This is a genomic window from Coleofasciculus sp. G3-WIS-01 (assembly GCF_040223135.1).
Taxonomy (GTDB): Bacteria; Cyanobacteriota; Cyanobacteriia; order Cyanobacteriales; family Coleofasciculaceae; genus Coleofasciculus.
Window position 1 is genome coordinate 1 of sequence record NZ_JAVJZI010000143.1, and the last position, 50,691, is coordinate 50,691.

General features: G+C 45.0%; 52 protein-coding genes and 1 pseudogene. 32 read left to right on the plus strand and 21 right to left on the minus strand.

Annotated elements, in window-relative coordinates; genetic code table 11:
• Positions 1-129: 129 nt before the first annotated feature.
• Positions 130-354, plus strand: a pseudogene (locus RIM23_RS14095) (lipase); the annotation flags it as partial.
• A gap of 175 nt (positions 355-529) precedes the next feature.
• Here RIM23_RS14095 and RIM23_RS14100 read toward each other — a convergent pair.
• Complete coding sequence (locus tag RIM23_RS14100; RefSeq protein ID WP_446367873.1) at positions 530-2,506, minus strand: cation:proton antiporter; 1,977 nt, start codon at positions 2,504-2,506, stop codon at positions 530-532.
• A 322-nt stretch (positions 2,507-2,828) separates the two neighbouring features.
• Here RIM23_RS14100 and RIM23_RS14105 point away from each other — a divergent pair, with 322 nt between their 5' ends.
• Positions 2,829-4,160 carry an ArnT family glycosyltransferase gene (locus tag RIM23_RS14105; protein WP_446367874.1) on the plus strand — a complete coding sequence of 444 codons (1,332 nt, stop codon included), beginning with the start codon at positions 2,829-2,831 and terminating at the stop codon, positions 4,158-4,160.
• 238 nt (positions 4,161-4,398) lie between these two features.
• Here the strand turns inward: RIM23_RS14105 and RIM23_RS14110 are convergent, their stop codons facing one another.
• Positions 4,399-4,803, minus strand: coding sequence for an AbrB family transcriptional regulator (locus RIM23_RS14110; RefSeq protein ID WP_446339148.1), 405 nt, complete (start codon positions 4,801-4,803; stop codon positions 4,399-4,401).
• A gap of 455 nt (positions 4,804-5,258) precedes the next feature.
• Here RIM23_RS14110 and RIM23_RS14115 point away from each other — a divergent pair, with 455 nt between their 5' ends.
• From RIM23_RS14115 to RIM23_RS14150, 8 genes are all read left to right on the plus strand, one after another.
• Positions 5,259-5,702, plus strand: coding sequence for an RrF2 family transcriptional regulator (locus RIM23_RS14115; RefSeq protein ID WP_446339147.1), 444 nt, complete (start codon positions 5,259-5,261; stop codon positions 5,700-5,702).
• Between the two features lie 18 nt (positions 5,703-5,720).
• Complete coding sequence (locus RIM23_RS14120) at positions 5,721-6,122, plus strand: GFA family protein (protein ID WP_446339146.1); 402 nt, start codon at positions 5,721-5,723, stop codon at positions 6,120-6,122.
• Positions 6,115-7,173: an adenosylcobinamide-phosphate synthase CbiB gene (gene cbiB / locus RIM23_RS14125; protein WP_446367875.1), complete on the plus strand. Its 1,059-nt coding sequence runs from the start codon at positions 6,115-6,117 to the stop codon at positions 7,171-7,173. Before RIM23_RS14120 ends, cbiB begins: the two co-directional genes overlap by 8 nt.
• 34 nt (positions 7,174-7,207) lie before the next feature.
• Positions 7,208-7,747: a bifunctional pyr operon transcriptional regulator/uracil phosphoribosyltransferase PyrR gene (gene pyrR / locus RIM23_RS14130; protein ID WP_446367876.1), complete on the plus strand. Its 540-nt coding sequence runs from the start codon at positions 7,208-7,210 to the stop codon at positions 7,745-7,747.
• Between the two features lie 46 nt (positions 7,748-7,793).
• On the plus strand, positions 7,794-7,985 hold the full coding sequence (locus tag RIM23_RS14135; RefSeq protein WP_446367877.1) for a hypothetical protein: 192 nt from the start codon (positions 7,794-7,796) through the stop codon (positions 7,983-7,985).
• Positions 7,936-8,964, plus strand: coding sequence for a type 2 isopentenyl-diphosphate Delta-isomerase (fni, locus tag RIM23_RS14140; RefSeq protein ID WP_446367878.1), 1,029 nt, complete (start codon positions 7,936-7,938; stop codon positions 8,962-8,964). Before RIM23_RS14135 ends, fni begins: the two co-directional genes overlap by 50 nt.
• A gap of 317 nt (positions 8,965-9,281) precedes the next feature.
• The gene (gene sppA / locus RIM23_RS14145; RefSeq protein WP_446367879.1) at positions 9,282-11,096 is read left to right on the plus strand and encodes a signal peptide peptidase SppA; all 1,815 of its coding nucleotides are present in this window, start codon (positions 9,282-9,284) and stop codon (positions 11,094-11,096) included.
• 472 nt (positions 11,097-11,568) lie between these two features.
• Positions 11,569-11,697, plus strand: coding sequence for a hypothetical protein (locus RIM23_RS14150; RefSeq protein WP_446367880.1), 129 nt, complete (start codon positions 11,569-11,571; stop codon positions 11,695-11,697).
• 391 nt (positions 11,698-12,088) lie between these two features.
• Here RIM23_RS14150 and RIM23_RS14155 read toward each other — a convergent pair whose 3' ends face one another.
• Positions 12,089-12,625 carry a helix-turn-helix transcriptional regulator gene (locus RIM23_RS14155; protein WP_446367881.1) on the minus strand — a complete coding sequence of 179 codons (537 nt, stop codon included), beginning with the start codon at positions 12,623-12,625 and terminating at the stop codon, positions 12,089-12,091.
• 187 nt (positions 12,626-12,812) lie between these two features.
• Here RIM23_RS14155 and RIM23_RS14160 point away from each other — a divergent pair, with 187 nt between their 5' ends.
• The 4 genes from RIM23_RS14160 to RIM23_RS14175 are packed head-to-tail and all read left to right on the plus strand — an operon-like array spanning position 12,813 to position 14,816.
• Positions 12,813-13,187: a hypothetical protein gene (locus tag RIM23_RS14160; protein ID WP_446367882.1), complete on the plus strand. Its 375-nt coding sequence runs from the start codon at positions 12,813-12,815 to the stop codon at positions 13,185-13,187.
• Between the two features lie 43 nt (positions 13,188-13,230).
• The gene (locus RIM23_RS14165; protein WP_446367883.1) at positions 13,231-13,761 is read left to right on the plus strand and encodes a hypothetical protein; all 531 of its coding nucleotides are present in this window, start codon (positions 13,231-13,233) and stop codon (positions 13,759-13,761) included.
• A gap of 15 nt (positions 13,762-13,776) precedes the next feature.
• A complete protein-coding gene (locus tag RIM23_RS14170) occupies positions 13,777-14,532 on the plus strand; it encodes a hypothetical protein (protein ID WP_446367884.1) in 756 nt (251 codons plus the stop codon).
• Positions 14,533-14,588: 56 nt separating this feature from the next.
• Positions 14,589-14,816 (plus strand): hypothetical protein, encoded by a 228-nt coding sequence (locus RIM23_RS14175; protein WP_446358048.1) that lies wholly within the window; start codon positions 14,589-14,591, stop codon positions 14,814-14,816.
• Between the two features lie 213 nt (positions 14,817-15,029).
• Here the strand turns inward: RIM23_RS14175 and RIM23_RS14180 are convergent, their stop codons facing one another.
• Together RIM23_RS14180 and RIM23_RS14185 are read right to left on the minus strand one after the other, a co-directional pair.
• Positions 15,030-15,947 (minus strand): alpha/beta fold hydrolase, encoded by a 918-nt coding sequence (locus tag RIM23_RS14180; RefSeq protein ID WP_446367885.1) that lies wholly within the window; start codon positions 15,945-15,947, stop codon positions 15,030-15,032.
• Positions 15,948-16,329: 382 nt separating this feature from the next.
• Positions 16,330-16,992 (minus strand): GDYXXLXY domain-containing protein, encoded by a 663-nt coding sequence (locus RIM23_RS14185; protein WP_446367886.1) that lies wholly within the window; start codon positions 16,990-16,992, stop codon positions 16,330-16,332.
• Between the two features lie 413 nt (positions 16,993-17,405).
• On the opposite strand from RIM23_RS14185, the gene RIM23_RS14190 reads away from it, so the two are divergent.
• On the plus strand, positions 17,406-18,338 hold the full coding sequence (locus RIM23_RS14190) for a bestrophin family protein (RefSeq protein ID WP_446367887.1): 933 nt from the start codon (positions 17,406-17,408) through the stop codon (positions 18,336-18,338).
• Positions 18,339-18,596: 258 nt separating this feature from the next.
• Here RIM23_RS14190 and RIM23_RS14195 read toward each other — a convergent pair whose 3' ends face one another.
• Positions 18,597-19,958: a DUF2157 domain-containing protein gene (locus RIM23_RS14195; protein WP_446367888.1), complete on the minus strand. Its 1,362-nt coding sequence runs from the start codon at positions 19,956-19,958 to the stop codon at positions 18,597-18,599.
• A 450-nt stretch (positions 19,959-20,408) separates the two neighbouring features.
• On the opposite strand from RIM23_RS14195, the gene RIM23_RS14200 reads away from it, so the two are divergent.
• Positions 20,409-20,888 carry a GNAT family N-acetyltransferase gene (locus RIM23_RS14200; RefSeq protein ID WP_446367889.1) on the plus strand — a complete coding sequence of 160 codons (480 nt, stop codon included), beginning with the start codon at positions 20,409-20,411 and terminating at the stop codon, positions 20,886-20,888.
• Between the two features lie 160 nt (positions 20,889-21,048).
• Here RIM23_RS14200 and RIM23_RS14205 read toward each other — a convergent pair whose 3' ends face one another.
• The 4 genes from RIM23_RS14205 to RIM23_RS14220 form a co-directional block, all read right to left on the minus strand.
• A complete protein-coding gene (locus RIM23_RS14205; RefSeq protein WP_446367890.1) occupies positions 21,049-22,503 on the minus strand; it encodes an adenylate/guanylate cyclase domain-containing protein in 1,455 nt (484 codons plus the stop codon).
• Positions 22,504-22,690: 187 nt separating this feature from the next.
• Positions 22,691-23,428, minus strand: coding sequence for a DUF1995 family protein (locus RIM23_RS14210; protein WP_446367891.1), 738 nt, complete (start codon positions 23,426-23,428; stop codon positions 22,691-22,693).
• Positions 23,429-23,692: 264 nt separating this feature from the next.
• Complete coding sequence (locus tag RIM23_RS14215) at positions 23,693-24,343, minus strand: response regulator transcription factor (protein ID WP_446367892.1); 651 nt, start codon at positions 24,341-24,343, stop codon at positions 23,693-23,695.
• A 151-nt stretch (positions 24,344-24,494) separates the two neighbouring features.
• The gene (locus RIM23_RS14220; protein WP_446367893.1) at positions 24,495-25,031 is read right to left on the minus strand and encodes a (2Fe-2S) ferredoxin domain-containing protein; all 537 of its coding nucleotides are present in this window, start codon (positions 25,029-25,031) and stop codon (positions 24,495-24,497) included.
• A gap of 346 nt (positions 25,032-25,377) precedes the next feature.
• Here RIM23_RS14220 and groES point away from each other — a divergent pair, with 346 nt between their 5' ends.
• The 5 genes from groES (at position 25,378) to RIM23_RS14245 (ending at position 29,433) form a co-directional block, all read left to right on the plus strand.
• Positions 25,378-25,689, plus strand: a complete 312-nt coding sequence (gene groES / locus RIM23_RS14225) for a co-chaperone GroES (RefSeq protein WP_446339129.1) — start codon at positions 25,378-25,380, stop codon at positions 25,687-25,689.
• 124 nt (positions 25,690-25,813) lie between these two features.
• Complete coding sequence (gene groL, locus RIM23_RS14230; protein ID WP_446367894.1) at positions 25,814-27,448, plus strand: chaperonin GroEL; 1,635 nt, start codon at positions 25,814-25,816, stop codon at positions 27,446-27,448.
• Between the two features lie 250 nt (positions 27,449-27,698).
• Entirely contained in the window at positions 27,699-28,136 is a 438-nt protein-coding gene (locus tag RIM23_RS14235; RefSeq protein ID WP_446367895.1) for a hypothetical protein, read from the plus strand.
• A gap of 108 nt (positions 28,137-28,244) precedes the next feature.
• Positions 28,245-29,303, plus strand: a complete 1,059-nt coding sequence (locus RIM23_RS14240; RefSeq protein WP_446367896.1) for an NB-ARC domain-containing protein — start codon at positions 28,245-28,247, stop codon at positions 29,301-29,303.
• 1 nt (position 29,304) lies between these two features.
• A complete protein-coding gene (locus tag RIM23_RS14245; RefSeq protein WP_446367914.1) occupies positions 29,305-29,433 on the plus strand; it encodes a tetratricopeptide repeat protein in 129 nt (42 codons plus the stop codon).
• Between the two features lie 304 nt (positions 29,434-29,737).
• Here the strand turns inward: RIM23_RS14245 and RIM23_RS14250 are convergent, their stop codons facing one another.
• The 3 genes from RIM23_RS14250 to RIM23_RS14260 all read right to left on the minus strand — a co-directional run bounded on the left by RIM23_RS14250 (position 29,738) and on the right by RIM23_RS14260 (position 32,680).
• Entirely contained in the window at positions 29,738-30,787 is a 1,050-nt protein-coding gene (locus RIM23_RS14250) for a DUF1611 domain-containing protein (protein ID WP_446367897.1), read from the minus strand.
• Entirely contained in the window at positions 30,771-31,844 is a 1,074-nt protein-coding gene (locus tag RIM23_RS14255; protein ID WP_446367898.1) for a dipeptide epimerase, read from the minus strand. The genes RIM23_RS14250 and RIM23_RS14255 overlap by 17 nt, the downstream gene beginning before the upstream one ends.
• A gap of 494 nt (positions 31,845-32,338) precedes the next feature.
• Positions 32,339-32,680 (minus strand): histidine triad nucleotide-binding protein, encoded by a 342-nt coding sequence (locus tag RIM23_RS14260; RefSeq protein ID WP_446358017.1) that lies wholly within the window; start codon positions 32,678-32,680, stop codon positions 32,339-32,341.
• Positions 32,681-32,873: 193 nt separating this feature from the next.
• Between RIM23_RS14260 and ebsA the strand changes: the two genes are divergently transcribed.
• The 4 genes from ebsA (at position 32,874) to RIM23_RS14280 (ending at position 35,253) form a co-directional block, all read left to right on the plus strand.
• Positions 32,874-33,245 (plus strand): type IV pilus biogenesis protein EbsA, encoded by a 372-nt coding sequence (gene ebsA / locus RIM23_RS14265; protein ID WP_446358015.1) that lies wholly within the window; start codon positions 32,874-32,876, stop codon positions 33,243-33,245.
• A 38-nt stretch (positions 33,246-33,283) separates the two neighbouring features.
• A complete protein-coding gene (locus RIM23_RS14270) occupies positions 33,284-34,375 on the plus strand; it encodes a phosphotransacetylase family protein (RefSeq protein WP_446367899.1) in 1,092 nt (363 codons plus the stop codon).
• 79 nt (positions 34,376-34,454) lie between these two features.
• The gene (lspA, locus tag RIM23_RS14275) at positions 34,455-35,009 is read left to right on the plus strand and encodes a signal peptidase II (protein ID WP_446367900.1); all 555 of its coding nucleotides are present in this window, start codon (positions 34,455-34,457) and stop codon (positions 35,007-35,009) included.
• Between the two features lie 109 nt (positions 35,010-35,118).
• A complete protein-coding gene (locus RIM23_RS14280) occupies positions 35,119-35,253 on the plus strand; it encodes a hypothetical protein (RefSeq protein ID WP_446367901.1) in 135 nt (44 codons plus the stop codon).
• Here the strand turns inward: RIM23_RS14280 and RIM23_RS14285 are convergent.
• Entirely contained in the window at positions 35,240-35,929 is a 690-nt protein-coding gene (locus RIM23_RS14285; RefSeq protein WP_446367902.1) for a peptidase C15, read from the minus strand. The genes RIM23_RS14280 and RIM23_RS14285 overlap by 14 nt on opposite strands.
• Positions 35,930-35,993: 64 nt before the next feature.
• Between RIM23_RS14285 and hisH the strand changes: the two genes are divergently transcribed.
• Entirely contained in the window at positions 35,994-36,629 is a 636-nt protein-coding gene (hisH, locus tag RIM23_RS14290; RefSeq protein ID WP_446367903.1) for an imidazole glycerol phosphate synthase subunit HisH, read from the plus strand.
• 141 nt (positions 36,630-36,770) lie between these two features.
• Here hisH and RIM23_RS14295 read toward each other — a convergent pair whose 3' ends face one another.
• On the minus strand, positions 36,771-37,538 hold the full coding sequence (locus RIM23_RS14295; protein ID WP_446367904.1) for a carbonic anhydrase: 768 nt from the start codon (positions 37,536-37,538) through the stop codon (positions 36,771-36,773).
• 666 nt (positions 37,539-38,204) lie between these two features.
• Here RIM23_RS14295 and RIM23_RS14300 point away from each other — a divergent pair.
• The 3 genes from RIM23_RS14300 (at position 38,205) to RIM23_RS14310 (ending at position 41,939) form a co-directional block, all read left to right on the plus strand.
• Positions 38,205-39,062, plus strand: a complete 858-nt coding sequence (locus RIM23_RS14300) for a prohibitin family protein (RefSeq protein WP_446358002.1) — start codon at positions 38,205-38,207, stop codon at positions 39,060-39,062.
• A gap of 412 nt (positions 39,063-39,474) precedes the next feature.
• On the plus strand, positions 39,475-40,917 hold the full coding sequence (locus RIM23_RS14305; RefSeq protein WP_446367905.1) for a cytochrome ubiquinol oxidase subunit I: 1,443 nt from the start codon (positions 39,475-39,477) through the stop codon (positions 40,915-40,917).
• Between the two features lie 8 nt (positions 40,918-40,925).
• Positions 40,926-41,939, plus strand: coding sequence for a cytochrome d ubiquinol oxidase subunit II (locus tag RIM23_RS14310; protein WP_446367906.1), 1,014 nt, complete (start codon positions 40,926-40,928; stop codon positions 41,937-41,939).
• A 141-nt stretch (positions 41,940-42,080) separates the two neighbouring features.
• Here RIM23_RS14310 and RIM23_RS14315 read toward each other — a convergent pair whose 3' ends face one another.
• On the minus strand, positions 42,081-43,145 hold the full coding sequence (locus tag RIM23_RS14315) for a YheT family hydrolase (RefSeq protein WP_446367907.1): 1,065 nt from the start codon (positions 43,143-43,145) through the stop codon (positions 42,081-42,083).
• Between the two features lie 76 nt (positions 43,146-43,221).
• Here RIM23_RS14315 and RIM23_RS14320 point away from each other — a divergent pair, with 76 nt between their 5' ends.
• The gene (locus RIM23_RS14320; protein WP_446367908.1) at positions 43,222-43,971 is read left to right on the plus strand and encodes a Uma2 family endonuclease; all 750 of its coding nucleotides are present in this window, start codon (positions 43,222-43,224) and stop codon (positions 43,969-43,971) included.
• Positions 43,972-44,078: 107 nt separating this feature from the next.
• Here RIM23_RS14320 and RIM23_RS14325 read toward each other — a convergent pair whose 3' ends face one another.
• The 3 genes from RIM23_RS14325 to RIM23_RS14335 form a co-directional block, all read right to left on the minus strand.
• On the minus strand, positions 44,079-44,819 hold the full coding sequence (locus tag RIM23_RS14325; RefSeq protein WP_446367909.1) for a pentapeptide repeat-containing protein: 741 nt from the start codon (positions 44,817-44,819) through the stop codon (positions 44,079-44,081).
• Between the two features lie 91 nt (positions 44,820-44,910).
• The gene (locus RIM23_RS14330; protein ID WP_446357982.1) at positions 44,911-45,615 is read right to left on the minus strand and encodes a pentapeptide repeat-containing protein; all 705 of its coding nucleotides are present in this window, start codon (positions 45,613-45,615) and stop codon (positions 44,911-44,913) included.
• 131 nt (positions 45,616-45,746) lie between these two features.
• Positions 45,747-46,559: a carbon-nitrogen hydrolase family protein gene (locus tag RIM23_RS14335; RefSeq protein WP_446367915.1), complete on the minus strand. Its 813-nt coding sequence runs from the start codon at positions 46,557-46,559 to the stop codon at positions 45,747-45,749.
• A 460-nt stretch (positions 46,560-47,019) separates the two neighbouring features.
• On the opposite strand from RIM23_RS14335, the gene RIM23_RS14340 reads away from it, so the two are divergent.
• Entirely contained in the window at positions 47,020-47,256 is a 237-nt protein-coding gene (locus RIM23_RS14340; protein ID WP_446367910.1) for a hypothetical protein, read from the plus strand.
• 66 nt (positions 47,257-47,322) lie between these two features.
• Here the strand turns inward: RIM23_RS14340 and RIM23_RS14345 are convergent, their stop codons facing one another.
• Together RIM23_RS14345 and RIM23_RS14350 are read right to left on the minus strand one after the other, a co-directional pair.
• Complete coding sequence (locus RIM23_RS14345; RefSeq protein WP_446367911.1) at positions 47,323-48,123, minus strand: class I SAM-dependent methyltransferase; 801 nt, start codon at positions 48,121-48,123, stop codon at positions 47,323-47,325.
• A 159-nt stretch (positions 48,124-48,282) separates the two neighbouring features.
• Positions 48,283-49,140 (minus strand): hypothetical protein, encoded by an 858-nt coding sequence (locus RIM23_RS14350; RefSeq protein ID WP_446367912.1) that lies wholly within the window; start codon positions 49,138-49,140, stop codon positions 48,283-48,285.
• A 237-nt stretch (positions 49,141-49,377) separates the two neighbouring features.
• Between RIM23_RS14350 and iscB the strand changes: the two genes are divergently transcribed.
• Positions 49,378-50,691: RNA-guided endonuclease IscB (gene iscB, locus RIM23_RS14355; RefSeq protein WP_446367913.1), on the plus strand; the 1,314-nt coding region annotated here is incomplete at its 3' end.

The window sequence follows — 50,691 nt, forward strand, 5'->3', positions numbered from 1 at the left end:
AATCGCTGAGTATTGAGTTGTCTTTCCTTTAGCCTTGAACTCGAAGACCAGCATCTGACGTGGAACAACTCGACATCAACATGGTAACACAGAAAAAGTCGTCCTTCCAGGACGAGGCTTGAAACCCAAATTTTCGGTCAACGGCGCTTGGGTCAATGGTTAGCGTATAACAGTTATCAGCAAACCTGTGGAGTTGGAAATTGTTGGGGAGATGGGATTACTCCGATTGAAGCGGCTCATTTAGACGGCGCAGTGAATCTTACCTTGGAAGGAGTGCTGCATTCACCTCGGCGACAAGGACTTTGGTATGGTTCCCAAGAAACGATAAAATCATGGATTCCCTATTTAATTTAAAAGTTGTAGGTGGTTTTCCTTTTTTAGTAGGGGTGTGTCCTGGCATTACCCAGCGTAAGCGAGATTCCTAAACCTACATCTAATCCGAACTAGGGAAGTGTCCGGAGGTGTTACCCCTACCAACTCATGCCCTATTCATGACTTCCTACCAGGTTCCCTCTGGCAATCCCTGTCCTCACGGAGTAGGGCGGGGTTCATGAACCTTCACCTCTTCTTCAACTTTAGATTTATTGGCAATTTCTTTAATTGCTTTCTCTTCCACAGGCTCTGAAATCGGGATTTCCTCAACTTCTGGCAACTTTTCTACCGCTAGACGGGAAGACGAACTGCCACCTGATAAGCGTTTCAATAGTTTAGGTCTAGGATCGTGTAGCAGATAAATAATTTGATCATTAGCCTGCCAGGTTTCATTCGCGCTAGCCACTTGTATACTGCCTTGCCGTTCGATTAACAAGGGAACCAGTTCTCCCGCCCGGATCAACGCTTGCAAATGCGCTCGCTGAAATGCCAATCCCGACTCTTTTAACGTGGTTGTGCCTAACTTCACTTGCCCCTCAGTAATATACTTATTCCACGTCTTAATCGGCAGTTGAGAAACAAATGCTTGATTGACTTTCGTTTTATTATTCGTGGCATTGGCTTGGGGATCACGAGGAAATACGGCAATCACTCGCGGCGGGGCAAACTCTTCAACCGCTCGCTGAGCCAAGACTAAGTTCACCTCACCATTGTTGGTCATCGCCAAAAATGTACCCACCGATTCAATCCCAGCTTCTTCTAAAACGTCAACATCCAAACCACTGCTTTGGAACACCCGCAGATTTTCTTCCTCGGCTTGTTGGCAAGCTTCCGGGTCAGTGTCGATGAGGACAACTTCTTCTCCCTGCTCTTGAAACAAACGCGCAATCAGCCGACTCAAGGGATTACAGCCAACAATCACCGCACCTGTTGCCTTGTCCTGGGGATTCAGTTGCAGCCATTGGGCAACCCAACGAGCTGTTAACCCTTGTAAAAATACCGTCATCATAATCGTCAGGAAAACCAGGGCTTTAATCGAATCTCCCCCATTAATCCCGCGTTCGGTGAGGAGAATCGCAAACAAGGATGCCACAGAAGCGCTGACAATTCCTTTGGGAGCAATCCAGGATAAAAAGATTTTCTGTCGCCAATTTAAGCCGCTATTCCAGGTACATAAGCTGACGCTAATCGGGCGCACCGCCATCATTAATGCCAAAACGGTGAATACACTTCCCCAACCTAAGGCAAAAACACTGTCAATGGACAAATCGGCGGAGAGCAGAACGAATAGCACGGAAACCCCAAGCACCGTTAATTGTCCTTTAAACCGTCGCAACAGTCGCTCTTCGGGTAGAGAAGACGCACCGACAACGATTCCGGCGACGACGGTTGCCATCAATCCGGATTCCGAGCGAATCGTTTGTGCCAAACCAAATAAGCCCCACATCCCGGCTAGCACAACCAGATTTTTCAGGTCTTCTGAAAGAAATTCAGCTCGTTTGAGAAACAAACCCAGTAACCAGCCACCGATACCGCCAATCACACCACCAATACCGAGGCGTAAACCTAAACCGACAATGGCAGCAGATGCTCCAGCCTCGCTGTTGAGAATTGTATCAAGTACGACAACAGCTAGAATGGCACCGACTGGGTCAATTAAAACCCCTTCCCCTTCTAAAAGGGCGGCGACTCGTCGATCAACTTTCACTTGTTTGAGCAGTGGACCAATAACCGTCGGACCGGTCACAACCACCAGAGCAGCATAGAGAAAGGCAATCGGCCAGGGAAATTCTCCTAACCAATGGGCTGCCATCCCACCGCCCAGCAGCGTAATCAGCGTTCCCAGGGTGACTAGGTTTCTCAGAGAACCCGATACTTTGCCTAAGTCGCGCAGGTTGAGGTTAAGCCCTCCCTCGAAAAGAATTACGGCGACTGACAAGGCAACAATAACTTCCAAACCCACTCCCAGTTCTTGGGGGTGTAATAAACCCAAACCATCGGAGCCAAGGGAAACGCCAAAGATCAGTAGAAAGACAATGCTGGGGACCCTCAGGTACTCGGCAATCACCTGAGCGCTGATTCCAGCACAGACAGCGATGACCATTTGTAGGGTTAATTCAAAAGATCCTTCCATAGGTTTGCCTGTCGCAGGTGAGAGACTTGGGTCTAGATGCCTAATGATTGGCTCTATTTAACAAAGCCTACCTATATTACTGTGAATAAGCAGCAGGAGTGGTTCGGTTGACCCGTCGTGTGTGATTAACGTTGATCCTAACGCGGCTACATCTATCTATAGCTATTGGTTAAAGTTTTTTATTTTTAATTGAAAAGTCATAATTGAAAAGTCACCGTTTGATTAGGTCGCGCCACTGGTTGAGTTACGGTGCAGGCACAGGCAACCCGTTGGATGGCAGAACTACTCGCGACCAGCAGCACTCTAAGTTGTTCGTTTAAAGATGAATCGTCAAACATTTATTTGGGGACACTCCGGAAGCAGAATTCGCTCAACTCAACGCTGGGTTGAGCGGATGTGGGTGTTTAGCTTACTTTTAGCCGCGCTGCTCTTATTTTGTATTAATCTGGATAGCCCACCTCTATTAAATGGGGGTGAACAAACGGTTAATCAGGTTGCTCGTGAATTGAGTAGCACGCCTTGGGCATCTTGGCAATGGTTTTATCCCACATTTGGTGATCAATCTTATGTTGAAGAACCACCCTTGCTTTATTGGCTAATTGCTTTAGCTTATAAGACAGGAAATGATAGCACCTTGATGACACGCTTACCGACTGCTCTGCTGAGTGTTCTATCCATTCCCCTCTTCTATGGAATCGGTCGGGAAATTTTTCCATCCCGTCAAAACGCGCTTTTTTCGAGTTTCATTTATTTAACCGTCTTACCTGTTGTACAGTATGGACGACTCGCCATCCTGGATAGTACGGTGCTATGCTTTGTCATGCTGATGATGGTATGTCTGTTGCGATCGCGTCGTGATTTTCGTTGGTCCTTGGGAGCAGGTATTGGATTCGGTTTAATTTGCCTCACTCAAGGAATTGGATTGGGATTTGTTTTGTTGGCGATCGGTTTTATCTTTATTGCCTGGGATACCCCTAGACTACTCCGATCTGGCTATTGGTGGTTGGGTTGGGTGTTAGGTATCATACCTGCGTTGGTTTGGTATACTCTACCTTTGGTTTATAGTCAAGGGTTTCTCACCGCTAATCTAGTTAAAGAATCATTACAACCGTTTTGGCATTCAGTAGAGATTAACCGGATTCTTAAGAGCGATTACGATTACCTATTGGAACTCTTAAAATTCTCGGTTCCCTGGTTACTATTTTGGTCTTATGGATTAGGGCTGGCGTGGAATAATCGCAATTGGGGTTGGGCAAAATTCGTATTGGTTTGGACGGGTGTTTATGGGGGAGCTGTTTGTCTGATGGCGTTTCCTTTACCGGAGTATAGTTTGCCGCTCTACCCAGCTTTAGCACTAGCGGGTGGCGCTCAGCTTACCGCTGTGTGGAATTTGCCCCGCTCTCAGTCCTATCCTCGTCTATGGCTCTTTGGGTTGAGTTTCATGTGCTTAGGAGCAATCGCCTCGACTATTTATTTAGTCCTAGAAGCCTCCCAGAGCCTTTTCCCCGTCGTTTCCAGCTCAGTAGCATTAACCTTAGCGGGAGCAGCTATCCTCGTGGCTCGACGTGACCTGCAATTTATTTTCATTTTGTTTTGGGGAATGTACGTCTCTCTATTATTGTTGATGACCTCTTCCCATTGGATTGTGTCTTAGCCATTCAACTTACATCCTGACCAAGACAATTCCTTCACAATAGCAATGTATCCCCCGCTGCATCTTTCAGATGACAACGGGGGTTTTTTTGCCAACTCCAATCAAAATCATATCGTCCAACCATTCAGTTGGGACGAGGACTTATCAAGTGTCGCTACTTTGACTTAAGACAATTGAATTTTGGGTAAACCGTCAGTATCTTTAGCCTCTGGAGTTTTCCTTCGCCATCGGCTGAGCCTTACTCTTCGATTTCGTCTTCTGCGCCAAGTTGCTTGAGATGAATGTGCTTGCGACCTAAGGAGATTTCAAATTCATCCCCAGGTTGTAAACCCATCTGTTTTGTGTAAGCAGAACCAATCAGCAGATTGCCGTTAGATTGCACCGAGATGCGATAGCTCGCACTCCTACCACCCCGTCCATTGCCATTGGCTTTGCTATCTAATTCAATACCCTCAGCATCAATCAGTGCATTGAGGAATTTCATCATATTGACGCGCTCTACATCGTTCTTCGTCACGGTGTAGTAGCCACAGGCTCTAGCTTTTTCTTCTTTGCTGAGGTTACCTAGCTCTCTAACTTTCTCAAGCAGTGCTTGACCCTCTAAGGGTTCCATCTTGGGCTCCATTTTTTTCTTTTTAGCCATCAACTTGAATCTAAACCTAAACAGTGAAGTCTCGGGTAGCGCTTTCGCTATACTGACACATAACCAAGATTACAAAATCTTGATCTTATATCACCCTCTATAAAACTATATTACACCCATACTGTCAACTTTGTTGGTTATATTTGTTGAATTTATCTTTGTAACAAATCAATCGCCGACTGGAGAACGTGTCAGTAATGGAGACGGGGCGATAAGGTGGGGCGTTTCCAGTTGATCGAGTCATCAACAAAAACCAACGATGTGTAAAACTCAGGATTGATGGAAGGCGTTATCAGGCTTCAGGAAAAACCTCTCAGGTTATAGTTGACAGTACAACCTTCCTGGGACAGCCATAAAAACCATTCAACTCTTAACCCTGTACGACTCAACCAGAAATTAGCTGGATTAGACTCCAGCTAAGAGCCAACTCCAAGCTAGGATAGTTTGCCATCCCTATGAAATTGACAACTCGCGGACATTATAGTGTTAAAGCGCTACTTGATCTCAGCCTACAGCCCGGTTATGGACCAACATCCGTTAAAATGATTGCCCATCGTCAAGCTCTACCAGCTCCATATTTAGAGAAACTACTGATTGAAATGCGTCGTGCTAATTTAGTGAATTCAGTACGCGGCTCTCAAGGTGGCTATCAATTAGCTCGCGAACCTTCAAAAATTTCCCTAGGTCAAATTTTAGAAGCCGTTGGCGAAACAATCGAACCATTACACCATCACACAGCAGATGCGACTGTTGCCGAAGACTGGGTAACCTTAACCTTGTGGCACCGACTCCACCAAAAACTGAAAGATGCCTTATATAGCATTACCCTTGCCGATCTTTACTATGATGCTCGGAGTTGGCAAGCTGCTCAAGGAGAACAAACCAGTTTTGTGATTTAATAGATGCTTTGCTGGGAAATGACCACCATGAATCAACCAATTACCTATCAAGGGGGCTGTCACTGCGGTGCTGTCCGTTTCAGTGTGACAGTTGACCAGCACGAGGCAATCGATTGCAATTGCTCAATTTGTCACAAAAAAGGCTTCATCCACCTAATTGTACCCCCTGAACAGTTTACTCTATTGAGTGGGGCTGACGTTTTAACAACATATACGTTTAATACTAATACGGCTAAACATACATTTTGTCGTATTTGTGGGATTCACCCCTTTTATCGCCCCCGTTCTCATCCCCAGTCGATTGATGTTAACCTGCGTTGTCTCGATGATGATGTACTGTCTCGATTTGCCAGAGTGTCGTTTGACGGTGCCAATTGGGAAGAAAATATAGATACGCTCAAAAGCGACTACATTGACTAGAAGTGCCATTGTTTTGTTACTTGCCGCCAGTCTAGATTACTGGATAGGTGATCCTTGGGGTTGGCTTCATCCAGTCCAAGTCATGGGTTGGCTGGTTTCTCACCTCAGCCAATGGATTATTCACAATCTTTATCGCCCATGGAAACGTCGCCTCGCCGGAATTGGATTGGGGTTAGGATTAATTATCGGTAGTGGAGTGGCAGGATGGGTAATTGTGCTGGGAGCAAACTGGCTTCATCCTTGGGTAGGGATTGGGATTGAAAGTATTCTGCTGGCAAGTTGTTTGGCAGGTCGCAGTTTGCGAGATGCGGCTAATGATGTGGTAGAACCATTAACCGATGGAGAGTTAGAGCAAGCGCGTTCTCGTTTGAGTCGATATGTGGGTCGAGATACGGAAAAACTTACAGCACCAGAAATGCTCCGGGCTGTTCTAGAAACAGTCGCAGAAAATGCTACCGATGGTGTTACATCGCCCTTATTCTATGCTATTATCGGGTCATTTTTTCCGGCCGTGGGTAGCGCTCCCTTGGCTTTAGCCTATAAAGCGGCTAGCACTCTGGATTCAATGATTGGTTATCGACGCGAACCTTACACAGATTTAGGTTGGTTCAGTGCTAAACTTGAGGATTACTTAACTTGGTTACCCTGTCGGCTAACGGTAATAACGTTAGCCCTTTTGTCAGGAAAACCCCGTAAGGTATGGAGTTTATGCTATCGGGATGGGACGAAAGATCCTAGCCCAAATTCAGGTTGGAGTGAATGCGCTTATGCTGCTATTCTGGGCGTACAACTGGGGGGAACTAACTGGTATCAGGGAGTTGCCAAATATAAACCCCTTTTAGGTGATCCGGTTGACCCGATTACACCGACCAAAATTGACCAAGGGTTACAGTTGACCCGATACTGCTGTTTGATTTGGCTGGTCATCGCGATCGCACTAATTGAGTCTTCTAAATTGTTCCCATCCTTATATATATGGCTGATAATTAAAGACGATATCCGATTATTCCCCATGCTCCCTCTAGACAATATCCTAGATTTTCTCCCCTAGTCCCATCCCATCCGCCATAAAACCAGTAACGAGAATGCCAACTCAAATTATTGAAATTCTCTCCGCCGAAGAACTGCGCCGCACTGTCACTCGTTTGGCATCTGAGGTGATTGAACGCGCCGGAGATGTATCGAAACTCGTCCTTTTAGGCATTTATACTCGCGGAGTTCCTCTTGCCAAACTGCTAGGACGCCAAATTGAAATTTTAGAACAGGTATCGGTCGCGGTGGGTGCGATCGATATTACCTTTTACCGCGATGATTTGGATCAGATTGGCGTTCGTACCCCGGCTAAAACGGATATTTCCTGTGATCTTTCAGGTAAAATTGTGGTACTGGTCGATGATGTTATCTATAGTGGGCGCACAATTCGTGCCGCTCTAAATGCTGTGACTGAATACGGCAGACCCCAAGTGATTCAGTTATTAGTTCTTGTCGATCGCGGACATCGCGAGTTGCCGATATGTCCAGACTTTACGGGCAAACAGCTACCAACCTCCAGAGACGAACAGGTAAAGGTTTACCTGCAAGATTTTGATGGACGAGATGCTGTGGAGTTGATCAAAGTCTTCTAAGGTGTCAGTTGGCATAACCAGTCATGCCTTCATGTAGAGAAGTGCCATGACACCTCTGTCAAAAATTAGAAATTTTGGTAGCAAATATTACCGTTTTTCTGTTGATGACTTAACCGATGTTCTAGGTTTTGCCGCAAACCCTGATCACCAATCCCCTCTTTCCCTGTTCCTTTCTATTTCCCAGCACAATGACAGAAACCCAAACGCGCAAAGCAGACCACATCAGGATTTGTCTTAATGAAGATGTCCAGTTTAATCAAATTACCAATGGACTGGAACGCTATCGCTTTACCCACTGTTGTTTACCGGAAATCAACCGCAGTGAGATTGATATCTCCACCAGGTTTTTGAATAAAACATTAGGCGCTCCCTTGCTAATATCCTCTATGACTGGGGGAACCCAACAGGCGCAAACCATTAATTTTCGCCTTGCTCAAGTAGCACAAGAGTATCAATTAGCCATGGGTGTGGGTTCCCAGCGAGTCGCCGTGGAGAATCCTCAAGTGGCGGATACCTTTGCCGTGCGATCGCTAGCACCGGATATTCTATTATTGGCGAATCTTGGTGCGGTTCAACTCAATTACAGTTACGGCTTGGATGAATGCTTGCGCGTGGTTGAACTTTTAGCCGCCGATGCTTTAATTTTGCACCTCAATCCCTTACAGGAATGTATTCAGACGAACGGGGATACAAATTTTCACGGCTTACTTGACAAAATAAACAAACTATGCAATAAGTTACCTATACCTGTGATTGCCAAAGAAGTCGGCAACGGCATCTCAGCACCCATGGCACAGAAGCTGCTTGAGGCGGGCGTGAGCGCAATTGACGTAGCCGGTGCTGGGGGAACATCTTGGGCAAAGGTGGAAAGTGAACGGGCATTAAATCTCAAGCAACGTCGCTTAGGACAAACCTTTGCCGACTGGGGATTACCAACCGCAGACTGTATTACTAGTATTCGAGAAATTGCCCCAGAGATCCCCCTGATCGCCTCGGGTGGATTACGGAACGGTTTAGAGGTTGCCAAAGCGATCGCGCTGGGTGCGGATTTGGCAGGATTAGCATTTCCCTTTCTCCAAGCCGCATCAGAGTCTACAGAGGCGGTGGATGAACTCGTACAGTTATTAATCGCTGAAATAACTACTGTACTTTTCTGTACAGGGAATGTCAATCTGTCTCAACTCAGACAATCTGGTGCCTTACAAAAGTTAGGATGAATGTTTGTAGTAGGCGCGAAGCGTGCCAGAAGCGAAGACAGTGCTTACTACAAACTCTTAGTTCAGTGACATTCAAGTTAGGATAGAGGCAGTTGTCTGTCAAGATGGCTATAGGCTCTTTGTCCGAAACTTAGCGTTGGTTAAGTCAAGCCGATAAAGAGTATCTTATAACAAAGCAACAAATTAATCAACTCAAACCCCTAATTAGGGAACTCGAATCTTAGTTAAACTCTTATCTTAAATCAATCGGAAAAATTACAAAAAACCCCTAAAAACAGACAACGGATAACGGAAATATCACAACAAACAACCCTAAAATGCGTCAATTTATTAAGCAAACCTTCGCCAGTGTAATTGGTAGCCTGATCGGTTTTACATTGTTTTTCGGCATTGGTACAGTTGGACTCATTAGTTTAATTATCACCGCCGCATCTAAAGATACGGGACCCCAAGTCAAGGATAAATCGGTACTGGTTTTTGATTTATCCTTAAATATTAGGGATACCGATCCCACATCCAGCACCAGTAGAGCGATTGAAGAAGCACTATCTGGAGAAGAAACCGACACAATTACGTTACGTACTGTTGTGAATACCTTAAACGCGGCGGTTGAGGATTCACGGATTGTGGCGCTTTACCTGGATGGATCACGTACAACTACCAGTAGTGGTACAGGGTTTGCCACGCTAAAAGAAGTCCGAGAAGCTTTAGAACGGTTTAAAGAAAGCGGTAAAAAAATTATTGCTTATGATGTTGATTCGGGAGAAGGGGAATATTATCTGAGTTCAGTTGCAGACACAATTATCCTCAACCCGATGGGAAGCCTAGAAATGAATGGCTTTAGTTCTGAACCCATGTTTTTCACGGGAGCCTTGGAAAAATTTGGCATTGGGATTCAGGTAATTCGGGTAGGTAAATATAAGTCAGCGATAGAACCGTTTGTACTGCAAGAACTGAGTCTAGAAAACCGACAACAGATACAAGCATTATTAGAGGATCTGTGGTCAGAATTTCGGACAACTGTGGGAAAAAGTCGTCAGGTAACGCCCCAACAGATACAAGCGATCGCGGATAATCAAGGTATCGTCTTGGCATCGGATGCGATTGGACGTCGCTTAATTGATAAAGTGGGGTATTACGATGAAGTCATCGCCCAACTGAAGGAACTCACCGGTGAAAGTGAGACAAAAGAATCATTTCGTCAGATTCGCCTATCTACTTATGCGGATATCGCCGATAAACCTGGAACCCAACGCTTTTCTCAAAATAAAATAGCTGTACTTTATGCTGAGGGTGAAATCGTCGATGGTGAAGGGAGCATCCAACAGGTGGGAGGTGAATCCTTTGCGGCACAAATGCGGGAATTGCGGCTGGATGATTCAGTGAAAGCTGTCGTATTACGGGTGAATAGTCCAGGTGGTAGTGCTACCGCGTCTGAGATTATCCAACGGGAAGTCAAACTCACACGCGACTCCAAACCTGTGATTGTTTCCATGGGAGATATTGCGGCATCTGGGGGCTATTGGATTTCCACCTATGGTAACCGGATTTTTGCCGAACCCAATACAGTAACGGGTTCGATTGGTGTTTTTGGATTACTCATGAATATCCAACAAATTGCCAACGAGAATGGGATTACGTGGGATGTGGTGAAAACGGGGCGTTTCGCAGATACTCAAACCGTTTCTCGTCCCAAAACCCCCCAAGAGTTAGCCCTGATTCAAAAAATAGTTGATCAAGTTTACTGGAAATTCTTGGCTAAAGTCGCAGAGTCTCGTAAGCTACCCCAACAGAAGGTGGCACAAATCGCTCAGGGGCGAGTTTGGTCGGGTATTGATGCTAAACAATTGGGGTTAGTGGATGAAATTGGTGGATTAAATGATGCGATTGAGTATGCTGCACAACAGGCAAATTTAGGTGAGGATTGGGAATTAGAAGAGTATCCACGATTCCAAACCTTGGAAGAACGTCTGCTTGAAGAGTTTATGGGAAATAGTAGTGCTAAAACGCGACAGCCTGATCCGTTAATGGCAGAGTTTCTGAAGTTTAAAGAGGATTTGGCAATGTTACAAGCGATGAATGATCCAAAAGGTATTTATGCGCGTCTACCGTTTAATTGGCGGTTCGATTGAGAAAAGTAATCCCCTTTTTGCCAGGGCGATTTAAATCGCTGCTACACAAACCAAGTCCGCCTGCGCGGACTGGATTATAAAAGGAGTTGTTAACCAAAATTTTGTATAAATCAATGCGACTAATTCTAACTTGAATGGCACTGAAAATTTGCAGTTTTGGATCACCAAAACCATTGCTATACCGTAGTGGCGTGGCACAGCTTATTTAGTGAATTAGAATGGGCGCCCGGAAACCGTAGGGGCGCATGGCGTGCGCCCGATTCAATGGTAAAATCTATTGCACCATTTTAGCTGTGCCACGCCAGTAGTACATCGGCAAGGTGAAAATTGTGGGTAAAATTTTTCTGGATAGCTACTCTCATAAGGGTTTGGCGAAAATACTTGACCAACGTTTTAACCTTGCGGGTGTAGTAGGGTGGGCATTGCCCACCAGCATACCAGTCAGTACCATTCATTTTAAGTTGAATAAATCATGATGGCAGATTGGTTAGAGTGGGGACAAAAAAGGAGGCAGGAACAACAAAGGAATCCATCATCTGTGGTGAAAAAACTCATGGGATTAAAGGCGGAAAAAATTACATTATATCCAGAAACTATGTAGTGGCGTGGCACACCTAATTTGGTGTATTAGAATTCTATCCAGAAACTGTAGGGGCGCATGGCGTGCGCCCATAAAATCTGCAAATCTAATCCATCATTTTAGCTGGGTCACACCGCCATCGTGAGGAGAGCGTAGCGTAACGCACCATTACCACTATATATGATGTACCTACTGGACTGACACAGCTAAAATTGTGGAATAGATTTGACGGTGAAATTGGGCGCACACCGTGCGCCCCTACAATACTAATCCACCATTTTAGGTGTGCCACGCTACTACGTAAATTATTTTTATTTTAAACCATGATATGGATATTGGTGAAACAATGGATGAATTGATACTTATTGCTGGAGGAGCTTTAGATAACCAATATCAAGACTAAATTATTTATCTACCCATTTGAATTTTTAGAAATATTTTCGTTAAAAGCGTTCTTCAAGTCCAAAGCCTGCTCCATATTAGTCAAAGAATCATGCTTTAAACTTTCTGAAGAGGATGTGGTGGGTATGCGTAAATTAAAGGCGATTACTATTTGATTATTCTCCATACTAATATTACTGATATTAACTACGCTCTTTTCCGGCAACAAATCACTGACGTTTAAGTCAGCAGGTGACTGAAATTTATAGCCTGCCTCTTCAAGCCATTCTGTAATATTTCTCCAATTTTCTATTTTTTCATTACATTTGTTGACCAAACTTTTAACATATCGATACAAAGTGGCACAGAGATCGGTTTCAACTCCCTTAACATTCTTACCCAGCTTTTCGGCTATTTCCGCCGGACTATAACCGCAAAGCAAACCCCGCAAATGTAGCTTCTCAACGGGTGTCAGACGCTTGCCTTTAGCCGAAGCGAGGTCTATATATAGTGTTTCTAAGTCCCAGTGGTTTGACGCCTGGGTAAACTGCTCATCGGTGGATGCCATAGTTGAAGCACTCTAAATTCCTGATGTGATCCTAGCGTAATTACTGACGTTTATCAGTTAATCACTAAGTATAAGTAGTTTATTATAAGTAAAAACGCCTAATTTCTTGGGTTAGACAGTAATTATACTCAGAGTTCTCAAGAAAAAGTAAGCGATCGCTAGCCAATAGCAAATAGGAGACAGGAGAATGTCAGTTTTCGACCAGCGTGGTCAAAAGGTAAATATTCAGAACAACGCTGCTGGTAACACAAACTTCAGTGCTGCTGGCAACATAAACTTAAGTGCTGTTGAAAACCGCGCTGATCTTGTTGGTGAATTAGAGAAGATTAAGGATGAGGTAGCAAAAGCAAGAGATGCCGAGGTTATCGATGCTGAGCTAGCTACAGATGTCAATTACCACATTACGAAAGTTGTTCAGCAAGCCAACAAGCCTGAACCCAGTAAAACCACTATATTGAACCACGTCAATACGGCAAAGAATCTGATAAAGGGAGTAGCTGGAGCGGGTGGTCTTGTCACAGCTTTAATGAAAGTTGCTGAACTGGTTCAAACCTTATTCTAAGAACCCAACAATCTTTTTTGTAACTAGATTGTGGCTAAGGATTATGGCAAACTATGACCAGCGAAATCAGTGGGTTGATACGCAGTTTAACGAGTTTAACGAGTTTAACGTAAATATTCAAAGCCCTTCTGAGCCTGATCCAACGATGCTGTTGAGTCAGGGGATTAAGTTGCTGGAAGCAAAAGCCTATCAGGAGGCGATCAATGCGTTTAGAGCCGCTATTAAAACAGGTCATGCAAGCAGTGATGCCTACTATTACCTAGCAATAGCACTCCTGAAAGGTAAGCGACCAAAGATATTAAACCGTAGTGAAGTGGAAGAAATCGATCAACTGCTCAACGCCGCGACTGCTATGGGAGACTCAGATGGTACTGTTCTGTGGTTTCGCGCTCTTGTTCGAGATGACTATTTCAATGGTAATGGAATAACGCATTATCCACCACCATTTGTTAATGATATTATCACGACTGCTCTCTCTAGCCACACGCATATAAATAGGTTGATTGCCTTATTACAAAAATTGCCAATGTTTGACAACCAATTGTATGCACTACTTGTTCAAAAGCTTGTCTAAAGGGACATAATAGCGATGAATGCATTTCAAAATAGTTCAGAAGATGATAAAAGGAGACGAATTAAAAATTATTTCGCCAAGCCCAAGTTAAAGTGGCCCATCATCCTGATGGTAATTGGCTTAATTATATTAACGCAATCTTCAATAGGATTAATTTTTGTGCTGGCGGGAGGAATATGGTTATTCATAGAAGTCAAACCTTTGTTTGATGCGCCTGGTGATCAGACTATTGATGCTTGGTTAATCAATGATATTGAATCTCTTAAAAAACGCTCACTTCAACGTCTCAATATAGATGAATCTGAATTAATCAGAGAGTCTATTTCTGTTAGAGGTCCTATTCTATGGGAAACCAATGGGATTGACACTAAAGAGTTAGCTTGCAAGAAGGGTAAAGATGGTCGTATTCGATTTAGTATCAATGCGATTACAGTAGTGCATTTAACAGAGCATAGACTTAGTTCCTATCAGTGCAATTATAACTTTATCAAAGGAGTTCCTCTTAATGAACAAGATGATGAATTTCACTACAGAGATGTTGTAGCTGTTTCTACCCGTGATGAATCTACTAACTATACTTTGCCAAACGGAAATTTAATGAAGCAAGCTCAGCTTTTTAAGTTAACTGTATCCAGTGGCGATAGTATTGCAGTGATTGTCAATTCTGACGATATCCTTAAGTATGCAGGTGGCACTGGCACTATTGTTGAAACAGGACTTGATAATGCTATCAAGGCTCTACGTAAGGTTTTGAGCGAGAAAAAGCTTTAAATTTTATTGATTGTAATTTAAGTTGAACCATAAAATTTATAATCAGGGAGTTACGAATGAAAGTATTAGGAATAATTGTCAATATTTTTCTGCCTGGAGTAGGCACTTTAATCGTGGGAAAAATAGTACAAGGAATAATCCAGATCGTACTAGCAATCTTTGCTATTGCACTTGGTTTTACAGTATTTGGAGCTATTATTGGTATTCCAATATATTTAATTGTATGGATTTGGGCAATTGTAAGTGCCGCAACTGTAGTTGATAGAAACCAAAGGAATCGTTAAACTCTATTCAGCAACCTCTGTTTTTAGCCATGGCAATTGGAAATTGCGAAACTATAAAAACGCAGTTTGCCTGGGCGGACTGAATTGTAAAGGGGGTGGCTAACCTTGATTGGTATAATGCAGGAGAGGGCGCAAGCCTTGCGCCCCTACAAAAAAATTAATATTTTATTTTTCTATAAATGATTTTTTTATGAGAATCATTAGCTTCTATCTTTACTGTTGATGAATCCAATCAGCGACAACAGAGACAAAATCAGCCGTTGACTCATAAGGTAAAACATTTCGACCCGGAATTTGACACCCCTGACCTTGGGGCAAATGCTTGATATAGTAATCTAAGCGTTGCTCTGGTGTTTCTAATTTACCCTCGCGACTAATACTGCTAGCTTCTTCGCCTACTACCACAAATGTCGGTTGCTGAATGGAAGCAATAACCTGTTGATAGTCTTGTCGCCAAAACCCAGCTAGGAAAGAAAAAACAGCATGGCGACTAGCGGTATCAGCAGCACCTTCTTTGAGACTATCTAACCATTGTTGATCAATATCTTCTGGTTTAGCAAATAGCTGCTTCGAGGAAAACGAACGCAAAAATTGACGACGACGGGCGTAGCGATAGAATAGACGACCAAAAGGTGAATCAAATAGATTCCAGGCAAGTTTGTGCTTCAATGTAGACGTTTCCTGAGTCATTACAGCCCAAGACGGTGGACCCGATAATACGCATCCTTTGATATAATTAGATGCATCTGGTAATTGGACTAGAGAAAGGGCTACGGGTAACTCTGCACCTTGCACCACTATAATGGCGGGTTTTTTGACAACAGTCTGTAAAAAATAACCTAACTGTTGCGCCCAATCTGTAGGATGATAAGCAACATGGGGCATATCACTTTCACCACATCCGAGTAAGTCCGGATTATAGATGGGTTGAGAATATCCCCCTTGATACCACTGTTGACAAAAGCGATGCCAAAACCAACCTGATAACCCGACGCCAATCGGATGCAGTAACACCAATGGTGTATCGCTAGCCTGATTCGGCTGATAATATTCGTAAGCACAACGATAATTACGCCAACTGTAAAACTCAGTTGTTGCTGATGGGATGGGGGAGTTTGAAGTAGTCGTCATAAAAAGTCAACAGTCAAAAGTAATAAATTATTTAGGGACGGGTTTAGCCACAATTGTAGGGGCGGGCTTAGGAACTACAGCAGTTATTGGTGAAATAACTGAACAAGAAAACCCGCCCTAACTTATTGATAACATATCAACAAAACCCGCCCTGATTCAATTATCGGGGCGTGACACAGTTCGTAGTAAGGGCTTTAGCCTTTGGTTTTGTTGGGTTTGGGAGCATGTCAGGGAAAGCACATAATGTTCATGCTAATCCTAGAGTTGGGTTTCGTACCTCAACCCAACCTACAAAGGTGACATGCACCCGTTGGGTTTCGTACCTCAACCCAACCTACAACCTCCACTATTAAGGACAAATGACATAAGACGAATTACCAAATCAGAGACGATATTGGCGAATCTGTGGTTGTGATGCTTCACCAGTCCGCACCCAAAGACTAATAGGAACGGCATTTCCCAAACTATCCACCTTAACTTCCATAACAATAGGCGGAATTTGTTGGGTTTGTTCAGGATTGGCTTGTCTGGCTGTCTGCAGATCATCATTAATCTGATTCCGTTCGGCTTCAGGCATATTATAATTTTCGAGTCCATACTCAATTAATCCCCGTTGGGCAATCCCTCTGAGAACAACCTGATTGTTGGAGAGAGAAGTAGGACGTTTGAGACTAAGAGAAATGGGTTCCCACGGTTGTGGTAGTCCAGGTAACCTGAGTGAAATCGGTTCAGCTAAAATTACATAAAAGTGAGTTCCTGGCTTGATAAACGTTACGGTGTTGTCATCACTTTGTTGTTTGGGTAAATTATTCCAACCTGGTAAACCACGTAATTTCTCTTGACTAGAGATGTCATACCTCATGGTTTGAGAGTAGCTTCGCAATAGATTGTAAGGTTCTAAGGGGGTTGTTTGCAAAATGATTATTTTACCTGTGATATGAGTGTAAATTGCTTGGGCGGGAACTGCCAGGATTAAAGCTGTTTGAAATAACAAAGCGAGCCAAAATCGCCGGAAAGGAATAGAATAGGTCGTGTCATTTGTCATTTGAAATACTCATTTATCTTGAGAATGTTAACTCTTCTAGATTAACTAGGATAAATGTCGAGGCGGCTCTGTCTGTAGCCATAAGAGCTATGACTCCCCGGAGATTATCGTAAGTACAACGTTTTAATGCTCGATGTGATACAATCTTTCCAAGAGTAGAAAAACACTAGATCATAGTTCCTGTACTACACCGTGTTAGAAAGTGCTGTACAAATATTTTAAGACGGTTCTGAGATTACTCGCTTTTATTGTACTACAAAAAAATGTTAGTTGAAGACATGATTTTTTTACTGTCAGGACTCAAATTATTGTAATAATTAAAAATCCAAAAGCAAAAATAGTTTATGTGTTAAAAAATGAGTAAATTAATTCAAAGGTTTTTTGGGAAAACAGGCAGAAAAAACAAAGTAGCGATGCCAATTTCAATTAATGACCCGGATTGGCAGAAACGGAATTGGTTTCGTCTTGCTTTAAATTTAAAAGGGTCAGTCATTATAGCTATTTTACCTCGCGTTATCTTATGCAGTGTTTTTGGTTTGGTTATTTCACTCTTTTATGAGCTTGGATTTTCCGTGTTTTTGCCAGTTTTGAGTGGAGTGGTTCCCAGTCTTGTCTTAGGTTTACTCTTAGTTTTCCGAACCAATACGGCTTACGAACGTTTTTGGGAAGGTCGTAAAATCTGGGGAATGATAGTTAATACAGTTCGTAACTTGGCTCGTCATATTTGGACTGCCATCGCCGAAAATAGCTCAGAAGATAAACAGGCTAAAGAGGAAACCTTGCGCTTATTAGTAGCGTTTGCTGTAGCGACTAAGCAACATCTCCGAGGAGAGCGATTGCACCGTGAGTTAGAACCGTTGATGTCAGCAGAGCGGTATCAAATCCTCCAATCCATGAATCACCCACCCCTGGAAATTGCTTTTTGGATTGGAGATTATCTGCAAAAGCAGCACGAACGGGATTACCTCAACACCTATCAACTCACTGCCATGTTGAAATTACTCGATATAATGGTTGACCTTTTAGGGATGTGTGAACGGATTCTCAAGACTCCTATCCCTTTAGCTTATTCGATTCATTTGAAACAATTGTTATTAATTTATTGCCTATCACTGCCATTTACTATAGTTAGCGAACTGAATTGGCTAACTGGGATAGTTGTGGGAGTGATTAGTTTTGCTGTGTTTGGGATTGAGGAAATTGCCATTGAAATCGAAAATCCCTTTGGTTATGATAGCAATGACTTACCCTTAGATACAATTTGCACAACAATGCAACACAATATTGAAGATTTAATCACGCTAGAGCCTTTTGTGAGGCATTGGAAAATGACCAATAACCAATAACAAATGATAACTTACAGCAGTTTGCTCTGCTATGCGGTACATTGTCGATCCCCCTCGCATCCCCCGTGCAATAAAAGCGAAGCATCCGCTGGCTTCCCCCTTTTTAAGGGGGACGGGAGGGGGATCGAAAAGGGGGATTTTTATCTACTGTACTTTATTACAGCGCAAAGCGCTGTATTTGCCATGCTAAACGGTTATCGAATTATTGATGCAGACGCTCTAACACCTATCCCCACAACAACACTTATTCAGCAGCTCCTATTTAGAGTGTTGAGCGCGAATATAGTATTCAAAACTTACCCCAGCCGCTATAAGACCGCAACCACACAATAAAAAAACTAGGGATTTGAACAGTAAATCGGTGTTGTACTCTATCATCCGACTTAATACTTGCAACGTTAACAACACTAACCCTCCCCAGAAAAAGCGTCGTTGGGCTTGGGTGATTCCCTTACGGATTAAACCGACAGCTAACACTAGTAAGAGTAAATTGAAAGTTAGTACAGCAGCGATATCTAAAGAACCCGTGCTTAGATGCCAATAGGGAATGACAGCACTAATAACAATCATGAATGCCACAAAGCCAGTTATTCGGTTGAACTGACGCCAACTATTCAGCCATTCCCAAATGGTTAAGCTGACTAAGATAAACAGATTGACCAAAATGTACCATGGTACATGAGAGGTATTGTTAGCAGATGGTATAAAGGAGACATTCCACATCCAATAGAACGATAAGAGGGAAAATAAGAGACTGAGGAAAATAATGGCAAGCGTGCGGGCTGTAGTCTCAAAGGAGTTAGCATTTTCGAGATACCGTCTCCAAAACTTATCCCTGTATCCCCATAACAATGCTGGCGGAAGGGCGCAAGCGATCGCGCTAACCCAGGCGGGGGCGACTAAAAGGTTGAGGTGTACTAATTTGAATTCCAACGAATAAATCACCGCGATCGCACCGAGGCGAAAAATCCACCGAGAACCGCACCAGTAGGCTAAGGGAATAAACATCACACCCGATACTACGGGCATAAATCGTACCATTAGCCGCAGCCATGCTATCTCTCCAAGGGCTAAAAATTCTGGTTGTCCTTGTCCCTGGATATATCCAATTGTGATCAAAAGGGCAGAAAGTATCCCTAACCCCGTTAACCGCAAGCTATACGCCATCCCTAAGACACCGAGTCCCCAAAGCAGCAGCAACTGGTAAGGGGGTCTATTTTGGTGAAAGATTTGGGACATCAGCGCCATATTTGCCCCCAGTGTCAGCGCCCCTAGCACTAGCAATGTCTTTCCTAAATGGCGTTTTCCTCCTTTAGGACGTTGCCATAAATAAAAGCCTGCTGTATTTAATCCAATAAACAGAAGCAGGAGTAACGCTACTCTAAACTCTCGCGACCAAACTTGCCAGTTGGCGGCGATAAGCATAATCGTACCTACGCCTAAAAGAATACTACCTATCAACAGAAGAATCGAGACAAATTGCTTACGGGAAGCAGTTTCGAGTTCCTCAAATTGATAGCGTTGGGCAAGTTGTTCATAGACAGAGGCATCAATTAACCCCTCACTCTGCCATTGCTGTGCTTCTTGACGCAACTGGCGACGAAACTTATTGGAAGCCATATTAGCATTTTAGTTCTGTTCCACCTCTTAAAATGTTGTAACATTTACAGTCAGTTGGTGTATCCGAAGTTGGGGGTTGCATTCGTCCCATTCATAGGGGAGAAGCATTCGCACCCAGATTTTTGGTTCTATTGTCAAATTTTTGTCGCCAATGCTTCGCTCACTTAAAAACATGCCCTTGAGCAAAACGAAGGTCAAAAAAGGGTTATATCCCAGAGGTCGAGCATTATTGGGATTTTATGTTTTATGGTTTATTGTTTATTAATGTAGTGTAAAACGGTTGAGATTGGAGAAAAGGAAACAGTAAAGATTTGATGCTTGTTAACATTTTTTAGTACAGCTTACCATAATTTATGTCCAGGTACTTATAACTGTAGCCGTTTGCCTGACAGTTGATCGAGAGGCAACCAAAGACGATAATAAAGCTGGATAGCATTGATTTCGTATACGATGAAAGCCTATTACCGTGACTTTTTAATTCGGGACTGCGAACCGCGCGATCGCGTCACCGCCCCTGAGGTGATTGGTTCCGTCTTATCAGAATACGGCTTAACCTGGGAACCTAGGGGAGCCGATCGCGATGTGGTTGACGTCGAAACCTTCTATCAAACGGTTGGGGGAGAGTTTTGGGTAATCGAATACCAAGGTAAAGTTGTGGGAACCTCGGCGTATTATCCAGTAGAACGCGGCAAAAACGCTGTAGAAATTCGTAAAATGTACCTGCTTCCAGAGTTTAGAGGACAAGGACTCGGTAAATTTTTATTGCAACAGCTTGAACAAACAATCGCCAATCGGGGTTTCCAAAAAATTTGGATTGAAACCGCCAGCGCTCTCCAAGAAGCCATCCAGCTTTATGAAAATAGCGGCTATCAGCCAACCACAGGGGTAGAGACAAAGCGGTGCGATCGCGTTTATGTTAAACAACTATAGTTTGTTTGTAGTAGGGAACCTTAGCCCTAGATTCCGTTGGGTTTCCTTGCGTCAACCCAACCTACAACCTATTCCACCATTTTAGTACAAGAACATTTTGTACTAAACTCGCCCTGGCTGAATTTTGAACTTCCCCATCTCCCAGACGTAGCATGCGTCTCTACAACTCCTGCTTCCCGATAAGCCAATAGCTAGTCATTTTCCCTTTTCCCTTAACCACGCGCGCACCCCGTTCTTCAAATACATACTGATCCTGCAAACGCTTTTTTGTCGCCGCCGTCACTTGAATTTTCCCCGGAAGTCCAGATGATTCCATGCGAGACGCCACATTAACTGCATCTCCCCAAAGATCATAACTAAACTTTTTAATCCCAATTACACCAGCTACCACCAGTCCCGTATTAATGCCAATGCGAATTTGGAAGGGTTCCCCTTGTGGTGTTTTAAACTGTTGAATGGCTTGTTGCATATCCAATGCCATTTGAGCAATTGCCTCGGCATGGAGATCATTCACTACAGGTAAACCCGCCACAGCCATATAAGCATCGCCAATCGTTTTGATTTTCTCAATGCCATGTTTTTCGGCTAATTGATCAAAAACAGAAAAAATCTGATTTAATAGATTAAGCAGTTCTAAGGGAGATATTTGAGCCGCAAAGTGAGTAAAACCGACAATATCGGCAAATAAGATAGTGGCTTCAGTAAATTGTTGCGCTAAAGTTCCCTCAAATTGTTTTAATTGCTCAACAATAGTCTTGGGTAAAATGTTTAGCAATAACTTTTCTGACTTTTGTTGTTCTAAGCGCAGAGCTTGTTCAGCTTTGATGCGATCGCTAATATCCGATTGAATTCCCACGAAATGAGTCAGATTATTTCTATCATCATGAATGGGCGAAATTGTCAATTCATTCCAGAATGGTGTTCCATCTTTCCGGTAATTGAGTAAGGTAACGGTGCAATGTTGTCCAGCTTTTATCGCAGCACGAAGTTGAGTCACAGCAGGCTGATTAGTATCTTTTCCTTGCAAGAAACGGCAATTGTAACCCAAGACTTCAGCGGCAGAGTAACCCGTTATTTTCTCAAAGGCAGGATTAACATAGATAAGGGGCATATCCGGCAAACGCGCATCAGCAATGACAATGCCAACACTACTCGCCGCGATCGCTTGATCCCTTAGCTTAACGGTTTCCTGTACTCCTTTACGATAAGCCTGACTACCTCGCCAATTGCTTTCGGTGACATCTTGGGCAATGCCATAGCTGACACTATTTTGATAGGCTCCCAAACGCCAAGACAGCCAACGATAGCTTCCGTCTCGACAACGAAAGCGATGTTTAAGGCGTATCGGGGTTGTATTATCCTGGAGAGTGTAACATTGATTCTCCATATCAAAAGTAAATGCCACATCATCAGGATGAACAAACTCTAACCAAGGACGCGATCGCAGTTCATCCAACGTCCAGCCTAGAGTCTTTTCCCAAACGGAGTTGAGTTCCCTAAAATACCCGTTACTGTCACGGATACACAACAAATCAGGAGAAAGATCGAAGAAGGCTTGGAGAGATGCTTCCCTATGGAATAGGTTTGGCTCATTCTCCTCACAAGAAGGATTCATTGGACATGTTCCAGGGAAGATTTACGGTTGGTTTTTGCACCCTCTATCGGAATTTTCTATTCAATTGCAATTATCCCATTGACATATTGAAGTGTAGAATCATATCATAAATGACGCTTTTTCAACATTTTTGGGAAAAAGACGCTGTATATCCTGTGGTTTTGAAGTTTAGTGTTTAGATTTTTGATTAACGACTCAATGCATCTAAAAAGCTCTGTAGTGTAGAGAGAAACCCGGTTTTTTTGGGCGCAGACACTTCTTCTGAGTCAGTGCTACCCGTTACTTTGGCAATAATCAATTCTAAGGCATCTCCTACAGGTTTTTGCGGTTCTTCAGCAATAAGCTGATAGGCATTTTCCCCCTCCAGCAAGATTTGCCACATTCCCGGATAAACCCGCAAAAGAGCCGCCCCATCAAGAGGTTGGACGTAGTAACAAGAGGTTAGGGTGCTGAGAAACCGTTCACGGAGTTGACGTGCGGCGTAGCCAATACCAACCACTTTGAGATCTTCAAGCTGAGGAATGAGTAAAACGCAGGGGCGATCGCCAGCCAAATTGCAGAGTTTTTCCACTTGAGTCACTTCCACCGCCGAGGGAGCAACAATCAAAAACGCCTCATCCTCTGGCTGAATTTTACTTTCGACAGGGGAGCGACTTGTGCCAATGTCTGTCACTTTAAACGGTGTTTCTCCCCAGTCTCGACGGGCGAGTGCAGCAGCCCCAGTATCAGGAAAGAGAACCTTTAGCCCCGAACCATACTGTTCAAAGATAGGGGTAAATTGCCATGCAAGGGATTGGGCTTGCAAGGCAATCTCTGGAAAAACTAACTCGACTTGCAGGCGAGTATATCCATCATTGAGAGCAGCTTGTGTCGCTTCGCGAGCTTGAGCGATCGCTTCGTCTAAGGTTTGAGGAAGTTCAGCCATCGGTCATTTGTCCTTTGTCCTTCGTCCTTGATGCATAGTGCGTCGTGTCCTCTCAATTGTAACGAACTATGAATCACAAGATGGAACAGGGAATAGTTTTGAGTTTTGAATTTTGACCCAACGCCCTTGCTAGTCGAGCATGGCGCTTGTGTCGGGGCTCTTTTCACTATTATCGTTTATTACCTCACCTAGATGAGACTAAACCCGCCCTGACTCAGGTATGGAAGTTTTTGGCGAATGACGAATGACATAAAACAATGACCTCTAAGCCTGACAACTTTCAATTGCCCAACGAGCTAATTCGGTACGGTTATGCAATCCAGTTTTGCTCAGCATATTAGAAACATGGCTTTCAATCGTGCGCTGACTCACATTAAGCTCCTTGGCAATTTCCCGATTTGCCAACCCCCGTGCCACAAACTGTACAACCTTCAGTTCAGTTGGTGTCAATTCCACATGGGCGGGAACTTTAATGTTAGATGGCGGCTCTCCTGCAGGTGTCGGGGAGCGAGTCGTTAAGCGGCTAGCCTGTCTCAGAGAAGATTCAACTTGAGCGACCAATTCTTCTGGCTCAAATGGTTTGACCATGTAAACATCGGCGCCGGTGTTGAGTCCCTTTACCCGATCATGGCTTTGTCCTTTGGCAGAGAGAAATAGCACGGGAACCCAGTTCATGCGCGGATCTTGCCGAACATACTCAACCAGAGCATAGCCATCCATCTCTGGCATCATCACATCACAAATGATCATGTCTGGAATATCTTGCTCTAAAACATCCAGCGCCTCTCGACCATTTTCCGCCGTGATCACTTTGTACCCGCGAAACTCTAGGTAGTCCTTAACGAGCAAAATTAGATTAGGGTCATCGTCAATCAGCAGCAGTTGCTTGTTAGTTCTGATACCGTTTTCTTTCATTTTCTCCCCCCGTGGAGACCCCCGCTAGACCGCTCGATTCGGTTAGTAGGCGGGTAGTTTACGTCCTATTTTAGTCTACTGAACCAGAAAACTAAAGGCTCTCCAGTAGTCAGGGTGAGAAGAGCCGTTAAGTTTAATTTTTCCCACCTACTTAGCTCCTCCAGAAGCGCTGGAAAATCTGGGTCCAAGGACTTTTGGGTTGATCTACACGGGCGACTTTTTCGGGAGTTATCTGCGGTTTGAATTGACTGTCGGCTCTTTTAACTCCTGCAGGTTCGGAGATAGGAGATTGATCGGTTTCTGGAAGAGGATGAATTAAAAAAGCATAGTCTTCGACAATTTTGTTGCCAATAAGATGCTCTTGGATAATCCGTTCGATGACCTCTGGCGTCGCGTTACGATACCAAACACCATCCGGGTAAACTACCAGAATAGGACCGCTAGCACAGACGCGCAGACAGTTGGCTTTGGTACGAAAGACGCAGCTTTGTCGCTTCTGAGTGGGTTGATCCAGCTTGAGCTGTTTCAGACGGGTTTTTAAGTAGTCCCAGGAATCAAGACCCGCTTGTTTAGAGCAGCACTTCGGTTTAGTCTGGTCAGCGCACAGCAAAATATGGCGTTGAATTTGATTGAGTCCTAGGCTATGTACATTTTTTGCCAACAGTGTTTTGTCTGATGCTGTATTCATCGTAATCTGTCTTACCCCCTAAAAATTCCCATTATCCTGTAGGGTAGCGCGTCACTACAGGTCTTGAGTTTTAAGTGTTCCAGACGTGCCATTATTCGTCTTTCCGGGGCGGGTTTAGGGACCAACACTAATTGTTTTAGCTAACTTTTTTGCCAAACCCGCCCTACCCCTCACCCAACACCCCTACTTCACTACCCATCCTTTAGTTCGGGAACCCGTACCCGGACATTGATTGCAGTTTGATGCCTTAGTTGAGTAAATTAGCACTCAGAAGCAGAGAGTGCTAATCACTCAACAGCAGAAAGTGCGAAGTGAGACTAAACCACACTAATTAGGAGGGAATTCAATGGCAGCCGTATCTCTGAGTGTTTCTACAGTCAAGCCATTAGGCGATCGCGTTTTTGTCAAGGTCAGTGCCGCGGAAGAGAAAACTGCAGGTGGCATCCTGTTACCCGACAACGCGAAAGAGAAGCCTCAAATCGGGGAAATTGTCGCGACAGGTCCTGGGAAGCGCAACGATGATGGCTCTCGCTCGGAACTGGAAGTCAAAATTGGCGACAAAGTTCTCTACTCTAAGTATGCCGGTACTGATATCAAACTAGGCAACGAGGAGTATGTTCTACTTTCAGAAAAAGACATCCTCGCCGTCGTTTCCTAGTCTTGCTCCCTAAACGTTCAGGAGTACACTAAGCCAGGGATCTGGCAATTCTCCTGAATGATGAACTCATGCCAATTTCTAATAATTCACCGTTCAATTCTCAGACTCAACATCACTGAAATCTATGGCTAAGCGCATCATTTACAACGAAAATGCTCGTCGCGCCCTGGAAAAGGGTATGGATATTCTGGCAGAAGCCGTTGCCGTTACCCTCGGTCCTAAAGGTCGCAACGTGGTTCTAGAGAAAAAATTTGGCGCTCCTCAAATTGTCAATGACGGAGTGACCATTGCTAAAGAAATCGAATTGGAAGACCACGTAGAAAACACGGGTGTCGCCCTGATTCGTCAAGCTGCGTCTAAGACTAATGATGCGGCGGGTGACGGTACTACAACCGCTACCGTGCTGGCTCATGCCATGGTCAAAGAAGGATTGCGGAATGTTGCGGCTGGTGCGAATGCCATCGCCCTGAAGCGGGGGATTGACAAAGCCATTACTTTCTTGGTGGACAAGATTGCTGAAAATTCCCGTCCTGTTGAAGATTCTAAAGCCATTGCTCAAGTCGGTTCCATCTCTGCCGGTAACGACGAAGAAGTTGGCTCGATGATTGCCCAAGCAATGGATAAGGTGGGCAAAGAAGGCGTGATTTCCCTCGAAGAAGGGAAATCTATGACCACTGAATTAGAAATCACCGAAGGGATGCGCTTTGACAAGGGCTACATCTCGCCCTACTTCGCCACCGATATGGAGCGGATGGAAGCGATTCTGGAAGAACCCTTCATCCTGATTACCGATAAGAAAATTACCCTGGTTCAGGATATAGTACCTGTGCTAGAGCAAGTTGCTCGTTCGAGTCGTCCTCTGCTAATTCTGGCTGAAGACATTGAAAAAGAAGCCCTGGCGACTCTGGTGGTCAACCGTCTGCGCGGTGTGCTGAATGTAGCTGCGGTTAAAGCTCCTGGTTTTGGCGATCGCCGTAAGGCTATGCTGGAAGATATCGCGGTATTGACAGGTGGTCAAGTGATCACCGAAGACGCGGGTCTGAAGCTGGAAAACACCAAGCTAGATATGCTGGGTAAAGCGCGTCGCATCAACATCACCAAAGACAATACCACGATTGTGGCTGAAGGCAACGAAGTGGCGGTTAAAGCCCGTTGTGAACAAATCCGTCGTCAGATTGAAGAATCTGATTCTTCCTACGACAAGGAGAAACTGCAAGAGCGTTTGGCGAAGCTGTCTGGTGGCGTTGCGGTGGTAAAAGTCGGGGCGGCTACGGAAACTGAAATGAAAGACCGCAAGCTGCGCTTAGAAGACGCGATTAACGCGACCAAAGCGGCGGTAGAAGAAGGGATTGTTCCCGGTGGTGGTACGACTCTAGCTCATCTGACTCCTACCCTGGAATCTTGGGCAAATGAAAACCTGACCGGTGAAGGTTTGATTGGGGCAATGATTGTTTCTCGTGCGCTAGCCGCGCCCCTGAAGCGGATTGCTGAGAATGCGGGTCAAAATGGTGCGGTTATCGCTGAGCGGGTGAAAGAGAAAGACTTTAATGTTGGCTATAACGCGGCGACGAATGAGTTCGTTGACATGTTTGAAGCCGGTATCGTTGACCCCGCCAAGGTGACTCGTTCCGCCCTGCAAAATGCAGCCTCTATCGCGGGGATGGTATTGACCACTGAATGTATCGTGGTTGACAAGCCTGAACCCAAGGAAGGTGCTGGTGCTGGCGCTGGCGCTGGTATGGGCGATTTCGATTACTAATCGCTGATGGTGTAGGGGCAATTCATGAATTGCCCCTACACTCAGTTGGATTGTACGTCGATAAAGCTGTCTCTTCTTTGACGAGACAGCTTTTTAAGTTATTCAAGAGAAAAAATATGAAACAAGAAATTGATATTCATAAAAAATACCTATTTGCTTTTTCCAGTCAGTCAATTTTTTACGAGTACAGGACTGGTACAGCTAAAATGGTGGGATAGAATAGACACAATTATCATTCGCTGCGTCAGCTATGATACCAGAATTAATCGCCGTAGAAGCTGCCAAAATCTTATGTGGTGCGGTTATCGAAACCGGGGTAGGCAAGGCAACAGAAGGCGCAATTGTTAAACTGCGAGATACCATAAAGCGCAAATTGTCAAGATATCCAGATGCCGATCGCGCGATCGCAGCCGCCCAAAAGGGTTCTCAACCCGACTTAGCACGGGTGACGGAGTATTTGCAAGCGGTGATGAACCAAGATACCGCCTTTGCCCAAGAGGTGCAACGTCTGGCAGGACAGGTTGTGAATATAAGTAGTATAGCCGATCAGCGGACTGTGAATAAAAAGAGCGATCGCAGCAGCCGCACGGTTGAAGTGAAAGCTGACACCACAGGGGATATTATTAGCGATATTAAAGCCGACTCCATTGGGCGAATTGGCGGGAGAGATACCACAAACAACTACTGACTACTGGTAGAAAATCAGCGCAGCACCCCACCCAATTTAGATGAAATTCGCCCCAGTACCGATAATTGGCAAGGGCGAAAGTTAGAACGCCAAACCATTCGGGATTGGATGGCGGATGGGAATACTCGGTTAATTGGAATTACGGGTATCGGTGGGTTAGGAAAATCGACGCTAGCGGCGAAGGTTTACGACGAGGATAGTACAGAATTTGACGATAAAGTTTGGGCTGATATTAGCCGGATTGGGTTTACCGAGTTAGCGCGGCGCGTCTTATTGAAATTTGGAGTATCTCCGGAAACCATTGAGGCGATACCCGAACAATCCCTGGGGAATGTATTGGTAAATCATCTGCGCCAGGGGCGGTATTTGCTGGTAATGGATAATTTGGAAACTCTGTTGCAATCTGATGGTGGGGATAACAAGAATACCTCTATTCGCGATGAATCCTATCGGCAATTTTTATATGGCTGGTTGGAATGTGGCGGGAAAAGTGTGGTGTTGGTGACAACCAGGGAACGTCTGGATTTGCCACCGATTCGATGTCAATGGTTATCCTTACCGGGATTAGAACCTTTGGAAGGGGCGACGTTATTGCAGGCGTTGGGAATTCGGGGAATAGAGGAGGAATTAGTCGAGTTTTCCCAGAAGGTAGAGGGACATCCATTATTATTAAAGCTGGTGGCTGGGTTTTTATTAGAAGAGGAAGAATTCGATCCCCAGATTCGGTATTTGCAGCGCTATGAGTTGGCGGATATATCCCATTTGTTAAGGGGTGATAATTTAACCGGATTGCATCGGGGTACAGTCGATATCTGGATGCGGCGGGTGTTAAATGAGAGTTTTGGGCAGATTAGTCAGAGAATGCAGCAATTGGTATTGGGGGTATGTGTTTATCGGATTCCTTTTAATTCAGCGATGGCGTTGGTGCAAATAACCTCTCCCCCAACCCCTCTCCATCCCCCCTTGCCCCCCTTTGAAAGGGGGGTGGGAGAGGGGAGCAATATTAGAAGCAACATTTATACGAATTCTCCTCCCTTCCCTGGCAGGGAAGGGGGGTTGGGGGGGTTAGGTTTTTCTCAAAAAGAAGAACCTGATATCAAAAGCATTGAACAAGATTTGCGTCAGTTGGTTTGGCGATCGCCATGGCATTGCTTGTTCTCTGCATAATTTGGGCAATGCTTACGATTCCCTAGGGGAATACCAACAGGCAATAGCATACCATCAGCAGTCTTTAGCAATTAAGGAAGAAATGCGCCTTCGTCAAGCATCTGCGTCAGCACCTATGAGCAAAAATTGAACAGATAGACAACCTATCTTATCATTTCCGCTTACTTCTCCAAATCTCAACAATTTCCCCTCAAATACCTTCAATTCCTCTGCGTACCTCTGCGCTACCCTCTGCGCCCTCTGCGTTAAAAAAAATAATTCCGACGCCGACACATCGGACATTTTAAGGCACTAAATTGCCGACCAAACTAACACATCTAAAATAGTGGAATAGATTTGACGATTTGATGGGCGCACGTTGGCAATAGGGCGCACGGAGCGTGCGCCCCTACGGTTTGGAGGATGTAATTCTAATCCATCAAATAGGGAAAATATTATAACGTTTCCATGACAGCATCAACCAACAAATCAGCCCCAAACCGCACCACATCCGTACAAGGTAAACCCGTCTCATCCTGAACCTGCGCGATCGCGTCTTTTGCTTCCCCATCTCTCAAATGCCCAGTATTCAAGGCTATTGCCACCACTGACACCGGTGCAAATGCCCCTCCCGCCCTAGCCACGGTTTCATACAGTCGAATAACCTCTGGTAACAGTGGAATCAGCACATCCGGGCAATGGCGAATATGTCGTTGTCCAGCGAGATGAACTAATATTAAACCTGTGGGCTGTGTGCCTCGAATTAGGGGTAAGGTTGCCGTAGAACCGGGATGAATCAGTGAACCCTGCCCTTCTATCATTAACAACTCATAATCCTTGCCAAATTTCATCACGATTTGTTCAACCGCACCCGCCGCAAAATCGACCCGAATTGCATCTAAAGGAATGCCATCCCCAGCAATCATTAACCCCGCTTGACCCGTTGCCAAAAACTTAGACTTAATTCCCTTTCGACAAGCGGCGCGATGAAACTCAATACTGGTAGACATCTTACCCACACCCATATCCGTGCCAACCGTTAAAATACGTTGACAAGATAGCGATCGCGCTTGGGCTTTACCAATCCCCAAACCCTTGGGTTCCTGGCGAATATCCCAAATTTGTTGATTGGGTTTGAGTAATTCTTGTAACTCTGGATCAGATGCCATTGGCGTATGCAAACCGTTATAAACAGAAAGTCCAGCCGCGATTCCCTGCTTAACTTCTTGCCACCAAACCTCTGGCAATCGTCCCCCCGATGGGGCAATTCCAATCGCTAAAATCGTGGGATTGTAGGCGAGGGCGGAACTCACTGAATCCACAATCGGCGCATTACAGTTAATTCCAGTTAATTCAGATAAAGATTCTCCAGCACAATCCTTATCAATCACCGCCACGACAGTTGCTTCGCTATATCGTAGCAGCGTTAATCCGGTTTTCCCCTGATCGCCGCGAATCCCTTCATGTAGTAAAATAGCAACAGGCTGATCACTCGTCAGATACATGGCGTTGCACTCCCAATCCTGATAAGTTATTTGGTATCAATCTTCCATCTTGAAGAGTTGCCCCGGTGAAGGGATCGTCTGCTAAGTTCAAATGGCTGTCTAAATCCAGATAATCGGCGAAAGAGGATAAGTGAGACGCGGCGGTATTGGCGAGGGTACTATCGGAATAGCAGCCATACATCACCTGTAATCCATAGGCTTTGGCAGTATGTACCATCCGCAATGCTTCGGTTAATCCACCGGATTTCATTAGTTTGATATTAATCCCATGAATGCAATCAGCCAGGGGAGGAATATCCCGACTGGTAAAGCAGCTTTCATCGACAAAAATAGGCAAAGGCGATCGCGAATACAAATGAGGCAAATCCGCCTCTTGTCCGGCTCTAAGGGGTTGTTCGACGTATTTGACACCTTGTGGGGCTAACCAGTCGCACATTTTTACAGCGTCGTCTAAACTCCAACCACCATTCGCATCAACGGTTAACTGGGCTTGGGGGGCGACGTTTCGGATGGCTAATAGCATTTCGCGATCGGCTTCAATTCCGTCGGGAGAACCGAGTTTAATTTTAAGCACATTACCCCCAGTGATCGGTATCCAATCTCGCACTCGTTCTTGTGCGGCTTCAGGTGTACCAATTCCTACCGTGGCGGAAATTGGCACAATCCGGTGACGATTACATCCCCACAATTTCCATAAGGGAACACCTAGCTGTTTTCCTAACCAATCATGTAATGCAATATCAATCGCCGCCCTAGCCGCCGATGGTGCATCAGTTTCTGCCAAGACTCGTTCGATTTTCTGGCGTTCCCAGGGTGTATATGCTTCTAATATGGGTATAAGTAACTCAAGTGCGGTTAACAGCATCTGAGTGGTTTGTGGAGGTTTAGTTAAGGGATGGGATGGAGTCGCGATCGCAAAGGGAGAAGCTTCACCCCAACCCTCTATCCCCTGATGTTCTAGCCGCACCCAGATATTGGTGCTTTGGGAGGTTGTACCGCGACTAATGGTTAAGGGGAATCGCTTGTGAACAGTAAAGGGTTCTAGGCTAAGGCGCATAATCCAAGGGGGGTTTATTACACAGTAAGCCCATATTAGGTTGAATAGCACTGAAAAGCGTGCAGTTTGGGAGCGCCTCCACCCTTGATATACCGTAGGGTGGGCACTGCCCACCAACATACCAGTCAGTGACATTTATATTAGGCTATGGTAATGGGAATTCGCTGATTCCAACCCGAAGCCGATGTGGTAACTATCTTAAAGCTTAGCTTGACAGCGCTTCAGGTAAATCTGTAGGGTGAGGAGAGTGAAGCGTAACGCACCACTCACCGTTAAAGACTTTGGCACAATAGATTTTACGGTTAAATCGGGCGCAAGGATGGTGCCCCTACTGGAGAACCGCTATATTTGTTCGTCACGACTAACTCGAACTCTGGCTCTACTACTAACGGAATAAAGGGCAGAGTAAGCGATAAATCGGTCAAGTTATTCAAATAATCTTGAAGGAATTATATCCCTGCCCCTGTGCACCTGTGCCCCCCACACCCCAACTTTTAACCGGGGGGCCACTGCATCTGGCGTCCGCCCAAAATATGTAAATGTAGATGATCCACGGTTTGACCGCCATCAGCCCCGTTGTTGATCACCACCCGATACCCTTGATTCAAACCTACTTGTTCAGCCACTCGCTTAGCAGTTAACAGCAGATGTCCCATAAGGGCGTGATCTTGCGACTCAGCCGCCGCTAGCTGGGGAATCGGTTTTTTGGGAATGAGCAGAATATGAACGGGGGCTTTGGGCGTAATATCTTTGAAAGCTAGGACTAGATCATCCTCATAAACAATGTCAGCCGGGATTTCCCGACGGATAATCTTGCTAAAGATTGTCTCACTCATGGCTAATTGCAGTTTTAGTATAAATGCTTCATTAGAAATTAGCATACAGGAACCAAAAACGCCTAAGATCGAGGTAGAGTAAACAATTAATGGAGAGATCTATCTAGTTTAACCGCATCGGTTTCCTATAATTTATTAACCTCTAACGAGAGTGCATGACATTCTCCATACCGGAACAAGACGTTAGTCAGCTATGTCAATCGAGAAACTTCAGCCTGCCGATAAAGGCGCCGTCGGTGTCTACATGCCTTACTATCAAGGCGCTAAACGCAATGCCCTCCCCCTGGCGATTAGTCTGTATCAACAGGGTTCCTTAGAAGGGAGTCGCCGTATTGAAGGCGGTGAGAGCATTCCCTTTGTGGCAACCTGGTTTGTCTCTAAGCTACCTTCGGAACTCACCCGCTGCCGATTACAGTTTGATGGGAATGCGGAACTCAGTTATGAGGTAACTTTGGCAAATTCTGAATTTATTAATTACTTAATCGAAGTCATTTTGAATTTCAAGCGCACTCGCTTGACCGATTTTTCCCAGACATTTTATCGAAAACTACTACGTGACGAGTAAACTCAAGTGGCAATTTGAACGGAGGAGTGAAATTAGGGGTGACAAAATCCGTGAATTATTTACTAATCGGATCAACTGAAGCGTATAGTGGCAAGTCTGCCATTATTCTGGGCATCGCCCATCAGCTCAAAAGCAAGGGACTGGATATTGGTTATGGTAAGCTCTTAGGCAGCGCTGGACATGCCAATCAACTGGATTGGGACGGCGATGATGTGCAGTTTATTCCAGAAATCCTTAACTTACCAGAAAAGCAGGTGCGATCGCCTTTAGTCTGTCTGGATGATCAGACGATGCAAAAACGCTTACGCGGTGAGGATTCTACCAATTACCGTCAATCGCTGAAGTCCTATCTCCAGCCTCCGATTGGCGATTTAATGGTACTCGAAGGACCGAGTACGCTTTTTGAAGGCAATCTATTTGACCTCTCGTTGCTGAACATTGCTCAGGAAATAGAGGCTTCCATTGTATTAGTCAGCCGTTTTCATTCGGTGTTACTGGTGGAAACGCTGCTATCTGCCAAACACCAACTTGGCGATCGCTTACGGGGAATTGTGATTAATGCGATTCCGGCTGATCAACTGGAAATCGTTCAATCCACTGTCCAACCTTTTCTAGAGGCGCAAGGTATTCCTGTATTGGGGATGTTACCCCAAAATGACTTACTTCGCAGCGTTACGGTTCGAGAATTGATTCATCAACTGGATGCTCAAGTGCTTTGCCGTCCGGATCGGATAGATTTATTGGTTCAAAGTTTGACCATTGGCGCGATGAATGTCAACTCTGCCCTAAAATACTTCCGCAAAGGCAAACACATGGCAGTGGTTACCGGAGGCGATCGCACGGATATCCAAATGGCAGCACTGGAAACCTCAACCCACTGTCTGATTTTAACAGGTAAAATACCACCCCAACCGTTAATTGTCAACCGTGCTGAAGAATTGGAAATCCCGATTTTATCGGTGGATCTCGATACCCTCACCACTGTAGAAATTATCGATCGCGCTTTTGGTCAAGTACGCCTGCGCGAATCCATAAAAGCACAATGCGTCCAACAGCTTATGAAAGAACATTTTGACATTGAACGGTTGATGAATCTGTTGAGTTTAGAAGCGGTTGTATCAACTCATTGAATCGTACCTACACTATAATGCCAAGCATTTAGTGTAGGAGGATGTCACAGTGGTAATATTCGATGTCAACCAATTGACTATGCCTTTTAGAAAAAATCGTTACTTCTGGATAATTGCCGCTGTTAGTTTAATTTTGGATCAACTGACTAAATATTTAGTGGTAAAAAATTTTGCATTATACGAAACTTTGCCTCTGATTCCCGGTATTTTTCACTTAACGTATGTGACGAATACCGGGGCAGCATTTAGTCTGTTTAGTAAGGGCGGAGTTTGGCTGCGCTGGCTATCACTGGCAGTGAGTCTGGGTTTAATGGGGTTGGCATGGTTTGGTTCCCGGCTGAAACCTATTGAGCAGTTAGGCTACGGGTTTATTTTAGGGGGTGCATTAGGCAATGGAATTGACCGATTTTTTAATGATTGTATCGTTAATGGAAAACAGTTAACCTGTGTGGTTGATTTTCTGGAGTTTCCGATCGTCAAGTTTCCTGTATTAGTCAATTTTCGCCATATTAAACTCGTCCCTTTTCCAGTGTTTAATTTTGCTGATGTTTTTATTAATCTAGGGATTATCTGCTTGTTAATTATCAGTTTTCGCCAAAGTCGCCCACCTGGGGATCAATCTCACAGACAGTAAAGTCAACCCGGATTTGGTATTAACTCAAGATAAGGGCGAGTCAACAAAATTAATCGGTTTTTCCTTTAACGCTAGTCCGGCGACTCGCCCCTACAGGGGATGATCATAAATGATTATCGAAAAATCACGGTTAATTAAAGATGAGGGCGAGTTAACAAAATTAATCGGTTTTCCCTTTTGCTCGGCTCGCCCTCTATTGAAACGAGAAGGAATCTATGTTGTCTTTGTCTCTAAGCAGCAGTAGTTGTCTGTCTTATTTGGTTTTGGCGTTGAATCATTGCCAAAACTGCTATTCTGGAAATAATTAGGCGAAAGTCTGTCAAAATTGTGGATAGGTTTTCGGGCGTTAGTAGGGGAACGTGGACAAAGATACAACCAGTTGTCGGGGAATAATCGCGCAAATAGCTTAATAGTTGATAATAGAGTCCTTCACAGACAAATTTACCCGCGTCGTAACTAATCTCAGTTTCGGTTAATCCCGGTAATAGTTCCTCTAAGTCTACAGAGGTGTTGAGGAAGTGAGTCTCGACGTTTGTCTTGTTGCCAAGGAAGGCGGAAAGATAATAGGACAACCCTTTAAAGCTGAAGATTTTCTGAAGAACTATATAATAAACCAACCAATAGACTTGAGCAACAAGGTATCGAGGCGTTGCCCCAGCTTCTACGGTTAATCGGGAACGGGATTCAGCCATGCCGCAACAGATTACTACATCAGGTTGCAGGTGTTCAATTTCCGCGATCGCTAAATCACTGGCTGGAAATACGTCAACGGGTAGCTGTCTCAGATACGCCAAGGATATGGCTTGTTCCGGAAACGGGTTACTCTCTTGTTGGATTTTCAGCAGTAAATCATCGGACGCATTGGATTTGTGATCAGGTAACCAGGTTTGAAAGGATGTCAAAAGGATAGTTGTTGACATTATCGATTAGCACCGAACTCATTAAAATATAGATTGAACCATAAAAATAACGAGGAATCGGTTCATGCCAATCATTGCGGTGGTCGATTACGATATGGGTAACCTGCACTCGGCTTGTAAAGGGTTGGAGAATGCGGGTGCAACAACCAAGGTGACAGATATCGCGGCTGAGATTGAACAGGCGGATGCGGTGGTACTACCGGGAGTGGGTTCATTTGACCCAGCCGTACAGCATTTGCGATCGCGCGGACTCGAGGAACCGATTAAACGGGTGATTGCTAGCGGTAAACCGTTCCTGGGTATATGTCTAGGGTTGCAAATTCTGTTTGAAAGTTCAGAAGAAGGAAAGGAACCCGGATTAGGGATTATCCCGGGGAAAGTGCGGCGATTTCAGCCAGAACCGGATATCCGCATTCCGCACATGGGGTGGAACCATTTGGAGTTCACTCAACCGGATTGTCCCTTGTGGATGCAGCTATCTGAGAACCCACAAGTTTATTTTGTCCATTCCTACTACGTTGAGCCTGTTGATCCGACGATTCGCGCCGCTACAGTGACACACGGATCACAAACCGTAACGGCTGCGATCGCGCGGGATAATATGATGGCAGTTCAGTTCCATCCCGAAAAATCGTCCACAGCAGGTTTACAAATTCTATCGAACTTTGTCACTCTCCTGAAAACTCCTGTATCCGTCTAAGATTGGGGAACAGGTAACAGATGGAAATGAGGAATATGGGGATGTAGAGACGTTGCATGCAACGTCTCTACATCCGGGCTGGTTTTGCACAAAGGTTATCAATAGCCAAACCTAAAATCCCCAAACCCTCCCCATACTAACTTAAAACTCTTTGGTTTCAATAACTCGTTGATTCAGAGGTTGAACAGGTCGAGCATTACCGCTATAAACTGACTTAAATTTAGCTATCTGCTGGGATGATATCTCAATTGGCTGTTTCAAAACATACCACTCGACCCCTTCTGTACAAGGTGGGGTAGTTAATGAACCCGTATAATGATAATAAGACTTGTCTTGTGGCGGTAACGCACTAGCATTAATCGTCACACCCCGGACGATTCGTTCTCCTTTCTGGGTTGGTATATTCGCCCATAAGGTTTCAATAAATGGATTGTATTGACCTTCTTTTAGGAAAACTCCAACAACCGCCAATTGTCCATCCTGACTTTTGTGAACCAGGTGGGCTTCCATGGGATAGGCTTCACCCTTAACCCTGTGTTCGCTGGGAGAATGGAAATGAAACTGGAGCAGTTCATACCGCTTACCTTCAATTTCTATATAACTTCCAGCCTTGTAGTCAACTTCAATGGCATGACCATTATTAATGACTTTAAAGGGTGTATTTTTATAGGTAAATTCAAGGGATTTAGCGCTAGAGGCTGACTTATCGTTCAGATTAATCGGAGACTGCTCTTTGCCAAGTTTACAGGTTTCAAATTTCGGACTTAAGTTTCCCCAATTTTGAGGTGATGCATCCCCACTATATCCCCAGTTAACCGAATGAGTATTACTTGATTGAACTTGAGGCGCGATGACTACACAAGACGCGAAAAGAACAAAGATAATGAATCTAATGATACTTTTTTTCATAGCACTCCCTCACATTTTTTTCGATATACATAAGGTACATGTTAGCTTTGTCGGTTGGGTTGAGATACCTAGGCAAGGCTTCTCGAAGAGTAACCCAACACCAGAGTTAGCGTGAATATTATGTGCTTTCCCTGACATGCTACCATGGAGGTATCTCTATCTACCTTCATAGCATTATTCAGAATTAATTGATCCAGCAAATTCATAAATATTATGAATCATTTTATGGTTTGTTGAGATAGATTTAGATATATTTGGGCAAAAATGATATTTCGCTTCCCCAGTCGGGCAGGGCGCTTATGTAGGGACTCTTTTCACTACTATCCTTTCTTATCTCACAAGGGATGCAACTAAACCCGCCCCTGTTCCAGACGTAGCCTGCTACTCCCCCATCTCCCTTATTCCCTCTGCTCGCCATAGTTCCACGCCTTACGTCTAAAACAGGCTTTCCCGGCTCCTCCGCTCCTCCGCTTCCCGATTTGGGCGGGTGCGAGTTAAGTTTCAAGACATTGCCAAAATGTTATCTGTAAAACCCGCCCCTACAGCAGACGCGCCCTAGAACATCTGGAACATGCTTCCCCATTTTCCCCTAATCAACACAACTGGGTCTGAACATTGGTAGGCTGGAAAGAGTCGCCAATGGCTATGAAGTAAGGAGAGTAAACGTTGAAGTATCAGAATTCACAGAATTGGCAAGCTTTAGTGGGAGGGATTATTGCAGCAGCCTTGATTCTCCTTAGCTTTAGCTCCTTTGTGATCATCAACCCAGGTCAAGCCGGGGTGATCAGCATCTTGGGTAAAGCCAGAGATGGAGCCTTACTAGAAGGTATCCATATCAAGCCGCCTTTAATCTCAGTGGTGGACGTATATGATGTAACCGTGCAAAAATTTGAAGTTCCTGCCCAGAGTTCTACTAAGGATCTTCAGGATCTATCAGCTAGCTTTGCGATTAACTTCCGCCTTGATCCGACACAGGTGGTTACGATCCGACGCACACAAGGCACATTGCAGAATATCGTCTCAAAAATTATCGCCCCTCAAACTCAGGAATCGTTCAAAGTTGCAGCGGCGAGGCGAACGGTAGAAGAAGCAATCACCAAACGCACTGAACTTAAACAAGACTTTGATAATGCTTTGAATGAACGGTTAGAAAAGTATGGCATCATCGTCCTAGATACCAGCGTGGTTGACCTAAACTTCTCCCCAGAGTTCTCCAAGGCGGTTGAGGAAAAACAAATCGCTGAACAACGGGCGCAACGTGCTGTTTACGTTGCCCGGGAAGCCGAACAACAAGCCCAAGCGGACATCAATCGCGCCAAGGGTAGAGCCGAAGCCCAACGACTATTGGCAGAAACCCTGAGAGAGCAAGGCGGACCACTGGTTCTGCAAAAAGAAGCCATCGAAGCCTGGAAACAAGGTGGGGCGCAAATGCCGAAAGTTTTGGTCATGGGTGGTGATTCCAAGAGTAGTGTGCCATTCTTATTTAACTTGGGGGATATAGCACAGGAAACGTTACCGCGCTAAGGACGCCAAATCCTGTGGTTATCCTGTTTTATTGGTTTTAAACTTAAGCGGAATGGCACTGAAATAAGCATTTTGAAATCGCTTATACTGTAGTACACTGGCAAGCTTAAAGTTGTGGGTAAAATTTTTTTGAATCGCTACTCTCATAAGGTCTCCTTGAAAATACTTGACCACCGTTTTAACTTTGCCAGTGTAGTAGGGTGGGCATTGCCCACCAACCGTAAGGAGTGTGCCATTCAACTTAAACGACAGCCCTTACCCCCTAAAAAAAAGAATGCCCTGAGGGAGGATATGCCACTCGCCGTCACGGTTTCAGCAGGTTAGGATAAGAACGAATCGGCTCATGAGCCTGATCGAGTTTTCTAGTCAATTGTGACCAAACCTTGTTCAGGTCTTAATGTAAAGGAAAGTCATGGAATTTTTGTCTGATACCGTAGTGCTGTCACGCCTGCAATTTGCAGTGACGGCTATTTTTCATATACTTTGGCCCATTCTCACCACAGGTATGGGTATTTACCTGGTGATTGTGGAAGGAATATGGTTGAAGACGCGCCATCCGGATTATTATTACCATGCTCGCTTTTGGTCAAAGCTGTATGTCCTCAACTTTGGCATTGGCGTCGCCACTGGTGTGCCGATGGAATTTCAGTTTGGCACTAACTGGGCATCCTTTTCGGAGGCTGTTGGTAATTTTTTTGGCAGCATTCTCGGCTTTGAAGCATCGATGGCGTTCATGCTAGAAGCAGCATTTTTAGGGATTATGGTGTTTGGTTGGCAGCGTGTTCATCCGATCATGCACTACGTTGCGACTATCCTTGTAGCGTTCGGTGCTAACTTATCCACGTTCTGGATTTTAGCTGCCAATTCCTGGATGCAAACCCCATCGGGTGGAGAATTTATCGATGGCAAGTTTGTTGTCAGTGATTATTTTCAGGCAATTTTCAATCCCTTCATGATGAACAGCGTTCTACACATGTTTTTTGCCACCCTAGAAACATCGTTGTTTGTGATTGGTGGGATTAGCGCTTGGTACATTCTCAACCAACGTCATCAAGCCTTCTTTTCTAAATCATTGAAAATTGTCTTAGCCGTTGCGATCGCAGTGGCACCGTTACAGATCTATATTGGGCATTTAAGTGGCGAACAAGTGTATCGTTATCAGCCTTCAAAACTAGCGGCGATGGAAGCGCAGTGGGAAACCATACCCGCCGGAGTTGCCGCAGATTGGAGTCTTTTGGCATTCCCCAATGAAACCGCCGAACAAAATGATTGGGAAATTAAAGTTCCTAACGCCTTGGGATATATCCTGGAATTTCAAAAAGAATTACCTGAACCTGTATTGGGATTGAAGGAGTGGAAACCTGAAAATCGTCCCCATCTATTAGGGTTAATCTACTATTCCTTCCGGATCATGATTGCCATTGGCTTCTTCTTCGCCGGATTAATGCTGTTGAGTCTACTACAATGGCTACGCGGTAAGCTTTCACCGGAAAACATTACCCAGCAACGTCTGCTTCTGTTTGCCTGGATTTTTGCCGCGCCCCTCGGCTATATTGCTGTAGAATCCGGTTGGATTGTTCGCTGTGTAGGACGACAGCCATGGACAGTGTACGGGCAAATCCGCACCGTAGACGCCGTGTCTAATGTCCCAGCCAGTAATGTTTTAACGTCGTTACTTAGTTTCAGTGGGGTTTATATCCTGTTATTTTGTGCCGCTTTGTTTTTTGGTAGCCGAATTATCCGCCGAGGTCCCAATTTCAACCTCCCTTTACCCAGTTCTGAAACTCAAGAAGGTATCAACACTGATCCGGGACAGTTTATTCCCGATGAACGCCCACTAGAAGCGCAACAGTAGGAGATTGTATGGAGACACTATCCTATTTTCTGCCCCAAGTCTGGTTTGCCATTTTAGCCCTATTTCTCTTCCTCTACGTGATGCTGGATGGATTTGATTTAGGGGTTGGCATTTTATCGGTTACTTCTTCAACTGAGGAACGCCGTGGTATTTTAATGACCAGTTTGGGTAATGTTTGGGATGCTAACGAAACCTGGCTGGTGATTATGGGAGGGGGTTTGTTTGGGGCATTTCCCTTAGCCTACGGCACGATTTTAACTGCCTTGTACATCCCAATTTTATTTATGGTTTTTGGGTTTATCTTCCGGGCGGTGGCGTTTGAGTTTCGCGAACAAGCTAATCGTAAATTCTTCTGGAATTTAGCCTTTGGTGCCGGCAGTTTCTGCGCTGCACTGGGTCAAGGATTTGCCTTGGGGGCGGTACTATCGGGTATTACGGTTGATGAAGCGGGTCATTTTATTGGCGGGACTTGGGATTGGCTAACTTGGCAATCTGTTATCGTGGCATTAACGTTAATTCAAGGGTATGTGTTAATTGGCTCAACCTATTTGGTTCTGAAAACAGAGGGAGAGTTACAAGCCACCCATTACAAAACCGCTAGAATTGCCGCAATCACCACGCTAATTGGCGCGATTGTGATTACGATTACCACGCCTATCTTTTATGAGTATGCGCGATCGCGTCTATTTGCTCAACCCCAAATTTATATCTTCGCCGCCATACCCCTACTGGGAATTACGCTGATTTGGCTACTCCTGAGAAGTCTAAATCGACATGAGGAGAGAACGCCATTAGTTTGGACGATTCTACTTTTTTTACTGACGTTTATTGGGTTAGCCTTGGTTGTATTTCCCTACATCATTCCCACTCAGATCACCATTTATGAAGCAGCGGCTGACCCCAGTGCGCTGGTTTTCATGATCATCTTTATCGGTGTTCTGATTCCGATTATGTTGGCATACAACATCTATCAATACATCGTGTTTCGGGGTAAGGTTACGGGTGAACATTATGAAGCCTAAATCAGTCAAAATTATGCCTTGGGTGTAGTCGCAGGGTCAAAGGTTAAAACTTAGTCGGGGCGGGTGCGAGTTCCATCTAGATGAGGTGAGAAATGATAGGCGTAAAACCCGCCCCGACACAAGACGCGCCATGGCGCGTCTCTACACTTTGGTTTCGCGATCGCACCATTCAAGCACTCGATTCCACGCCCACCAGCAGTCAGGATCTTGATAGTCTCGCTGACAAGCACGAGAACTAATATAGCCTACATGACCGCCCTGTTTTGTCACCCTTAAGTCAATCGCCGGATTATCAGCACAAATTTCTTGCAAGTCGGGAATAATTGTGGGGTCAAACATCGGATCATCGGCGGCATAAAGAATCAGCGTCGGTTTGTGCAGGTGAGGTAAAATATGCAGTCCACTACTGGCATCATAGTACTCTTCCACAGAGGAAAAGCCTAATCGCTTAATTACTAGCTCATGATCAAATCCCCAAATACTGTTCGCCCGTTTAATCGCTTCTGGATCAATGTCTTGGGGATGAGCCTGGTAGAGACGCCATGCGAGTTTTTTCAAGGTGCGGGCGACAGCTTGTTCTAAATACCGCCCCCAAGGATGGTTTAACAGATACCTCAGAGAACGGTTAGAATCCAGACTGGGACAAATAACCGCACCACCGCCAATCTCTGACTCCTCTAATCCTACCGCCTCTGGCAAACGTGCGATCGCAAGGGCTGATTTAATCCCCCAAAGCGCTAATTGTCCGCCCAGTGAATAGCCTGTAAACCAAAATGGGGCGGGACATCCCATGGCTTTTGATTGCGCCGCGATTAGAACAAAATCATCACCCTCGTACAAACCATCTGAGGTTAACGTTGGTGACAACAGTGCTGTTTTTCCATGGGCTCGCCAGTCAAATAGCACCACCGCATAGCCTTGAGCAAAGGCTTTACGCCCCAACAGTCTTAGAAACCATTGGTTATCCAAATCCCCAGTAATTCCATAAGTTCCCACAATCGTACCTTTAGCACATTCTGGAATTGCGACAATCCCAAAAATCGGTACATTGTCCGCGCCGCGAAAAATTTTCTCCCGATAGGGGGGTTCTGGGTAGGGAATCGTCGCTTCCCAATCACGGGAGGCTCTAAACGCCAGGTGCAGGGTCATCGCCAGACCATTACTTAACCACCAAGGGGAATGAAAGTGTTTTTTGTCATTCGTCATTTGTCATTCGTCGATTGTTTTTTCATAATTAGCTACCCTAAAACTAATCCCTAAAAGAAAACCACGATCAATCCTCATGGTTCAGCTTCCAGCTCAATCTGATCCACCCCTTTCACCTCGGCAAACCCTACCGACGATGTATGATTTACCGAGTGATAACCCGGAGGAACCTGGATTGCCCGACGAGTTTCATTTTTTACAACCGCTACTGCTGTTTCTCACATTTCAACCCGCTAACTGGAATCCGGAGTTGGTATTTTCTGCTTGTGATCTGAATCTTTACTATAGTGTTACCCATCCACAGTGGTACAAGCGTCCGGATTGGTTTGGAGTGGTGGGTGTACCTCGGTTGTATGAAGGGCGGGATTTACGCTTAAGTTATGTGGTTTGGCAAGAAGAGGTGAATCCATTTGTGGTGGTGGAATTATTATCGCCCGGTACACAAGAAGAAGATTTGGGGCGCAAAGTGCAAACCCCCGGAAATCCGCCGACAAAGTGGCAAGTGTATGAGCAGATTTTACGGATTCCTTACTCAGTTGTTTTTAGTCGTTATACCAATGAACTACAGGCGTTTCATTTAGTCGGGGGTCATTACGCACCAGTGAACCTCATTGATAATCGGTTATTGGTGCCGGAGTTAGAGTTAAGTTTAGGACTATGGCAGGGGAGTTTTCGGGGGATTAACCGTCTGTGGTTGCGGTGGATGACGCTTGAGGGAGAATTAATTTTAACGCCGGAGGAGGAAGCAGTTACAGCACAGGAACGGGCGGAACGCTTGGCTGCACGATTGCGGGAGTTAGGGGTTGATCCTGATGAGTTGGAATAGGTGCTAGGTTTGTAGTTGCGCTGTACTCGCCATAAGTAGTCGGACAAAATAATTCTGTAGAGACGTTGCATGCAACGTCTCTACAGTTGCGGGGAGAACTATCCAATTCATTCAACTAAGTTTAAAGATGTGACCTCAAGAATTGTTCCTTCTAGTTTGGTACTATCAAGTTGGACATTTGTCAAGTCTGTCCCAGCTAAATTTGCGTCGCTTAAATCAGCATTTTTTAAAATCGCCGCAGTTAGCTTGGCATAGGCTAAATTAGACCGACCTAAATTCGCTCCATTTAACTTAGCTTGTGTGAGATTGGCTTCAATCAGGTTCGCGCCACTCAAGTTAACCCCACTCAGGTTAGCATTGGTGAGATTGACTCCAATCATGTTGGTGATACTGAGATTAGCGCCTGTGAGATCAGCATCACTCAAATTCGCTTTGATCAGGTTAGCGCCGCTCAGGTAAGCAATCATCAGGCTGCTATGACTCATATCCGCACAACTCAGTTCAGCCCCACTCAAGTTAGCGCCATTGAGATTGGCATACCGCAGGTTAGCAACGCCAAGTTTGCTGCCAATTAAATTCGCATCTTTGAGGTTAGCATCTCTGAGATCGGCATTACTGAGCGTGGCAATAATCAAGTCAGCTTTACTGAGATCCGCTCCAATCAGTTTGGCATCTCGTAAGTTAGCATCACTGAGGTCAGCATTACGTAGGTCAGCACCCATGAGGTCAGCCCCCCGTAAGTCAGCATCGCGCAAGTCAGCATCACGCAAGTCGGCATCACGCAGGTCAACATTCTGAAAATTTCGCTCTCCTGCTGCATAACGTGACCGAAATTCGTTTGCATCCATAGGTGTAGGTAGGTTTTGTGTCTTGGGAATTCAGCTTGAACTAGCTTTTCCCAATGCTAGGTTCTAGCACGAACCAGAGGATACCGGAATCCTATCTCACGGAACTGGTTTGGGAATCTCCAGTCAAACTGATCAGGGTTCCTTCTAGCTTAGCTTGATCTAGATTGGCATCGGTCAAATCCGCGCTAGCTAAGTTGGCGTCGCGCAGATCTGCATGGCACAATAATGCTCCATTTAGCTTGGCATGAGCTAGGTTGGCTCGATACAATTTGGCTTCACTTAAATTGGCACCACTAAGATTGGCTTCAATCAAGTTAGCCCCATTGAGATCAGCACTAATTAGGTTAGCACCACTGAGATCGGCTCCAATGAGATTGGTAATACTTAGATTAGCACCGCTTAAGTTAGCGTCGCTCAGGTTAACTTTAATTAAACTCGCATCACTCAGATAAGCGCGACTCAGGCTGGCGCTCTTGAGGTTAGCACCACTGAGTTCGGCACTAATTAAGTTGGCACCGATCAGGTTTGCCTCACTCAAGTTGGCAACACCCAACTTGGCGCCAATCAAGTTTGCCTCACTCAGGTTCGCACCCCTCAAATCCGCATCGCTGAGGCTGGTAAAAATTAGATCCGCACCGGTGAGATTGGCACCCTGCAAATTAGCCTCGCTCAGGTTAGCACCGCTCAAGTCACAATAACTCAGGTCAGCTTGGTTTAGGTCAGCACCAATTAGATTGACACTGCGAAAATTTCTTTCACCTGCGGCATAACGCGACCGAATTTCTGTAGCATCCATAGGTTTTATGTTGTAAATTTAGACTTAACAATTTTTTACGGCAAAACTAGTGGTCTAATCCCTCTGTGGTCACACATCCAAAAAATAAAGGACAAATGACCAAGGACAAATGACAAATGACCAGTGACTAATCAAATAAAAACCCGATGTTCTAGAGATGGCATCTGGCGACGAACTTGGGAGAGGCGAGTCGGATTAATTTCTGCGATCGCGACACCGGGTTTATCGCCTGCATCGGCTAAAATCACCCCCCAAGGGTCAACAATCATGGCATGACCGTGGGTTTTACGCATCGCGTAATGACGTCCCGTTTGAGCGGGTGCAATCACATAACAGGTGTTTTCAATGGCTCGTGCTTGGAGTAGGACTTGCCAATGATCTTTTCCCGTATACGCAGTGAAAGCAGCCGGAACAAACAAAATGTCCGCCCCTTTATCAGCTAAATGACGGTAAAGTTCTGGGAAGCGAACATCATAGCACACCGATACTCCCAAGTTGCCCAGTGTTTCGGAGTAACAAACCGATGGCAGTTGATCCCCAGCCATTACCGTACTCGATTCTTGATAGGTGTTGCCATCGGGGACATTCACATCGAATAAGTGGACTTTTTGATAACGCATCAGTTCGACCCCATTGGGATCGATGAGTAAGGCGGTGTTGTAAACTTTTGTATTGTCCACAGGCACAGGAAATCCTCCCCCCAACAGAGTGACTTGGAATCGCTGTGCCATGGTTTTGAGGAACTTTTCACTCTGGAGGGCGATCGCGTGAGCTTGTGCCACTTTGTCTTCTTCTTTACCAAGGAATGAGAAGTTTTCCGGTAAGGTAATTAGCTGGGCGCCTTGGCGCACCGCCAGTTCAATCAGTGTTTCTGCCTCAACCAGATTCTTCTCTAGGTCAGGCAGGCTTGTCATTTGCACAGCAGCGGCAAGGTAAGACTTCATGGTAGCAGGAATAGATAATGATTCTATCGTTTTAGTTTTTGCCATTAACTATACCAGGCAACGCCTTTCACAGCCATATCAATTCTGGACGCACCCGAAGCGATCGCGTGGAGGGGAACTGGTTCTTAGGTTAGGTTCTGCCCATCCCCCGCCTTTGGGTTAAAGCTAATTTAGATTAATTCTTTCTTCAGAAGGATACCCAAACTGGAAGGATTTAGCTAACTTACTAACTATAAACCTTAGGCATTTGTCAACTAAGTCAAGCATTTGTGTAATTAAATTTAATCTTTCATCAAGAACGTGGGTTGTATTGGTAAACCCTTGAAACAAACCCTTAAGGATTACGTCTTTTTCGGTAGCAATCCTGGGTTGCCATGGCAGTGCCATCATAGATTTAGATACAGTTGGTGATACAATTCCAGCTTATCTTCAACAGATACCTAAAGGAGGACAAGAAGGCATGAATCTAATTTGTGAGATTACTCAACAAGCGCTATTAACGGGTTATTTAACCACGGAATCTGAAAATCAACTGCGCCAGCTTCTGTCTAGGGAATATGGCACAGAAGACTTGAAAGCATTCATTCATTTGCAGCAAGCGGTGATGGCAGGTTTCGTTAGGCAAGAGTCTCGTGAGCTATTCTTTTCCAGAATACCCCCAGAAAGTTTTACCCAGGAAGTCGCGATCGCGTCTTAACCAATATTATTAAAAGCTTGCCCTGAGTCTAATCGAAGGGTCAAACATACAATTTTTCAGCAGACTCTATTTAGTCGCTACAACAGCGATATTCCACGCCAACCGCTTCATCAAAGGAATCTTTTTCAGACTCTGATCGATTATCTCCAACTGCCGATAAGTCGGACTTAATCGTTCATGTTCAATAATAATCTTTTTCCAGTAACGTTCTTTATTGGGATTAACCTTTTCAATTAAATAGAAGCGCAAGAAAATCCAAAGGCTTGCCAGCCAAAAGGTATCATAGGTTGTTTGGGAAAACAGAGACTTAACCACCTTGATAATATTAATATCCAACGGCATTTCATCATCAGTACGCACCTCAGTCGCCATACGCCGATAGACATTAATCACAGGATTATGTTTCAGCGGGTCCCAAAAACAGGCTTTTCCTCCGGGTTTTAGGATACGGTGCATTTCCCGTAGCGCGATTTTGGGATCGGGAATATGGTGCAATAAATTGGAGGCATAAACAATATCAAACGTATTATCGGCAAAATCCAATGCCATAGCATTCGCTGTATGCCCCTCAATTTTAACGCCGTTAGCCACCGCTAATTTTAGCGCCACCTCTACCATTCCGGGTGAATAGTCGGCGGCTACACAATTCGCTCCTTTTTGGGCAAAGTAAACGCTATTTTCACCCGCACCACAGCCTAAGTCTAAGAGACGTTTACCGTGAATATCGCCGAGTTGTTGCAGAATAAATCGGTTTTCGGGAGCAGTACAGGCTTCAAAATATTCAGCCACGCGAATACCATCGACATCAATGGCGGCTGCCCAGGTATCATGAAACTGGCGTTCTTTGCTTAGAGTTTCGTCAATCATCTTATCGGTAAGGGTTGTACAGAGACGGTTAGGGAATTAATGGCAATTGTACAATAATTTGTCCGATTATTTTGAGTGCAGCTTATGGCTGGTAATACTTCCTCCTCGGATGCGATCGCGCTCTAAAAAGAAAGAAAAAAATCAGGGAACCACTGAAGCTCAAAAACCAAACAAGCCAGCTTCGGTAAAGGCTCTGTCTAGGTCGAGTGCTAAACCCAGATTTTCAGCCCACTCCCATAAATAATCAAAATCAAGTTGTTCCCCTTGTACCTTTAGAACTCCCAAGACATCACGCCATTGTTTTTCCGAACCTGAACTCTGTCTCCATCTTAGTTTACTTAAAATAACATCTTCAGGAGAAGCAAAATAAAGCATCGTGTCTTCAAACTCAATCACCCGTCGGCGATCAAACTTCAGGCGATCAAATTCCTCTGTTCCGGTTATCAGCAAATCAGCACGGCTAATGCTCTCCATATCGGTAATTTGTAGGGTTTTCATCCGACCCAATTTTACAACGCTAGGCACAGAAAAACCACACTCGCTGAGGGCGTCGGTAAGGCGATCAATATCAGTCGGAGAAATCCCGATTACCAAATCTAAATCCTGTGTTGTGCGGGGTTCACCGTAAGCGATTGCTGCTATTCCACCCGTGATGTAATAGGGAATGGACAATGCGGTAAAAATGGGATGAAGTTTAACCGCTAACTGTACCGAATCCTGAATCCACATTTCTGACTTGATGGTGGGAATGTAATTAGCAGGACAATGTTCTTGTAACCATGCTCTGGCAATTTTTTGGGCGAACTGGGTTGGGGAAAGATGTGCAAATTGTTGGCGAAGAGAACACAATGAGAGCTTGCGGGCACTCTTTGTCAGCGATGCTGCCATTTTCAACCGTTCGCCTGGTGTTTGTTGTCGGAGCAAGTGAAACGTCAGCTTATCTGTTTCTACACTGGTGTCTTCAGCCTGGGGACGGTATCCTGATACAACAGAGAATGGAGGTATGGGTTGAATCATCGCTATCCGCCTAACACTGGACAACCGTGGACAACACGATCATTCCATTGATGGATAGCCAGTCTCAGCAAACGCTACGTTATTGGGGTCATGGAATCTATGGGTGCTTGCCAGCTCATAGTTTAAAAGCCGTCTAGGTTTAAACAGGTGATTTAGGTATAACCAGTGACTTAGGCACAACAAGCCTTAATAACATTGACGAGGCACAATTTACCCTAGTAATAGGAGTTTCGCATTATGCGAGTTTTCGTAATCAATCAAAACTTGGAGCCACTAAATACTTGTCATCCCGCCAAAGCCAGACTACTGCTTTCCTCTGGCAGAGCAGCCGTGTGGAAGCGGTATCCCTTCACCATCATCTTAAAGCAGGAGGTGAAAAATCCTGTTGTGAAAGAACATCGATTGAAAATTGACCCCGGTTCCCAAGTAACTGGACTCGCCATCTTAGAAGGTCTGCGAGTCGTATTTGCGGCTGAGTTGAGCCATCGCGGATTGGCAATAAAGGCAACTCTAGAGAGCCGTCGTGCTATTCGCCGGGGACGCCGGAACCGTCATACTCGATACCGCAAGCCTCGATTCAACCGCTTCCGTCCCATCGGTTGGTTGGCTCCTAGTCTCCAACATCGGGTAGACACTACTCTAACTTGGGTAAATCGGTTGAGAAAGTTGGCTCCAATTTCTTTTATTTCAATGGAACTGGTACGGTTCGATACTCAGCGACTCAATAACCCGGAAATAGCTGGTATCGAGTATCAGCAGGGAGAGCTGTTTGGTTACGAAGTCCGGGAGTATCTGCTAACTAAGTGGAATCGCCAATGCGCTTACTGTGGAGCCTCTGACGTTCCTTTGCAAGTTGAACACATCCACCCCAAATCCAAGGGCGGCAGCAACCGGGTTTCTAACCTATGTCTAGCTTGTGAGTCATGTAACCTAAAAAAAGGAACCCAATCTGTAGAGCAGTTTCTCAAGAAGAAACCGGATGTTCTCCAACGAATATTAGCTCAAGCCAAACGTCCCCAATTGGATGCGGCTGCCGTCAATTCTACCCGATGGAAGTTGTATCGCCAGTTAATGGCTACAGGTTTACCAGTTGAAACAGGGACAGGTGGCAGGACAAAGTTTAATCGTACCCGTTTAGGTTTACCGAAAACCCATTGGCTGGATGCTGCAAGCGTAGGACAATCAACCCCAGAAAATTTAATCACTCGAAACATTAATCCCTTGGTGATCAAGGCAACAGGACATGGGAATCGGCAAATGGCACAAATCAATAAATTTGGCTTCCCGCGTCAGAAGAAAAATGGCAGTCATAGCGTTAGAACTCGCACCAAAGAGTTTCATGGATTTAAGACAGGCGATATTGTCCGCGCCATTGTCCCCACCGGGAAAAATCAAGGAACAGATGTTGGGCGAGTGACAGTGAGAGCCGGTCGGGTCTTTGACTTGACTACAGTTAAAGGAAAACTGCAAAGCATCAACTGGAAGTATTTCGAGCTAATCTGGAAAGCTGACGGTTACACTTATGTCCACAAAGGAAAGAAATGTCCATTG

Coding starts and splice junctions, on each gene's coding strand:
- RIM23_RS14235 (WP_446367895.1), top strand. CDS start 27,699: ATGATACCAGAATTAATCGCCGTAGAAGCTGCCAAAATCTTATGTGGT.
- RIM23_RS14260 (WP_446358017.1), bottom strand. CDS start 32,680: ATGAGTGAGACAATCTTTAGCAAGATTATCCGTCGGGAAATCCCGGCT.
- RIM23_RS14100 (WP_446367873.1), bottom strand. CDS start 2,506: ATGGAAGGATCTTTTGAATTAACCCTACAAATGGTCATCGCTGTCTGT.
- RIM23_RS14135 (WP_446367877.1), top strand. CDS start 7,794: ATGACACCTCTGTCAAAAATTAGAAATTTTGGTAGCAAATATTACCGT.
- RIM23_RS14295 (WP_446367904.1), bottom strand. CDS start 37,538: ATGAAAAAAAGTATCATTAGATTCATTATCTTTGTTCTTTTCGCGTCT.
- RIM23_RS14320 (WP_446367908.1), top strand. CDS start 43,222: ATGGTTCAGCTTCCAGCTCAATCTGATCCACCCCTTTCACCTCGGCAA.
- lspA (WP_446367900.1), top strand. CDS start 34,455: ATGCCTTTTAGAAAAAATCGTTACTTCTGGATAATTGCCGCTGTTAGT.
- RIM23_RS14345 (WP_446367911.1), bottom strand. CDS start 48,123: ATGATTGACGAAACTCTAAGCAAAGAACGCCAGTTTCATGATACCTGG.
- RIM23_RS14110 (WP_446339148.1), bottom strand. CDS start 4,803: ATGGCTAAAAAGAAAAAAATGGAGCCCAAGATGGAACCCTTAGAGGGT.
- RIM23_RS14335 (WP_446367915.1), bottom strand. CDS start 46,559: ATGAAGTCTTACCTTGCCGCTGCTGTGCAAATGACAAGCCTGCCTGAC.
- RIM23_RS14315 (WP_446367907.1), bottom strand. CDS start 43,145: ATGACGAATGACAAAAAACACTTTCATTCCCCTTGGTGGTTAAGTAAT.
- ebsA (WP_446358015.1), top strand. CDS start 32,874: ATGTCAATCGAGAAACTTCAGCCTGCCGATAAAGGCGCCGTCGGTGTC.
- groL (WP_446367894.1), top strand. CDS start 25,814: ATGGCTAAGCGCATCATTTACAACGAAAATGCTCGTCGCGCCCTGGAA.
- hisH (WP_446367903.1), top strand. CDS start 35,994: ATGCCAATCATTGCGGTGGTCGATTACGATATGGGTAACCTGCACTCG.
- RIM23_RS14250 (WP_446367897.1), bottom strand. CDS start 30,787: ATGTATCTGACGAGTGATCAGCCTGTTGCTATTTTACTACATGAAGGG.
- RIM23_RS14240 (WP_446367896.1), top strand. CDS start 28,245: ATGGCGGATGGGAATACTCGGTTAATTGGAATTACGGGTATCGGTGGG.
- RIM23_RS14255 (WP_446367898.1), bottom strand. CDS start 31,844: ATGCGCCTTAGCCTAGAACCCTTTACTGTTCACAAGCGATTCCCCTTA.
- RIM23_RS14350 (WP_446367912.1), bottom strand. CDS start 49,140: ATGATTCAACCCATACCTCCATTCTCTGTTGTATCAGGATACCGTCCC.
- RIM23_RS14340 (WP_446367910.1), top strand. CDS start 47,020: ATGAATCTAATTTGTGAGATTACTCAACAAGCGCTATTAACGGGTTAT.
- RIM23_RS14165 (WP_446367883.1), top strand. CDS start 13,231: ATGGCAAACTATGACCAGCGAAATCAGTGGGTTGATACGCAGTTTAAC.
- RIM23_RS14115 (WP_446339147.1), top strand. CDS start 5,259: ATGAAATTGACAACTCGCGGACATTATAGTGTTAAAGCGCTACTTGAT.
- groES (WP_446339129.1), top strand. CDS start 25,378: ATGGCAGCCGTATCTCTGAGTGTTTCTACAGTCAAGCCATTAGGCGAT.
- RIM23_RS14155 (WP_446367881.1), bottom strand. CDS start 12,625: ATGGCATCCACCGATGAGCAGTTTACCCAGGCGTCAAACCACTGGGAC.
- RIM23_RS14220 (WP_446367893.1), bottom strand. CDS start 25,031: ATGAATACAGCATCAGACAAAACACTGTTGGCAAAAAATGTACATAGC.
- RIM23_RS14180 (WP_446367885.1), bottom strand. CDS start 15,947: ATGACGACTACTTCAAACTCCCCCATCCCATCAGCAACAACTGAGTTT.
- RIM23_RS14325 (WP_446367909.1), bottom strand. CDS start 44,819: ATGGATGCAAACGAATTTCGGTCACGTTATGCAGCAGGAGAGCGAAAT.
- RIM23_RS14330 (WP_446357982.1), bottom strand. CDS start 45,615: ATGGATGCTACAGAAATTCGGTCGCGTTATGCCGCAGGTGAAAGAAAT.
- RIM23_RS14215 (WP_446367892.1), bottom strand. CDS start 24,343: ATGAAAGAAAACGGTATCAGAACTAACAAGCAACTGCTGCTGATTGAC.
- pyrR (WP_446367876.1), top strand. CDS start 7,208: ATGCCAACTCAAATTATTGAAATTCTCTCCGCCGAAGAACTGCGCCGC.
- RIM23_RS14200 (WP_446367889.1), top strand. CDS start 20,409: ATGAAAGCCTATTACCGTGACTTTTTAATTCGGGACTGCGAACCGCGC.
- RIM23_RS14280 (WP_446367901.1), top strand. CDS start 35,119: ATGATTATCGAAAAATCACGGTTAATTAAAGATGAGGGCGAGTTAACA.
- RIM23_RS14150 (WP_446367880.1), top strand. CDS start 11,569: ATGATGGCAGATTGGTTAGAGTGGGGACAAAAAAGGAGGCAGGAACAA.
- fni (WP_446367878.1), top strand. CDS start 7,936: ATGACAGAAACCCAAACGCGCAAAGCAGACCACATCAGGATTTGTCTT.
- RIM23_RS14190 (WP_446367887.1), top strand. CDS start 17,406: ATGCCAATTTCAATTAATGACCCGGATTGGCAGAAACGGAATTGGTTT.
- RIM23_RS14175 (WP_446358048.1), top strand. CDS start 14,589: ATGAAAGTATTAGGAATAATTGTCAATATTTTTCTGCCTGGAGTAGGC.
- RIM23_RS14185 (WP_446367886.1), bottom strand. CDS start 16,992: ATGACAAATGACACGACCTATTCTATTCCTTTCCGGCGATTTTGGCTC.
- RIM23_RS14210 (WP_446367891.1), bottom strand. CDS start 23,428: ATGGCTGAACTTCCTCAAACCTTAGACGAAGCGATCGCTCAAGCTCGC.
- RIM23_RS14120 (WP_446339146.1), top strand. CDS start 5,721: ATGACCACCATGAATCAACCAATTACCTATCAAGGGGGCTGTCACTGC.
- RIM23_RS14310 (WP_446367906.1), top strand. CDS start 40,926: ATGGAGACACTATCCTATTTTCTGCCCCAAGTCTGGTTTGCCATTTTA.
- RIM23_RS14195 (WP_446367888.1), bottom strand. CDS start 19,958: ATGGCTTCCAATAAGTTTCGTCGCCAGTTGCGTCAAGAAGCACAGCAA.
- RIM23_RS14305 (WP_446367905.1), top strand. CDS start 39,475: ATGGAATTTTTGTCTGATACCGTAGTGCTGTCACGCCTGCAATTTGCA.
- RIM23_RS14170 (WP_446367884.1), top strand. CDS start 13,777: ATGAATGCATTTCAAAATAGTTCAGAAGATGATAAAAGGAGACGAATT.
- sppA (WP_446367879.1), top strand. CDS start 9,282: ATGCGTCAATTTATTAAGCAAACCTTCGCCAGTGTAATTGGTAGCCTG.
- RIM23_RS14105 (WP_446367874.1), top strand. CDS start 2,829: ATGAATCGTCAAACATTTATTTGGGGACACTCCGGAAGCAGAATTCGC.
- RIM23_RS14285 (WP_446367902.1), bottom strand. CDS start 35,929: ATGTCAACAACTATCCTTTTGACATCCTTTCAAACCTGGTTACCTGAT.
- RIM23_RS14205 (WP_446367890.1), bottom strand. CDS start 22,503: ATGAATCCTTCTTGTGAGGAGAATGAGCCAAACCTATTCCATAGGGAA.
- RIM23_RS14160 (WP_446367882.1), top strand. CDS start 12,813: ATGTCAGTTTTCGACCAGCGTGGTCAAAAGGTAAATATTCAGAACAAC.